Consider the following 54,961-nt stretch of genomic DNA (forward strand, 5'->3'; position numbering starts at 1 on the left):
TGGTCGCGCACCAGGCCAAAGGCCGCCGCCGTGGCCTCGTCGTAGAGCTCGGCCACACGCTGCACTTCGAGGTAGTGGTTACCCGAACCGAGCGTGCCCATCTCCTCGCGCTGACGCTTCTTGGCCTGCGTCGAAACGGCCTTGGGATCGGCCCCGGCCATGCAGCCGTGCTCCTCGATGCGCTCCAAATCGGCCGCCTCGCCATAGCCCTGCGCCACCGCCCAGCGTGCCCCGCCGCGCAGCATGGCATCCATTTCCGCATCCGAGAGCCGGATCTGACCCGTGCTGCCCACCCCGGCCGGAATCGCCGCGAAGAGGGCTTCGGCCAAGGGTTCTTGAACTGCGAGGATCGCTTCGACCGGCAAACCCGTGAGCAGGCAGCGCACGCCGCAGCTCACGTCGAAACCGACGCCGCCGGCCGAAACGACGCCGCCTTCGTCCGGATCGAACGCAGCCACTCCGCCGATGGGAAAGCCATAGCCCCAGTGCGCATCGGGCATGGCGTAGGAAGCGCGCACGATGCCGGGCAGCGTGGCGACGTTTTCCGCCTGCTCGCGCACCTTGTCGTCCATCGCCTGCAGCAGCGTCTCGTCGGCGAAGATCTCCACCGGTACGCGCATCGCCCCGCGCGGCGCGAGCCGCCAATGACAGGGGCCGAGTCGTTCGAATCCTTTTATGTCCATGGCTCGTCTCCCTATACGTCCACGACGCATTGTGCGATCCATTCTTCCCCCTGCCGCGCGACCTGGAGCGCGGTGAACGTCGCCCCTTTCGGCTCGACCGCCGGCTGGTGCCGCGACCGATCCACCGGTTCGCCCCAGGCGGTGGCCTCCAGCCGATCGCCTTCAATGCGCACCTCGTAGCAGGAAAAGAGCATGTGGCGCGTGGCCATCTCGTAGATCAGGGCATTGAGCCAGTCGACGAGGAGGAACTCCGGATCGGGCGCCTCGCAGCGGATCGCCACGGGAATGCGCGGCGCGACGAGGGCCGGGTCGGTGACGATGGCCGTGAGCGCGAGCGCCGCCTGCGCGAACGCCTCCGCGAGCGTGGCGCCGCGCCCGCGCACGCCGATGTCTGCTTCATGTTCGAAGTGTTCCCAGGCGCTCATGGCTCTCCTTGGTGCTCCATGGGGGATGCATCTTGCGGCCATCCCCCCGAAACCTGCGCCGCCTGCAGCAGGCGCCGTGCCAGATTGCCACACACCAGCTCGCACAGAGCATAGACCGAGGGATCGGCGATGCGGTAATAGACGGTCGTGCCCTGGCGCCTGCGCTCGAGCAGTCCCTGTTTGGTCATGAGCGAGAGGTGGCGCGAAATGTTGGCTGCAGTATAGCCGCAGCGCTGCGCGATTTCACCGACGTTGCACTCTCCCTCCTGCAGCAGGTTGAGGATGTGCAGGCGCGTGGGCTCCGAAAGTACCTGGAAATAGCTCGCCACCTGCGCCATGATCTCGGGAGGAATTTTTTCCATGGACGGGCTCCGTTGCAGCAATCGATGTCGCGATTCGAACACCACTTGACTATTTAGTCAAACAGTCAAATAATGGAATCGAAAGGGCGGCTCGAAGAACCGTCGCGAGCGGCGGCAGGGCAAGGCGCCCGGAGCGCAGGATGCGAGACATATCATCGATAGGCGAGCATCCGAGCACCGCGCAACGCCGCCATGCGGCCGCGCAGTAGGTTATTCGAGCCGTCCAAAAGAATGCCCGCCAGGAGAAGGAGGAGAACATGGGACCGAGGCGCATCGCCCTGCTGGCGTTCCTTGCCGGCCTGCTGAGCCATGGCGGGGGGCTGCTGGCGGCGCCCGGGGCCGAACTCGAGGCCGTACCAGTGCAAGTCGAGCGCGAGTCCGCGCGCCACAGCGCCGAGGGCACGGTCGAGGCGGTGCGCGACACGCTGATGACGGCGCAGGTGGCCGGGGTGGTCGTCGCCCGGCCGGCGGAAGTGGGGCTGCGCGTACGGGCCGGTGAAGAACTGGTGCGCATCGATCCGCGCGCCGCCGAGGATCAGGCCGCGGCCAGTGCGGCTCAGGTCCAGGCCGCCCGCGCCGAGCTCCAGGTCGCTCTCAAGGAATACGAGCGCCAGCGCCGCCTCTTCGAGAAAGCCTATATCAGCGAGGCGGCGCTCGACCGCGCCCGCGCCCAGCGCGATGCGGCCCAGGCGCGTGTGGCCGCGCTCGAGGCACAAGCCAAAGCCGTGCGCACGCAGGCAGGATACCATCGGGTCACCGCACCCTACGACGCCATCGTGAGCGAGGTGCCGGTGGTGCTGGGCGAGACGGCTCTTCCCGGCCGGCCGCTGGTGCGCCTCTACGATCCGGGCGCGCTGCGCGTCACCGCCGTCGCCGCCCAGGGCGAGGCGAGCACCCTGGTACCGGGGGGAACGGTAGACGTGGAGGTTCCCGGATTTCCTGTCTTGCATCTTCCCGCCGAACGGGTGCAGATCTTTCCCGCGGCGGATCCTTCCACCCACACGGTCCAGCTGCGTCTGGCGCTTCCGTCCGAGGTGCATGGCCTCAAACCGGGGCTCTTCGCGCGGCTCTCCTGGCGCAGCCCGGGCACGGGCGAAGGGCGGCGTTTCCTCGTGCCGGCGAGCGCCGTGGTGCGCCGCGCCGAGATGATCGGCCTCTACGTGCTCGATCGCGACGGCAAACCCATACTGCGGCAAGTGCGTCTGGGTCGCGCCGAGGGCGAGCGCATCGAGATCCTCAGCGGGGTCGACGAGGGCGAGCGCGTGGTGACGGACCCCGAGCGCGCCGCGCGGGGGCGCTGAGATGGACGCCCCGCGCCCGCTCGGCCTCTCCGGTCGCATCGCCGCGCAATTCCAAAGCGCGCAGATCACACCGCTGCTCGCGCTCATCGCCCTGCTCATGGGGCTCTTCGCCGTGCTGGTCACGCCGCGCGAAGAGGAACCGCAAATCAACGTGACCATGGCCAACGTCCTCATTCCCTTCCCCGGGGCGGCGGTGGCCGACGTCGAGCAGATGGTGGCTTCGCCCGCCGAACAGGTGCTTGCCCAGATGGAGGGGATCGAACACGTCACCTCCGTCTCGCGCCCGGGTCTGGCCATCCTCACGGTGCAGTTCAAGGTGGGGGTGCCGCGCATCGTGGCCCTGGTGCGGCTGCACGACACGCTGCGCACCCATACCGATTGGCTGCCGCGCGACCTGGGCGTGCTCGAACCGATCATCAAACCCAAAGGCATCGACGACGTGCCCATCGTCACGCTCACGCTCTACGCCACCGACCCGCAGCAGGGGGCGTTCGATCTCGAACGCGTCGCCCACAGCATGGAGATCGAGCTCAAGCGGGTACCTGGCACGCGCGAGGTGCAGACGATCGGCGGACCCGGACGGGCCGTGCTCGTGCGCCTCGATCCGGCGAAGATGGCCGGCAGCGGCGTCACCGTCCAGGATCTCTATGCCGCTCTGCGCTCGGTCAATGTCGGCCTGCCGGCGGGGGAACTGGTGCAAGGAGATGCCACCGTCGCCGTGGAAACTGGACCGTTCCTTGCCAGCGCCGAGGAAGTGGGCGAACTGGTGGTGGGCGTGCATGAGGGTCGTCCGGTCTTCCTGCGCGAGGTGGCGGAAGTCGAAGACGGCCCGCCTCCACCCGAACGCTACGTCTGGCACGGCCGCGCCGAGGCGGCGGGCGGGGGGGAATTCCCCGCGGTAACGATCGCCGTCACGAAGAAACCCGGCGAGAACGCCATCGACGTGGCCGAGGCGGTGATCCGTCGCGCCGAGATGCTGCACAACACCATCGTGCCCGCCGGGGTGGAGATGACGGTGTCGCGCAACTATGGCATCACCGCCAACGACAAGGCCCAGACACTCATCAAGAAACTGCTCTTCGCTACGGCCTCGGTGGTGGCGCTCGTCTTCTTCGCCCTGGGGCGGCGCGAGGCGGCCATCGTAGGGCTCGCCGTGGTACTCACCCTCATGGCCACGCTCTTCGCCTCCTGGGCCTGGGGGTTCACGCTCAACCGCGTCTCGCTCTTCGCGCTCATCTTCTCCATCGGCATCCTGGTCGACGACGCCATCGTGGTGGTGGAGAACATCCACCGCCATCACCTGCTGCAACCGGACGCGCCGCTCGCGCGCCTCATCCCGGCCGCGGTGGACGAGGTGGGCGGCCCCACCATCCTCGCCACTCTCACGGTGATCGCGGCGCTGCTGCCCATGGCCTTCGTCACCGGCCTCATGGGCCCCTACATGAGCCCCATCCCGATCAACGCCAGCATGGGCATGCTCATCTCGCTCGCCATCGCCTTCACCGTCACGCCGTGGCTGTCGCGTCTGTGGCTGCGCGGACACGGCCAGGCGAAGACTGGCCTCTGCGAGCGCATCACCCCGCTCTTCGAGCGCATCTTCCGGCCGCTGCTCGACGAGCGGCGCGGGGCAAGGAACCGAGGGTTACTCGCCCTTCTCCTGCTCGCGGCGATCGGCATATCGCTCGCGCTGCCGGCCACGGGGCTCGTCCTCATGAAGATGCTGCCCTTCGACAACAAATCCGAATTCCAGGTGGTGGTGGACCTGCCCGCCGGCACGCCGCTCGAGCGTACCGCGGCGGTACTGCACGAGTTGGGCGCGTTTCTCGCCCGCCAGCCCGAGGTGACCGACTACCAGGCTTATGCCGGCACCGCCTCGCCCATCAATTTCAACGGACTGGTACGCCAGTACTACTTGCGCGCTGGCGGCGAGGTCGGCGACCTGCAGGTGAACCTCGTCGACAAGCATCTGCGCCACGAACAGAGCCACGCTATCGTCACCCGGCTGCGCCCGGCGCTGCAGGAGATCGGGCGGCGCATGGGCGCCAACGTCAAGGTGGTGGAAGTGCCGCCGGGTCCGCCGGTGCTCTCGCCCATCGTCGCCGAGATCTACGGCCCAGAGGCCGCCGGGCGCAGGGCCGTGGCCAAGGCCATGCGCGCCGTGTTCGAGCGCACCGAGGGCATCGTCGACATTGACGACAGCACGATCGCCGAGGCGCCGAGAAAACTCCTCCTCGTCGACCGGCGCAAGGCGGCGCTGGCCGGTATCTCGCAACAGGCGATCGTCACCACCCTGCAGGCGGGGCTGGCCGGACTGCCGTCGACCTACCTGCACGACGCGAGCAAATACCCGGCCCCCGTCGTGCTGCAGCTGCCCGCCGAAGCCCATGGCGAGCTGGACGCGCTGCTGCGGCTCGCCGTGCGCGGGCCCGACGGGCGGCTCGTGCCGCTGCGGGAACTCGTCACGGTGAGCGACACGCTGCGCGAAGAGCCCATCTACCACAAAGACCTCCTGCCGGTAGTCTATGTCGTCGGCGACATGGCCGGACACATCGACAGTCCTCTCTATGGCATGTTCGCCATGCGCGGCGCGATCAGCGAGATCGTCGCTCCCGACGGAGGCCACCTCGAGGAGCACTTCATCCGCCAGCCCGGGGATGCGCTGCGCGGCTACAGCTACAAGTGGGACGGCGAGTGGCAGATCACCTACGAGACCTTCCGCGACATGGGCGCCGCCTACGCCGTGGGGCTGGTACTCATCTACCTGCTGGTGGTGGCGCACTTCGGCTCCTATCTCGTGCCGCTCGTCATCATGGCGCCGATTCCGCTCACCCTCGTCGGCGTGATGCCGGGGCACGCCCTGCTCGGGGCGCAATTCACCGCCACCAGCATGATCGGCATGATCGCGCTCGCCGGAATCATCGTGCGCAACTCCATCCTGCTCGTCGATTTCATCCGGCTGCAAGTGAGCGAAGGCGTGCCGCTCGAGCGGGCCATCGTGCGCTCGGCGATCACGCGCGCCCAGCCGATCTTACTCACGGCCCTGGCGGCCATGATCGGCGCGCTCTTCATCCTCGACGATCCGATCTTCAACGGCCTGGCGATCTCGCTCATCTTCGGCATCTTCGCCTCGACCCTGCTCACCCTCGTCGTCATTCCCACCCTCTACTACATGGCCTACCGCCGTTCCCGTCCCGACCAAGGAGAACCATCATGACGTCCTGGCGCATCGTCCGCATCATCGCCGGCACTTTCATCCTCGTCTCGCTGCTCTTGGGCGCGCCCGCGAGTCCCTTCTTCATGAGCCAGTGGTGGCTCGCCTTCACCGCTTTCGTCGGCCTGAACCTGCTGCAGAGCGGCTTCACCCGCTGGTGCCCCTTGGAAATCATCCTGCGCAAGCTCGGCGTGCCGGGCGGCTGTTGAAACCGGAGGACGCCGCGATGCGCCTGTCTCCCTGGTCGGCCCTGCTGCTCGCCCTGCCGCTGCCCGCGGCGCATGCCCTCGACTTGATGCAAGCCTGGCAGGCAGCGCGCGAGCACGACCCCCGCATGGCGATGGCCCAGTCTTCGCTAGAAGCCGGACGCACGCAGCGCGAACAGGCGCGTGCCCTGTGGCGCCCGACGGTGAGCGTGGGCGGCGGCGCGGGGGTGCGTTCGCTCGAATCCGACACGAAAGGAGCCTACTTCGCCGCCCCCGGTATGACGCCTTCGCGGCACGTCACCTTCAAGACCTCGATCGACAACGGAACCGCCACCCAGTGGAACGTCACGGCGCGTCAGCCGCTCATCCACGGCGAGCGTTCGGCGCAGAGCGAGCAGCTCACGCTCGGCGCGGACGCCGCCGAAGTCGAATGGCAAGGTGCGCGCCAGGAATTGATGCTGCAGGTGGTCGAGAGTTACTTCCAGCTCGTCGTGGCCGAACGCCGGCAAGCGTTGCTGCACCGCCAGCTGGAGGCGGTGGAACGGGCGCTTGCCGAGGCCAAGGATCGCTATGCCGCCGGCGACCTGCCCATCCTCGACACGCACGAGGCCACCGCCCGCGCCCGCACCCTGCAGGCGCAGCTCGTGGCCGCCGAGAGCGAACGGGAAGTCGCCCAGGCGGCGCTCGCCGACGCCACGGGTCTGGAGCCGGATGGGCTCGATCCCCTGCCGCCTTCGGCCAGTGTTTTATCCCCCGAGCCGCTCGAACCGCTGGCGCACTGGCAGGAGGCGGCACTCGCTGCCAATCCCCTGCTACGCCTGGCGCAGGCCAAGGTCGAGATCGCTCACAAGGAAGTGGAGAAATACCACGCAGCGGCCGATGCCACGGTCGAGCTCGTCGCCCAGGCCGGGCGTGACTACGTGAGCGGCGACGGCGACTACGGTTCGTCCAGCGTGAGCCAGACGCAGCACGTGATCGGCGTGCAGGTCAATGTCCCCCTCTACACCGGGGGATACCGCAGCGCCAAGCTGCAAGAGGCGCTCAAGCTCGAAGATCGTGCCCGGGCCGAGCTCGAATGGATGCGCCAGCAGGTGGGTCAGCAGGTACGTGCCGCCTGGCTTGCCTTGCAGACGGCCCATGCGCGCGTGACCGCCCTCGAAGAAGCAGTCACGGCGAGCGAGGCGCGGCGCGATGCCACCCGGCTCGGACACGAGGTGGGCGATCGCACCACGCTCGATCTTTTGAACGCCGAGAACGATCTCGACGCGGCACGGCTCGCGCTGCTGCAGGCTCGTACCGAAGTTTTGCAGAACCGGCTGAAGCTGCAGGCGCTCGCCGGACGACTGGACGAAGAACGGCTCGCGGCGGTCGACGCCGCGCTGCAACGCTGACTTTCACGAGGAGAGGAGAGACCCACCATGGCCCACATCGTCATCATCGGCGCCGGCACCGGCGGAATGCCCTGCGCTTACGAAATGCGCGAACGGCTCGGCAAGGCCCACGACGTCACGCTCATCAATGCCGTCGACTACTTCCAGTTCGTCCCCTCCAATCCCTGGATTGCCGTGGGCTGGCGCCAGCGCGATACCACCACGTTTCCCATCAAGCCCTATCTCGACAAGAAAGGCATCGGTTTCGTCGGCCACCCGGTGACGCGCATCGATGCGGAAGGCAATACCGTGGAAACCGCCGACGGCCAGCGTATCGGCTACGACTATCTCGTCATCACCACCGGCCCCAAGCTTGCCTTCGAAGAAGTCCCCGGCGCCGGCCCCGCGGCCTACACGCAGTCGGTGTGCACGGTCGACCACGCCGAAAAAGCGTGGCAGGAATACCAGAAATTCCTCCAGGATCCGGGGCCGGCCATCGTCGGCGCATTGCCAGGCGCCTCCTGCTTCGGTCCGGCCTATGAATTCGCCTTCATCCTCAACAAGGACCTGCAACGGCGCAAGCTGCGCAACAAGGTGCCCATCACCTTCGTGACCAGCGAACCCTATGCCGGACACCTCGGTTTGGGCGGAGTGGGCGATTCCAAGCTCCTCATGGAAAGCGCCATGCGCAGCAACGACATCAAGTGGATCACCAATGCCAAGGTCACGCGCGTCGAAGACGGGAAGATGTTCGTCACCGAGGTGGACGACGAGGGGCAGCCGAAGAAGGAACACGAACTCCCCTTCAAATTCAGCATGATGATCCCCGCTTTCAAAGGGGTCGATGCCGTGGCCGCCGTCGAGGGGCTGTGCAACCCTCGCGGGTTCGTGCTCATCGACGAATACCAGCGCAGCAAGAAATACCGCAACATTTTCGCCGCCGGCGTGTGCGTGGCCATTCCCCCGGTGGAAGTCACCCCCGTTGCCACCGGCGCGCCCAAGACCGGCTACATGATCGAGACCATGATCTCGGCCATCGTCGAGAACATCGCCGCCGAACTCTCCGGCAAACCGGCCACCGCCAAGGGAAGCTGGAATGCCATTTGCCTGGCCGACATGGGCGACACAGGCGCGGCCTTCGTGGCGCTGCCGCAGATCCCGCCGCGCAACACCAACTGGTTCAAGATGGGCAAGTGGGTGCACCTTGCCAAGATCGCCTTCGAGAAATACTTCCTCTACAAGATGAAAACCGGCAGCTCCGAGCCGATCTACGAGAAGTACATCCTGCGGCTCTTGGGCGTGGACCGACTGGAGCAATGAAACGGCCCACAGACGAACACGCCGACCACCTCAGCAAAGCAGGGTCGGCGTGCAAATGAAGATGGAGCGGGAAACGAGACTCGAACTCGCGACCCCGACCTTGGCAAGGTCGTGCTCTACCAACTGAGCTATTCCCGCGTAAATTCTGGAGGCGCGGGCCGGAATCGAACCGACGTCCAAGGATTTGCAGTCCTCTGCATAACCACTCTGCCACCGCGCCGTAGACGCCGATTCCTGACGGACTCGCGCCCGAAGTAACCGGTTGGAGCGGGAAACGAGACTCGAACTCGCGACCCCGACCTTGGCAAGGTCGTGCTCTACCAACTGAGCTATTCCCGCTCACGAGAAGCGTAATTGTAAATAAACGCCTCACCCTTTGTCAATAGTCAGCCCTGCGATCTGTAAGAGCAGGATAGTAATGCCCACTCTGGGCAAGATGAAAATGTCCGCATCGGATTGATGGGGGGTTCCGATGGAACGGATCGAGATGAGTGGCAAAGCGCTCAAACGCCCGGAGGGAATCAGCGACATGACCGCCTCTACTGCCCCCTCCGAGCGAGAGTCGTGCAGCACTTGGAATTTGTCCGACTTTTCCCGACCAAGCGCGATCCCTGAGCTGCGGTTCTTGCTACACTAGGCGGTATCCGCATCCTACGCAGTCGCACGAGGAGCGCCGTTCCGATGCCCCGCGGTTTCTATTTCATCATGGCCGCGCAATTTTTTTCCGCGCTGGCCGACAATGCCCTACTGATCGTCGCGATGGGAATCCTGCGCCAACTCGAGGCGCCGCCCGAATACGAGCCGCTCCTCAAGCTCTTCTTTACCCTCTCCTACGTGTTGCTCGCCGCCTTCGTGGGCGCATTCGCCGACTCCATGCCGAAGTGGCGCGTGATGCTCATCACCAACACGATCAAGATCGTCGGCTGCCTGCTGATCGTCTTCGGCGTGCACCCCCTGCTAGGCTATGCCATCGTCGGCGTGGGGGCGGCGGCCTACTCGCCGGCCAAATACGGCATCCTCACCGAATATCTGCCGCATCGCCTGCTGGTGGTGGCCAATGGCTGGATCGAGGGGCTCACGGTCGGGGCGATCATCCTGGGGACGCTGCTGGGCGGTGCCCTCGTCGCTCCGGGCCTGGTTGCCCGGTTCGACGCCTGGTTCCCGTGGTTGCACAACGGCCTGTGGGTCTCTCTGCTCGTGGTCGTGCTGGTCTATGGGGCCGCGGCGCTGTGTAACCTCTACGTGCCCGACACCGGGGTGGCGCACGTGCCGCTCAAGAAGAATCCTTTGTATCTCCTGCATGAATTCGGCCATTACTTCCTGCTGCTGTGGCGCGACAAGCTGGGGCAGATCTCTCTGGCGGTGACCACACTCTTCTGGGGAGCAGGGGCAACCTTGCAGTTCATCGTGCTCAAATGGGCAGAGGTGAATCTCGGCCTGCCGCTCTCGCAGGCGTCGATGCTGCAAGGGGTGGTGGCCGTGGGCATCGCGGCGGGGGCGGTCGCGGCGGCCAAATGGGTGGCGCTACGCGACGCCCCGCGGGTGATTCCCCTGGGAATCGTGATGGGATTCGCAGCGATCGGCATGATCTTCGTGCATTCGCTCGCCTTGGCAGCGGTCCTCATGATCGCCATCGGGGCGCTCGCCGGCTTTTTCGTGGTGCCGATGAACGCGATGCTGCAACACCGCGGCCATGTCCTCATGGGCGCGGGGCATTCGATCGCGGTGCAAAATTTCAACGAGAACCTCGCCATCCTGGTGATGACCGGCCTCTACGCGTTGCTTTTGCGCTACGATTTGCCGGTCCACCAAGTGATCACGCTCTTCGGGCTCTTCGTGGCCGGAACGATGATTGCCATCTGGGCGTGGCATCGCGCCAACCAGCGCCGTATCGATTCGCTCCACTTGCTGGAGATGGTCGAGCGGCATTGAGGCGCGGCGCCCTGCCCCGTCAGCGAAACGCGAAGAGCTCGCGATGGAAGCGCCGGCGCACGTCGAAGCCCTGAGCGGCGAAGTCGCGCAGTAGCGCTTCACCAAACCCCTCGGGGCCGCAAAACCATAGGCTCGCTTCGCGCCATTGCGGCACGGCGGCGCGGATGCGCTCGCCCGTTAGCCGCCCGTCGCGCTGCGGCCAGACGAGATGCAGCCTCACCCCCGCCTCCGTGGCAAGTGACTGCAGCCGCGCCTCGACAGCCTCGTCTGGCGCCGACAGCGAATGGAAGTAATCGACCGGGCAGGAAGGCGAATCGCGCAGCGCTTTCTGCTGCAGCGCGGCGAGAAACGGCGTCACGCCCACGCCGCCGCTCACCCAGATCTGGCGCGGCGCTTCGTCGTCGAAGGTAAAACCGCCGTAAGGTCCCTCGAGGCGCACCTCCTGGCCCGGCCGCAACCGTTGCGGCAAACTGCGGGTGAAATCTCCCAGCGCCTTGACGACGAAAGTGAGTCGCGGCGAGCGCTCGTCCCAGGCGCTGGCGATGGTAAACGGATGAGCCTTTTCCTGCGGATCGAGCGTGAGAAAGGCGAACTGTCCAGCCGCGTGCCCCGGCCAGTGCTGCGGCGCCACGGTGAGCGCGATCGCCCCTACGCCCGGTAGCGGCTCCACCGTTTCCAACCGCCCGGGGACGCGCCGCGCGGCGCCAATGCGTCCGGCGAGCGAGACGGCGGCGGCAAAGACTCCGGCAGCGATCTCCAGGGCGAGCAGCGCCCCCAGCGGCGTGCCCCAGTAGGAGAACTTCACGAGCACGAGGGCGTGGAAGGCGAAGACGAGGAAAAGTAGCGGGATCACGCGGTGCAATTTGGCGAAGACGTGATACGGCACGCGGCGCAACAGCGCGATCAGCAGAAGCGGCACGGCGGCGTAGAAGGCCCATTCACCCAGGGTCTCGGCCAGACCCCGCACGGCGCGAAACGCCGCCTCGATCGCATTGCTCGGCTCCGGCCGCGGCCCGCGCGGCGGGCGGGTGATCCAGCCCAGCTGCACCGCCCACTTCGGTCCCTTGACCCACAACCAATGGGTGAGGGCGAAGACGAGCGCTCCGATGCCCAGCCACTTGTGCAGACGGTAGGTCTTGTCCAGCCCGCCGAAAAGGCGTTCGACGGGGCGAAGGCGCAGGGCGAGCACCATGGCCGCACTCATGCAGCCGAAAGCGAGCACACCGCTCAACTGCGTCATCACCTCGCGCCAGGCGAAGAGCGTGCCCGCTTCGTAGAATCTCGGCTCGGCCGCCAGCCACAGCAACGCGGAGCCGAGCAGCAGGGTCCACAATCCGTAGCGCATTCGATTCATTGCATACCTCCACAAGAAATGTTTATCCTCTTGGCATCCTCATAGGATAACCGCCAGGAAAGGAGGAAGGCTTAACCCGGAATGAACGCCGTGTAACGAAAACGCTCGACGTACTACCCCTACCCTTCAGCAAGCGCCCGGGCCCGGCATAGGTCCTCCCAGGCTTTGGCCTTGTCGGCGGGGTTGCGCAAGAGGTAGGCGGGATGATAGGTGACCACGACGGGGATGTCGCCGTAGCGAAAGATTTGGCCCCGCGCCTGGGCGATCTTGATCTCTTCACCGAGAAGGGCGAGCGCCGCCGGCCGCCCCAAGGCCACCAAGACCTTCGGGCGCACGAGTTCGATCTGGCGGAAAAGGAAGGGCGCGCAGGCGGCGATCTCCTCGGGCGTGGGGGTACGGTTGTCCGGCGGGCGGCACTTCACCGCGTTGGCGATATAGACCCGGGTGCGATCCAGCCCCAGGGCGAAGAGCATGGCGTCGAGCAGTTTCCCCGCGGGGCCGACGAAAGGCTCGCCGCGCCGATCTTCCTCGCGCCCCGGCCCTTCGCCCACGAACATCCAGCGCGCCTGACGGTTGCCCACGCCGGGCACCGCCTGGGTGCGCGTACGGTGCAGCGGACAGGCGGTACAGGCGCGGATCTCCGCTTCCAGCGCCTCCCAGTCGAGCGTGGCGATGCGTGCAGCGCGCTCCGGGTCGACGGTCCGCGCCGAAGCGCTGGCGCTAGGAGCGCTCGGGGCGGAAACGGGGGGGTGGTCTGGACGCCGCCCGACGGGGCTGGAGGAAAGCCGGGGCGGCTGAACCCTGGGGCGTTCCCTGGCTGGCGCGGGCGATGCCGCTGCGGCCGTGGCGGGTTTCTGCAGTGGCGTATCGAGTGCCTGGTCGGTCGGGGCCGCGACGGCAGAGGATTCTCGGTGTGCGCCCTTGGCCTCACCTTCCTCGCCGGCCGCTTGCAAGCGGGTACGCAGGCGCCACAGCGGCGTCAGACCCATTTCCTCGAGTCGGGCAAAGCGCTCCTTTTCGTCGACCGGCGCATTCATCGAACGAGTTCCCGCTGCATCACCAGCGCGTCTTCCCTCGCCCCCTCGCGGGTGGCGTAATAGCCGCGCCGCCGGGCGACGATGGCAAAACCGCTGCGCTGATAGAGGGCGATCGCCGCCTGGTTGGAGACGCGCACTTCCAGCCAGACCGTGGTCGCGCCGCGTTCGCGCGCCTCTTCGAGCGCGGCCTCCAGCATCTCCCGCCCCAGTCCCCGGCCGCGATGAGGCGGGTCGATCGCCAGGTTCAAGATCTCGGCTTCACCCGCAGCGAGCAGCAGAATGAGAAAACCGACCGGTTCGGCCACCGCGGTCGCGGGATCCTCCCCGGACAGCACTTCCGCCACCCAGCAGGCGTAGCCGGCGGTGAGCGCCTCGCGAAAACTCTTTTCGCTCCAAGGAGTTTCCTGCGCGGTGCGCTCGAGCGCCGTTACCCACGGCAGGTCGTCCTCCCGCATGGCACGCAGGCGCAGCCAGTTCACGGCACCTGCATCCTGCGCTGGCGCAAGGCGGCCTGCTCCTCGGCCGTGAGCGCCACTTTGTCGCGTACATAGTAGGGCGTGGCCTCCCATGGCGGGACCGTCCGCCCCTCGGCGAACGCGCGCCGCGCGAGCTGCAGGAGGTCGCGGGCTTGGACCGTGGCATCGAGCATGACTTCGAGCGCGCCGGAACGGATGGGCTCCGGTAGCCTTGGCCACAGCGGCTCCATCCCTTGGCCGATGACGTACCACGGGCCATCCGCCGGAGGCAGAGGAATCTCCTCCGGCGCATCCACGCCTGCCTCGGTGAGCGATTCGAGGCGCCCCCCGGAGCAATGAAACCAAGCATGATAGCATTGCCCCATGCGGGCGTCGGCGAGCGCCAGCACCGTTGCCTCGCCCGCCTGCGCCGCCAGCGCTTCGAGCGTACCGACGGGCACGAGCGGCAGCGACCACGGCATGGCGAGCCCTTGCGCTACGGCACAGGCGAGCCGCAGCCCGGTAAAAGCCCCCGGACCGGCGCCAAATGCGATGGCGGAGAGCTGCCCCACGCCGAGCCCTGCTTCGGCGAGCACGCCGTCAATCGCGGGCAAGAGGTGTTCGGCGTGGCGGGCGTAACCCTGCAGACGGCGCTCCCAGACGGTATCGCCGCGCTGTACCGCCACGGAGGCGATTTCGCCGGAGGTTTCGATCGCGAGCAGATCCATGCCGGCATTTTACCGCCGGGCTGGGATTTTTCGCGCGTGATCTGCGACAATTCCACCGAACGCCGTTGACGTTTTTCCAGCCGGGGAGGATCGCACCATGAATGAGATCGGCCGTTGCCGCGTCCTGCTCGTCGATGACGACGCCCGCCTGCGCGAGCTGCTCACGCGCTTTCTGCAAACCCAGGGTTTTCCCGTCAAGGCCGTGGCTGACGGGGCGGCCATGGAGCGAGCGTTGGAGCGCGAGCATTTCGACATGGTCATTCTCGACCTGATGCTGCCGGGCGAAGATGGGCTCACGCTGTTGCGCCGTCTGCGCCAGCGCGAGGCACCGCTCGGGGTCATCATGCTCACCGCCAAGGGTGACGAGGAAGACCGTATCCGCGGGCTGGAGCTGGGCGCGGACGATTATTTGCCCAAGCCCTTCAACCCGCGCGAACTGGTGGCGCGCATCCACGCCGTGATGCGCCGCCGCCCGCGCGAACCGCTCGGCGCCCCGGCGCCCCAAGGGGGTACGGTAGTTTTCGGCGACAACGTGCTCGACCTCACCACGCGCCGCCTGACGCGCCACGGCGAGGAAATTCCGCTCACTACCGGCGAATTCGCCGTCCTGCGCGTGCTCGCCGAACATCCCAACCAGCCCATGACCCGCGACAAGCTCATGGAGCTCGCTCGTGGCCGGGAACATGGCCCCTTCGATCGCGCCATCGACGTGCAGATCAGCCGCCTGCGCCGCCTCGTCGAACCCGATCCGAGCAAACCGCGCTACATCCAGACCGTGTGGGGCGTGGGCTACGTCTTCGTCCCCGATGCGCCTGCCGAGGAGCCTGAATCCTCGCCATGAGCGAGTCGCGTGAACAAGGGCTACGGGCACTGCTGTGCCGGGTGAGCCTCTTCTGGCAGCTTTTCGTCTCGATCACCGCGCTGCTCCTTGCCGCCGCCACCAGCTGGTGGTGGCTGTCCTGGCAGATCGAGACGGAACAGCGTGCCCGCGACAATGCCCGGCTGATCGCCTCGGTGATCAACCTGACGCGCTCGGCGCTGCGCCACACTCCGCAGCGTTTCCAGGGCGACTTGATGATCGATTGGGTCACGCTCGAGGGGATTGCCGTCTACCCGGCCGATTTCGGCGACGAAGTCGAGCCGCTGCCCGACGACGACCCCGATCGCGCCCTGCAGGAGGAACTGCGCCGACTGCTCGGCCCCTCCACCCAGGTAGGCAAGAGCTGGCGCGACCAGCCCGGACTGTGGGTATATTTCCGCCTCTCGCCGGACGATCCGCGCGGCTACTGGCTGCGTTTTCCCCCCGAACGCATCCCCCGTCCCGACCCTTGGCAATGGATGATGCTCGCCGGGGTCATCCTCGTGCTGGCGCTCTTCGGCGCCTTCGTCATCGCCCGCTGGATCAGCGGCCCGCTGCGCGTGCTGCGCCGCGCCGCCGAGACGGTGGCCGCCGGCGGCCAACCGACGCTCCTGCCCATGCCCGCCTCGGCCGAGCTCGCCCAGCTGGTGCTCGCCTTCAACACCATGGTCGAGCGGCTGCGGCTCAATGAAACCGAGCGGGCGCTCATCCTCGCCGGCGTATCGCACGACGTGCGCACTCCCCTCACGCGCTTGCGGCTCGCCCTGGCGATGCTCGCCATCGACGAGCACGAAGCCCGGGCGTTGGAGGCCGACCTCGACGACATCGATCGCATCGTCGGCCAATTCCTCGACTATGCCAAGGTGGACGCGCTCGCCGCCGACGAAACCTTCGAGCTCAATGCCCTCGTCGAAGAAGTCGTGGCCAAGGAACGTTTGCGCGGCACGCCCATCGAATGGAACAGCGACGCGCCCCGCATCTTCGTGCGCGCCAATCGCGCGGCCTTGCGCCGGGTGCTGGTCAACCTCATCGACAACGCGAAGAAATATGCCGGGACCGAACGCCCCATCGAGATTCTGCTCGGCGAGGATGCAGCCGCCCCCACCCTTACGGTGGCCGACCGCGGCCCCGGCATTCCCGAAGACCAGCTCGAGCGGGTACTCGCCCCTTTTGCCCGCACCGAATCGGCCATGCGCAGCGGCGTGACCGGCTCCGGCTTGGGGCTAGCCATCGTACAACGTACCGTCAAGGCGCTCGGCGGCCGTCTCCGGCTGGCCAACCGCGACGGCGGCGGGCTCGCCGTGACCCTCGAACTGCCGCCCGCACCGCCTCCCCTTCCCGCACCCACCCCTTCGCAGGACGCTTCATGAAACTGCTTTTCGACCTCTTCCCCGTACTCGTCTTCTTCCTCGCCTATCGCCTCGCCGGGCTCTTTCCTGACGCCCTCGCCCCTTTGGGGATGGCGATGGGGGCGGCTCCCTCGACCCTGCCGCTCATGGCCGCCACCGCGGCGACGATGCTCGCCACCGCCGTCCAGATCCTGGCGTTGCGCCTGCGTGGGCGAACCGTCGATCGCATGTTGTGGGTGAGTTTCGTTCTGGTCTCGGGTCTGGGCGGCGCCACGATCTTCCTGCACGACCCCGTCTTCATCCAGTGGAAACCCACGGCGCTCTACTGGAGCTTTGCCGCCGCACTCATCGGCGCACGGCTCTTGCACCGCAACCTGATCCGCAGCGCCATGCAGGCGCAGCTGCGACTGCCCGATCCCGTCTGGGCGCGACTCTCCGACCTGTGGAGCGCATTCTTCGTCCTCCTCGGTGCGCTGAATCTCTACGTCGCCTGGAATTACTCCGAAACCACCTGGGTAAATTTCAAGCTCTTCGGTACCCTGGGCGCGATGCTGCTCTTCGTGCTCGCCCAATCCCTGTGGCTGTCCCGTCATCTCGAGGAGGAACGAACCGATGCCTGAACCCGATCGCGTCGCCGAGTTGCGCCAACGACTGCAAACGCTCGAACCGCTCGAACTCGAGATTCGCGACGACAGCGCCGCGCATGCCGGCCACGCCGGGGCCGCCGGCGGAGGGCATTACCGCGTGCGCATCGTCTCGCCGCGTTTCGCGGGATTGTCCCGGGTGCAACGCCATCGTCTGGTGTTCGCCGCCGCGGGCGACTTGATGCAAAGGGGGATTCACGCGCTCGCCGTCACCGCGCTCGCCCCGGGTGAATGAGGCGCGCTTGCAGTTTGCTACAGGTCGATGAATTACTTTCGGCCGTCATCGGTTACACTCGGATTCGCGGCGCGCATCGCGGCGCGCCGAAACCGTCATCCGTGAAAGGAAACCCATGTACGCCAAACTCCGCACTCCCGTCCGGGCCGCCGTCCTCGGCCTCGGGCTCGTTGCCCTGCCTGCCATGGCGCAGAACGTGGCCAAGGTCAATGGCCAACCGATCCCCCAGATCTACATGGACGTGATCGTCAAGGAACAGGTCGCCCAAGGGCTGCCCGACAACGAGCAGCTGCGCCAGGCGGTCAAGGACGAGCTCATCCGCCGCGCCGTCATCGCCGAGCAGGCAAAGAAAGCCGGCCTCGACAAAAGCCCCGAAGTGAAGGCCGAGATGGAGCTCGCCCGCCAGGGCGTGCTCGTGCGCGCCTACCTCAAGGATTTCGTCGCCAAGAACCCCGTGAGCGAAGAAGAGATCAAGAACGCCTACGAGAAAATCAAGACGATGTACTCGGGCAACGAATTCCACACGCGCCACATCCTGGTGGAGAACGAGGATCAGGCCAAGGACATCATCGCCAAGCTCGGGAAGGGCGCCTCGTGGGATGAGCTGGCCAAACAGTCGAAAGACCCCGGCAGCAAGGACAAGGGGGGCGACCTCGGCTGGGTGACGCCCGACATGTTCGTGCCCGACTTTGGCACGGCGCTGGGCAAGATGCAGAAGGGCGAGACCTCCAAGGCTCCGGTCAAGACCCAGTTCGGCTACCACGTGATCCGCGTCGACGACGTGCGTCCGCAAACTCCGCCGCCGCTCGAGCAGATTCGGCCGCAGATCGAACAGCAGCTGCAGCAGCAGAAGATCCAGAAACACATCGAAGAGCTGGTCGCCAAGGCGAAAGTCGAAGAGGCTTCATCTTCCGGTTCCAAGGCGGGCAAGCCCGAGTAAGGCTTTACCCTGCTGCCCGACCTCCTCTCGGAGAGGGGGTCGGGCGCATCGACCTTTCAGCGCCGCTGCAGACCGCGCAGAAGCTCCTCGATCGCCGGGCCCACGGGCGGCACCGGCAGATCGGGGGCCGGCGCGAGGCGTCGCTTGATCGCCTCCTTGGCCACTTCTTTCGCCAATTCCTCCATCACGACGCGGTATTTCGGCGAGGTGATCGGTCCTTGCACTTCCAGCGGAATCGGCACGCCCAGCAAGATACCGAGCAAAGCATCCTGCCGCACCACAGGCAGGTCGGCGAGCAGGAGCGTGAAGCGCCACGCCAACCATGAACGGCGCAAGTCTACGCTGCCGGCTCCGCGCACCGTGAAGCGTTCGGTCCGGCCATAGAAATCCTGACTACGCAGCACCCCTCGTTCGAGCCGGGCACTGGCCGAGATCTCGGCAAAGGGGGTACGACCGCGATCGGCACTATTTCCTTTCTTGCCGCCCAAAACGGACGAAGCCTCGCGCAGCAAGCGATCGACGTCCACCCCCAGCACGGCGCCGTCGACGATGCGCGCCTGCACCCGTCCGGCAGCCGTCTCCAGCCACTGCGGCGGCGCCCAGCCACGTCCCGTCACCGAGAAACGCGCCTCGCCTCGGCCGGTGAGCCGACTCGTGCCCTGAAGCGTGGTGAGCAGGGCCGCCACGTCCATCCCTTCGAGCATGCCTTCGGTCTGCCACGCCCGTTTGGCCGGTTCGATACGGCCGGTGAGCGCGAACCGTCCGCCGAAGGCGCCGCCCTGCAAGGAGTCGATCGCGAATGCCGCGTCCTGCCATCGTCCCTGCAAACGCACGTCGCGCGGCGCAACCCCTTGGGCCCGCTCACCGAGCCAAGGCTCGAGATCCAGGGTGTCGGCAGCGAGCACCACTTCCCCACGAAGCGCAGCAGGGCTGAAGGAGCCCTTGCCGCGCACCGTGCTGCGATCGAGTTTTAACACCATATCGTCGAGGACGAGCGTCTGCCCGTCCCAGAGCACTCGCCCTTGTCCCTCGACCCGACGCAATGCCTGCGATGGGAGTGCGAACTCGTACCCTTGACTGGCGAGCCAGGCGCGAAGATCGGCGGCCGTGAGTGTGAGATCCCCGGCGAAGTTCCCACCCTGGATGCCTTCGGCGAATGTTCCCGTGACCCGGGCGGAGATTCCGAAAAAAACGCACTCCAGCCATCCGTCCAACGGCCGCGCGGGCACGAGCGGACCTGCTTCGAGCTGGCATGGGCCCAGGTGAAGTGCCTGGGCAGCACCCTCGCCATGCCAAAAAAGCTCGACCGCGCGCAAACGAATCGATTCCACCGCGAAGGCCGCCGCGGATGCCCCCACGGCTCCGATCGTGGCTTCCGTTGCCGTCGCCCCCTTCGCCGGCCTGGATGACGGAAGGAACACCCAGTTACCCCCACCGGGGCCACGTTCAAGATGCAGCACCACCCCATCGGCATCGATCGAGGCGATTTCGAGGCGCCGCTGCAATAGCGGCAAGAGCTCCACCCCGATCGCGAGGCGTCGGATCGCGGCAAACTCGGAAGCAAACCCCGGCGGAGAGGCGACATGGACATCCTGCACTTCCAGGGCCAGGCGAGGCCAGAACTCGAGATGCATCGGCCCGGCGAAGCGCACCGCACGGCCCAGGCGTGCTTGAGCCCACCCTTCGAGCTCGCCGCGATAGCGTTCAAGATCGAAAGTCGCGACGAACAGGACAAACGCCCCCGCCCCGGCCAGAACGGCCAAGGCGAGGGCGAAGAGGATGCGCCGTTTCACCGGCAAGGCCGACTCAGAACATCTCCTCGTCGAGCGCGAGCACACCGGCCGAGCCTTCGCTGACCGTTACCCCAAGCGCCGGGGCGCGGGCGAGGACATGGTCGGCATAGAAACGCGCCGTGCCGATCTTGGCCCGGTAGAACGCCGGATCCTGCGCCCCTTCGGCCAGACGCTTGGCCGCCACCAGCGCCGACAGACCGAGTTGCCAGCCGCCGCAGACGATGCCGAAGAGCTCGAGCAGCGGCACCGAAACCGCATGGGCCGCTTTTGGATTGGACCCGTAGGTCTCGAGGATGTAGGCTACGCCTTTTTCCAGGGCGTCGATGCCGGCGCCCAGCCGGCGCGCGAGCACGCCGAATTCCTCGCCGGGCTGGGCACGCAATTTCTCCGCCGCCAGGCGCATCTCTTCGATGAGTCCGCGGGCGATGACGCCTCCGTTGCGGGCGATCTTGCGGCCGATGAGATCGTTGGACTGGATCGCGGTGGTGCCCTCGTAGATGGGGGTGATGCGCGCATCCCGGTAGTGCTGCGCCGCGCCCGTCTCTTCGATGAAGCCCATGCCGCCGTGCACCTGGATGCCGAGCGAGGCGATGGTCACCGAGTTCTCGGTGCACCACCCCTTGACCACGGGGGTCATGAGCTCGACGAAGCCACGACTGCGCTGGCGCACCGACTCGTCCGGATGGTGATGGGCCAGGTCGAACGCCGCCCCCACCGTATAGGCGAGCGCACGCATGGCCTCGGTCTGCGATTTCATCAGCATCAGCATGCGCCGCACGTCGGGATGGCGGATGATGGGCACTCGCGGCCCGCTCTTGACCCCGACCTCGAACCCCTGGATGCGTTCCTTGGCGTAGGAGAGCGCCTTCTGATAGGCGCGCTCGGACAGCGCAAGACCTTCGAGGCCGACAGCGAAGCGCGCCTCGTTCATCATGATGAACATGTATTCGAGGCCGCGATTGGGCTCGCCCACCAGGGTGCCGACCGCGCCGCCGTGGTCACCGAAGGAGAGCACGCAGGTGGGGCTGGCGTGGATGCCGAGCTTGTGTTCGATGGAAACACAGCGCACGTCGTTGCGTGCCCCCAGACTGCCATCGGGGTTGACGAGAAACTTTGGCACGACGAAAAGCGAGATGCCCTTGACCCCCTCGGGTGCGCCGGGCAGGCGCGCGAGCACGAGGTGCACGATGTTCTCGGCCAGGTCGTGTTCCCCATAGGTGATGAAAATCTTCTGGCCGTAGAGCTTGTAGGTACCGTCGCCCACCGGCTCGGCGCGGGTGCGCACTGCCGAGAGGTCGGAGCCAGCCTGCGGCTCGGTGAGGTTCATCGTGCCGGTCCACTCGCCGCCCACCATCTTGGGCAGGTACATCTTCTTCTGCTCGGGCGAGCCGCACAGCATGAGGGCCTCGATCGCCCCCTGGGTGAGCATGGGGCACAGCGAGAAGGCGAGGTTCGAACCTTTCCACAGTTCCATCACGGCGGTGGCCACCACCTTGGGCAATCCTTGCCCGCCGAACTCGGGCGAGCAGGCGAGCGCCGTCCAGCCGCCCTGGCGGAAGGCGGTGTAGGCCTCCTTCCAGCCGGGCGCCGTCTTCACTTCGCCCTCCTGCCACACGGCCCCGTGCACGTCACCGACCCGATTCAGGGGGGCGAGCACTTCCTCGGCGAACTTGCCGCCCTCTTCGAGGATGGCTGCCACCACGTCGGGGCTGGCCTCCTCGCATTGCGGCAGGCGGGCGATCTGCTCGAGGCCGATCAGCTCTTCGAGCACGAAACGCATGTCTTTCAGCGGGGCACGATATTCACTCATGGATTACTCCTGAAGGGTCCTCATCGATGAAATCCCGGAGCCTTGCTCCGGTGCTCGTTCCCTTGCCATCCCCGGTCGAATGCCGGCTTCGTTTTTCATTTGTTTTTCAGGTATCGGGCATCGTCGAAAGCCGCCACCCAGTCCGGGCGATAGACCACGAACATCGTGATCACCGCCCCGCTGAGCCACGACTCGGCAAAGCCCATGAGCACGAAATAGGGTGCCCAATCTTGCAGCAGATGCTCCAGGGGATAGGCTCCAGCCCCCCAAAGCACCAGGATGGCGAGCGCCCCCTCGGCGATCAGCGTCAATCCCGATCCGAAGAAGGCCACCACGAAAATGAACACGAAAAAGTGCGCCGGCAAGGAGCGCGCGATGAAACGGCGCCAGAAATCGGCGAAAGCCACTGGCCAGACCGCGGTCACGAGGAAGTTGAGCGCGAACGCCGGCGCGTCGAATGCGCCGTTCGCACAGACCACGGCGAGCGCCAAGCCCAGTGCCAGGGTGGCGAGCGGCGCCCCCAGCGAGAGCGTGGCCGCCATCGCTCCCAACACATGAAAGGTGAGCCCCGCTTCGATACCGGCACGGATGCTCCACAGCAGCGCCAATCCCAACGCCCACCCGGCAACGAGATGGAAACGCCGGTCGTCCTTGAGCGCCTGCCAAGGGGTGCGGCGCCAGCCGCGCCAGAGCCACACCCCCGCTAGCACCCAGGAGCCGACGATCCATTCTTCAGGGAAGAGCGCCGAAGGCAGGTTCATTGCGCCGCGCGGCTCACAATTTCTGCGTCAGCTCCGGCACCGCCTGGAAGAGATCGGCCACCAGGCCGTAGTCGGCCACCTGGAAGATGGGCGCTTCGGGATCCTTGTTGATCGCCACGATCACCTTGGAATCTTTCATCCCGGCCAGGTGCTGGATGGCCCCCGAGATGCCAATGGCGACGTAGAGCTCGGGCGCGACGATCTTGCCCGTCTGCCCTACCTGATAGTCGTTGGGTGCGTAGCCCGCGTCCACGGCGGCGCGCGAGGCGCCGATAGCCGCGCCGAGCTTGTCGGCGAGCGGTTCGAGCAACTCGTGGAATTTCTCCGCGCTCCCCAGGCCGCGCCCACCGGAGACGATCACCCGGGCGTTCGTCAGCTCGGGGCGGGCCGACTTGGTCACCTCCCGGCCAACCACCTTGGTGGGCCCCGGCTCGGCGATCGCCTCGATCGTCTCGATGGGGGCGTTTCCGCCGTCCGCTACGGCGTCGAACGCCGTACCGCGCACGGTGATCACCTTGATGGGATCGCTCGAGCGCACGGTGGCGAGCGCATTACCGGCATAGATCGGGCGCACGAAGGTATCGGCGTCGATCACTTTCACGATGTCGGAGATCTGCGCCACGTCCAGCAAAGCGGCGATGCGCGGGGCCACGTTTTTGCCAAAGGCCGTGGCCGGCACGAGGATGTGGGTGTATTCCTTGGCGATTTTGAGCGCCTGGGCAGCGAGCGCCTCGGCGGTGAGATCGGCGAGCGCCGGCGAATCGGCAAGCAGCACTCGGGCCACGCCCTCGAGCTTGGCCGCCTGCTCGGCGACCGCCCGGCAGCCATGGCCGGCCACCAGCACGTCGGCTGCCGCACCCAGCGCCTTGGCCGCCCCCAAGGCATGCGCCGTGGCCGGGGCGAGTTTCTGGTTGTCGTGTTCGGCGATGACGAGAATTTTCATGGTATTGGGCTCCCCGCTCAGATCACTTTGGCTTCATTGCGCAGTTTCTCGACGAGCTCATCGACGCTGCCGACCATCACGCCCGCCTTGCGCTTGGGCGGCTCTTCGACCTTGAGCGTGACGAGCCGCGGCGTGACGTCTACGCCGAGCGCTTCGGGCGTGAGCGTGTCGATGGGCTTTTTCTTCGCCTTCATGATGTTGGGAAGCGTCGCGAACCGGGGTTCGTTCAGACGCAGGTCGGTGGTGATGACCGCAGGCAGCGGCAGTTCGAGCGTCTCCAGGCCTCCGTCGACTTCGCGCGTGACCACGGCCTTGCCGTCGGCGATCACAACCTTGGAGGCGAAGGTGGCTTGCGGCCAACCGAGCAGCGCCGCCAACATCTGACCGGTCTGGTTCGCGTCGTCGTCGATCGCCTGTTTGCCGGCGATCACCAAGCCCGGTTGCTCTTTCTCCACCACGGCTTTGAGGAGCTTGGCCACCGCCAGCGGCTGCAGCTCCACGTCGGTCTGTACCAGGATGCCGCGATCCGCCCCCATGGCCATGGCCGCGCGCAGGGTTTCCTGGCACTGGGCCACGCCACAGCTGACCACGATGACTTCACTGGCCACGCCCGCTTCCTTGAGCCGAATCGCCTCTTCCACGGCGATCTCGTCGAAGGGGTTCATGGACATTTTGACGTTGGCGGTATCCACGCCGCTGCCGTCGGGCTTGACGCGGATCTTGACGTTGTAATCCACCACGCGTTTGACCGGTACCAGAATTTTCATTTTTCTCCCCGAGTTGAGTATGCCATCTCGACCTCGCCCGACCGAGCCGGGCCACCCCTTGCGGGATCGTGCTCCATACGGTATCGTATGGAAAGGATTTCGTCAAGATGGCAACGGTGAACGACCCAAATCGCCCTCCCTCCGAGCGTACTCCGCTCGATCGATCTGCCTGGATCGAGGCGGCGATCGAGCTCATCGCCACCGAAGGGATCGCCGGCCTGCGCATCGAAACGCTGGCTCGCCGCCTGCGCGTCACCAAGGGCAGTTTCTACTGGCATTTTCGCGACCGGCGCTCACTGCAGCAAGCGCTGCTCGAACACTGGCGCGAGGGGCGCATCCGCGACATCCACAAGCAGACCCGCGCCCTCCCCGGCCGTGAAGCCGAGCAGCTGCGCCACGTGATCGACGTCTATAGCGCGAGCCGCAACCGCAAGGGCATCCTCATCGAACTAGCCATCCGTGAATGGGCGCAGCGCGACCCGGAAGTGGCCGAAGTGGTGGCCGAAGTCGATGCGATCCGGCTCGCCTGCGCTCGCGATCTGTTTCTCGCCCTGGGGCTCACGGAAGAAGAGGCCACGGCGCGGGCCACGCTCCTCTACGCCTACGTCTTCGGTTTCTCGCTCATGCACGTCGAGCGCATGCCGCAGGAAATCGAGCGCCTGAAAACGCGCATCGCCGGCTGGATCACCGGACCCGTGGCGGAAAGCGGGCAGGAAAACGGCAGCAAGCAAGGCTTTTTCGGGTAGGCATTCACAATCGGAGCACACGGCGCGCGTTCTCGCTCGTGCGCTCGATCACTTCGGCAACCGTACAGCCGCGCAGCTCCGCGAGGATCTCGGCGTAGCGCGCCAGATCTGCCGGCACGGTGCGCCGGTCTTGCGCCCAGACGGGGGGGATGTCCGGCCCGTCGGTCTCGAGCACGATCGATTCCCAGGGCAACTCGGCCGCGAGCCGGCGTACGTGGCGAGAGCCTTCGTAGCTCATCGTGCCGCCGAATCCCAGGGCAAAGCCCAGGCGCAGCGCCCGCTCGGCCTGGGCGAAGGAACCATTGAAGGCGTGCAGGATGCCGCCGACCAGACGATGTTTCGCCAGACTCTGGAGCACGTCCTCGACGGCGCGGCGCACGTGCAGGATCAACGGCAGACCGAGCTTTTGGGCCAGGCGCAGCTGGGCTTCGAACCAGGGCCGCTGCACGTCGAGCGCAGGAGTGGCGACGAAACGATCGAGCCCGATTTCCCCGATCGCCACGCAGGGGTGCGACTCGATCCAGGATTCCAGCTGTGCCATCACGGCGGCGCGGGCAGCGGGCGCATCCAAGGGGGCACCGGCGAGCGCCTCGGCGTGGCGCTGCGCCTGCGCGACATAGAGCGGATGCACCCCCCAGGCGAGCCGCGCCTCGGGCACGTCCCGGCATTTCTCCGCTTGCCGGGCAAAGCGCGCCGGCTCCACGCCCGGCACGACGAAGAGGCCGACGCCGCACGCGCGCGCCGCCGCGAGCAAGGCGCCGCGATCGGCGTCGTATTCTTCGGCATCCCAATGCAGGTGGGTGTCGATCAGCATCCGCGCCACTGTGGCGGACGTTTTTCGATGAAGGCGTCGATCCCTTCGGCGGCATCCTCGGCCATCATGTTGCAGGCCATTACCTCGCCGGCGAGCTGGTAGGCCGCCTCGATCCCCATCTCCAACTGGCGGTAGAAGAGTTCCTTGCCCATGCGTACCGCTACGGGCGACTTCGCCTTGATCGCGGCGGCGAGTCGCTCTACTTCCTCGTCGAGCGCCTCCGGGGCGACGACGCGATTGACGAGGCCGCGACGATGGGCCTCCTCGGCATCGATGAATTCTCCCGTGACCAGCATCTCGAACGCCTCCTTGCGCCCCATGTTGCGCGACAAGGCCACGGAGGGCGTCGAGCAGAAAAGCCCCACGTTGATGCCGGAGACGGCAAAGCGCGCCTCGCTGCTCGCCACGGCGAGGTCGCACATACCCACGAGCTGGCAACCGGCAGCGGTGGCGATGCCATGCACGCGCGCGATCACCGGCACCGGCAAGCGGATGAGGGAGAGCATCACCTCGGAGCACAGGGCGAAGAGCCGGCGCTGAAAATCCAGCGTACGATTGGCCCGCATCTCCTTGAGATCGTGCCCGGCACAAAAGGCTTTGCCGGCACCGGCGAGCACGACCACGCGCACGTCCGGGGCCTGCGCCGAGCGCACCGCCTCGCGCAGGGCTTCCAGCATCGCCCAGGAGAGCGCGTTGTACTGCTGCGGCCGGTTCAGGGTGAGGGTGAGCACGCCATCTTCGAGCCGCGAATGCACCAAGGGCTCGGCAGCGGTCGTCTGGGATTGGTCCATGTTCTGGTCTGCTATCAAGAAAGTGCGCGATTATGCGCACGGTTCTCTTCCTGCCCCGAAGCGCCTTGCGGGCCGACTTCGTGTCTGACAAGCGTGACTTTCCCGACTACGGCAGAGACCCCCTCTGTCGTAGTGCCGCCGTTGCCGGACGGACTCGCCACGGGTAGAGCAGTTTCGGTTGCCAGCCGTTTTAGGTTGAGCGCTGCGTTGAGATCGCGGTCATGGTCCGTGCCACAATTCGGACACGTCCATTGCCGGTCTTTCAGCGTCAGCTCCTCGTGCTGCCATCCGCAGACGGAGCACAGGCGAGAGCTTGGATACCACCGATCGGCAATCACCAACCGGGTGTCGTAGCGCTTGGCCTTGTATTCCATCTGCCGGCGGATCATCCCAAAGCCCACGTCGCTAAGCGCCCGGGCGAGCTTGTCGTTTGCCAGCATCCCCTGGACGTGCAAATCCTCGATCACTACCGCTTGGTTTTCGCGGGTAAGCCGCATCGTGAGCTTGTGCGTAAAATCCGCTCGGATGTTGGCAACGCGGGCGTGGAGCCTTGCCAAGATCGCAGCGGACTTCTTGCGGTTGTTGGAAACCGGCAGACGGGTTCCTTTGGGAAGGCTTGCCTTGGGCGCGAATCCGGCGGCGACTTTGGCCGCTTCGACCTTGCGGCTGAGCCGCCGGGCGCGGATTTTGAGCCGTCGCAGCGCCGCCTTGAGCGGCTTGGGCGCTTCGATTCTCTCGCCGTTCGAGCGCGTTGCCGCCGCTTTCAATCCAAGGTCCACGCCAATGACGCCTTGCCCCGTCCTTTGGCGATAGAACTGGGCATCGGGCACCTCGACCTGAATGGCAATGAACCAGCGATCCGCTGTGCGCGAGACTGTCGCGCCCATAATCTTTCCATCGAACCGCAGGGATTCCGCCATCTCCACCCATCCCACCAGAGGCAGGCGGATGCGTTGCCCTTCGATCTTGAACTTGTCGTTCGCCACATAGAAACTGTCACGGCTGCGGCCTTTTTTCTTGAACGTCGGCGGATAGGCAAGCTTCACGCCCTGTTCCCGCAGAGCGCGTCGCTCGGCTTTGTCTTGAGGCGCGATGCGTGCGCCCGCCTTGAGGTCAGCAAAGAATCGTGACCACGCACGCTGCAAATGCGCAAAGGGTTGTGCGTGCGCGTCGCGGTGAATGGTTTTGAGCCACGGCCGACCGTGCTCATCAAGCCACTGCGGGTCACTGTACTTGATGGCGTTGAACTGTTTTTTGAGCGCCATTGCGTTGGGTTTGAGCCCCGCCGAGTATTGCCGATTCCACTCGGCGAGCGCCCAATTCCAGACGCGCCGTGCCGTCCCGCAGGCCCGGTGGAAATAATCGGCCTGTTCAGGGGTTGGGCGAAGGGCAATCTTGTGTGTCAGTTGCATCTTGCGCACCCTTCTTCAGCGCCTCGCCATTAACGACGTCGGTTGCTGTCTGTCCGCGCTATCGGAACAAGACGACCCTCGCGTTCCCATCGTTGCAGCGTCTTGACCGATACGCCGAGCAACTTCGCCGCTTTTCCTGTGCTCATCGTGTTTTCCATATGCACCATTATGCACTATAGTGCACATTATTAAATACTAGATATGAGCTCCTCCGGGAAGTGGATCACGGCGCGATCCTGCGAAGGATTCGCGCACCGGATCATGATACGCCAAGCTCAGCCGACGTGCGATTGCGCCGCGAAATCCGGCAGCGGCGCACGCAATCCCCCCAGGAGGAAACTCATGAGCCGGGCTTCGAGCTTGGCCGGATCGTGATCGTCGAAGGACTCACCGGCGATGGCCTGCAGACCTTCGGCGCCGGCGATGGCATAGGAGACGGCACCCAGCATGAAGTGGAAACGCCAGAAGATCTCCGCGTGCGGCACGCCCGGCAGGGAGCGGTAGAGCGCCTCGAGGTATTCGTCGGTGACGTCGCCGTACTCCTTGGCGAGCACGTGCCGCACGAAGGCGCTCGGATCGGTCATCGTCCGGCCCAGGAGCTGGAGAAAGCGCCGCCCTCCTTCCGTGCGGGCCAGTTCCAGCAATGGGGCGAAGAAGGCTTCGACGATGCGACTGGGTCGCACCGCCTTTCCCAGCGCCTCGGCGTCGCGCTGAAGCTGCGCCAGGCGGCGTCGTCGCTCCTCCGTGATCTCGGCCAGACGCCGGCGGAAGATCTCGCGCAGCAGGTTCTCTTTGGATCCGAAGTGATAATTGACCGCCGCGAGGTTGACCCCGGCGCGGGCAGTGATCATGCGCATGGAAGCGCCTTCGAAGCCGTGCTCGGCAAAGAGCGCCTCGGCCGCATCGAGGATTTTCTCCCGCGTCTCGGCACCGCAGACCGGACGCGGGGGTTTCCTTTCCTTTTTCTCGCTCACGCTCGCACCCCCGCCGTCACGTCGCCGTCGCCATAATGCCAAGGGAAGCGGCGCCGCATCTCGGCCTCGATCCACTGTGCCGCCAGGCGATTGACCTCGTCGACGCTCTTTCCCTGGGGATCGATCGGCGGTCCGATCGACACCAGCACTTCACCCGGGATCTTGACGAAGGCCCCCTTGGGCCAGAATTCACCGGCGTTGTGCGCGATCGGCACCACCGGCACGCCCGCCGACACGGCAAGCGCCGCGCCGCCAGCGAGATAGCGCCTCGTGTGCCCCGGCGCCACCCGGGTGCCTTCGGGGAAGATGAGCACCGAGAAGCCCTGCGCGAGCCGCTCCTTGCCCTGCTCGATCACCTGCTGCAGCGCGCCGCGCCGGTCGTTGCGGTCGATGGCGATCATCGAGCAGCTCGCCAGTCCCCAGCCGATGAAGGGGATGCGCAGCAGCTCCTTTTTCAGCACGAAGACGAGCCGCGGCAGGATCGCCTCCAGCACCAGCGTCTCCCAGGCCGACTGGTGCTTGGCGAGAAAGACGCAGGGCCGCGCCGGGATATTCTCCCTCTCCTCCACCCGCCAGCGGATGCCGAGCACGTGCCAGATGAGGAAGGCGGTGATCTTCGCCCAGAAACTGACGATGCGATGGCGCGGCAGCGGCGGCAAGGGACGCACGGCGACCGTCACCAGCGAATAGGGCACCGTCACGAGCGTCATGAGCACGACGAAGAGGATCGAGCGGATCCAGGCCGAGAGCGGGGCGCGGCGGGGGCTCATGGCGACTCCGTGAGCCGGCGGGCGACTTCGGCCAGATCTTCGGCGATGGTCACGTTCTCCGGCAGCAGACCGCTTGCCAACGTCTGCCGCCCTTTGCCGGTGAGCACCAGCCACGGGCGGCAGCCGGCGGCAACCGCCGCCTGGATGTCGCGGATGCCGTCGCCCACCGCCGGCACCTGCGACAGATCCACGCCGAAGCGCTGCCCGATCTCGAGCAGCATCCCCGGCTTGGGTTTGCGGCAGGCGCAGTTCTCCACTTCGGCGTGCGGGCAGAAGAAGATGGCGTGGATGCGCCCGCCCACTTCGGCCAGGCGCCGCAGCATGGTCTCGTGGATCGCGTTGAGGGTATCCATGCCGATGAGGCCGCGACCGATCGCCGACTGGTTGGTGGCGATCACCACGCGCCAGCCCCACTGGGTGAGCTGGGCGATCGCCTCGAGCGAACCGGGAATGGGGATCCATTCCTCCGGACTCTTGACGAACTGCTCGGAATGCTCGTTGATCACCCCGTCGCGATCCAGCACGATGAGTTTCATCGCTGCCCCCCTCAGGCGCCGGCCTCGCGCGCGAGTACCGACAGGTCGGCCACCTGGTTCATGAGCCGCCACAGCTCGCGCAGCAGCGCCAGACGGTTGGCGCGCAAGAGCGGCTCGTCGCACAGCACCATCACGCGATCGAAGAAGGCATCCACCGGCGCGGCGAGCGCCACCAGCGTGCTGAGCGCCTGGGCGTAGGCCTCGTTTTCCAGATGCGAGGCGACGTAAGGCGCCACGGCGTGCATCTTCTCGAAGAGCGCCTTCTCCTCGGGTTCGGCAAAGAGGGCCACGTCGACGTGCGCCGCGCCCTCTTCGCCCGCTTTCCTGAGCAGGTTGGCGATGCGTTTGTTCGCCGCGGCGAGCGTGGGCGCTTCCGGCGCCTCAAGGAAAGCGGCCACCGCCTCGAGCCGCGCCGGCACCGTGTCGATGCGGCCCGGGCGCAGCGCGAGCACTGCATCGATCGCATCGAGCGCATGCCCCGCCTCGCGCAGCCAATGGCGCAGACGCTCGTCGAAGAAGCGGCGCAGTTTCTCGACGGTATCGGCCGGAGCCTGGGCACGCACCGCCGGGGGCTGCTCGGCGAGCGCGCGCTCGATCGCCGCGTCGAGCTCGAGTGGCAGCGGCGTCTCGACGGCGATGCGCAGCACCCCCAGCGCGGCGCGGCGCAGACCATAGGGATCTTTCTCGCCGGTGGGGATCTCGCCGATGGCAAAGAGCCCGGCGAGCGCGTCGAGCCGCTCGGCGAGCGCCAGGATTTTCCCCGTGAGCCGGCGCGGCAGCGTGTCGCCGGCAAAGCGCGGCTTGTAGTGATCCTCGATCGCCTCGGCCACCGCTTCCGGCTCCCCGTCGGCGAGCGCATAGTAGCGCCCCATCACACCCTGCAGCTCGGGGAACTCACCCACCATCTGGGTGACGAGGTCGCACTTCGCCAACCTTGCCGCACGCCGCGCGAGCGCCACGTCGGCGGCCAGCCGCTCGGCGAGCCAGCCTGAGAGCGATTCCAGCCGCGCCACGCGCTCGCCCAGGGTGCCGATGCGGTTGTGATAGACGATGGCGTCCAGCCGCGGCAGGCGCGATTCCAGCCGTTCCTTGCGGTCCTGCTCGTAGAAGAAGCGCGCATCGGCCAGGCGCGGGCGCACCACCCGCTGGTTGCCCTCGACGATGTTGCGGCTCTTGGGCTCGGACAGGTGCATGTTCGAAACGATGAGAAAGCGGTTCGTCAGCCGCCCCTGCGCATCGAACAAGGGAAAATACTTCTGGTTCGCCTGCATCGTCAGGATGAGGCACTCGGGCGGAACGGCGAGGAATTCCTCCTCGAAGCGCCCGACATAGACGGTGGGATGCTCGACGAGGGCGGTTACTTCGTCGAGCAGCGCCGCATGCTCGCCCAGAACGCCCCCTTCGGCGGCGGCCTTTTCCTGCAGCTGGCGTTCGATCTCGGCGCGCCGCTCGGCGAAGTCGGCGATGACCTTGCCCTCGGCGCGCAGCGTCGGCTCATAGGCCTCGGCATGGGCGAGCTCGATCGCACCGCGGCTCATGAAGCGATGCCCCAGGGTCTCGCGGCCCGAGTCCAGGTCGAGCACTCGCCCCGGCACCACCCGTGCGCCGTGCAGCAGCACCAGGCGATGCACCGGGCGCACGAACTGCGCCTCGCCCGAGCCCCAGCGCATGAGCTTGGGGATGGGCAAGGCGCGGATCGCCTCGGCCACGAGCACGGCGAGCGCCTCGTCGAGCCGCGCCCCTGCTTCCACCGTGTGCAGGTAGAGCATTTCCTGCTTGCCCTCGATGCGGCGCTCGAGCTTGGCGTTCTGCAGCGTGAGCCCCTTGGCGGCGAGGCGCTTTTCCAGCGCCGCCGTGGGCTTGCCGGCGGCATCGAACGCCACCGCCACGGGCATGAGGCGTTCTTCTTTGGCCTGATCGGGCGCACGCTCGCGCACGCCGCTCACCTGCACCGCCAGCCGCCGGGGGCTGGCGAACCAGCGCCAGGGCGCGTCGGCATCGACCAGGCGCCGCGCCTGTAGGCGCTCGAGCACACCGCGCCCGAAGGCTTCGCCCAGCCGCGGCAGCGCCTTGGGCGGCAGTTCCTCGGTGACGAGTTCGACCAGCAGGGTTTCCCGTTCACTCATGACTCAGGCTCCTTTCTTTGCGGCCGCGGCGAGCATGGGAAAGCCCAGCGCCTCGCGGCTGGCGAGATAAGCCTGCGCCACCGCGCGGGCGAGCGCCCGGATGCGCCCGATGTAGGCGGCGCGCTCGGTCACGGAGATCGCCCCGCGCGCATCGAGCAGGTTGAAGGTGTGCGCAGCCTTGAGCACCATCTCATAGGCGGGCAGCACCAGCGCCGCCTCGATCAGCCGCTTGGCTTCAAGCTCGAAATGCCCGAAAAGTTCGAAGAGCAGGGGCACGTTGGAATATTCGAAGTTGTACTTCGATTGCTCCACCTCGTTCTGGTGGAAGACGTCGCCGTAGGTGACCACCCGGCCGTCGCCCGTGCGCGTCCAGACGAGGTCGTAGACGTTCTCCACGCCCTGCAGGTACATCGCCAGGCGCTCGAGCCCGTAGGTGATCTCGCCCAGCACCGGCCGGCAGTCCAAGCCGCCGACCTGCTGGAAGTAGGTGAATTGCGTCACTTCCATACCGTCGAGCCACACCTCCCAGCCCAGACCCCAGGCGCCGAGCGTGGGGTTCTCCCAGTCGTCCTCGACGAAGCGCACGTCGTGCTCGCGCGGGTCGATCCCCAGCGCCACGAGGCTGGCGAGGTAGCGATCCTGGATGTCGAGCGGCGAGGGTTTCAGCACCACCTGGAACTGGTAGTAGTGCTGCAGCCGGTTGGGGTTCTCCCCATAGCGCCCGTCCTTGGGCCGGCGCGAGGGCTGCACGTAGGCGGCGTTCCACGGCTCGGGGCCGATGGCCCGCAGGAAAGTGGCGGTATGCGAGGTTCCCGCGCCCACTTCGAGGTCGTAGGGCTGCAGCAGCACGCAGCCCAGCTCGGCCCAGTAGCGCTGCAGGCGCAGGATGAGGTCCTGAAACGTGGGTTTTTCTTCGCTCATAGTCCGTCCGGATGCTCGATGGCGGCGCAAAGGCGCCATTTTACGGGCTAACGCGGCGCGGCGCCAGCAGAACTGCAGGCCGCGGCGCCATCGAAAGCCCCCGCCGCAGCTTGCGGCAAAAGAGGAAAAGGGAATGCGCGGCACGCCAGAAACCGCCTCTCACCGGGCGTCAGTCCCATCCTACCTCGAGCAACCACGTCTGCCCCAACCGCGACCACACCGCCGCGAGGTAGGGCGCGAAGGGCTGGGGCGGCCGCGCTGGATCGGCCCAACACAATCCGTCGCAGCGGTGCGGCTCGGCGATGCGCGCTTCCCCCTGCCAGCGACGTGCCTCGAAGAGGAACTCGATGCGGTTGGTGTCGGATGCGCGATGCACCACCGCCACCGGCGTGAGCGCCTCCTGCGCCACCTCGATGCCCAGCTCCTCGGCGAGCTCGCGCACCGCGGCCTGCCGCAGGCTCTCGCCGTTTTCCACGTGCCCGCCCGGCAGGCTCCAGAACCCGTCGAAAAAGCCCGTACCGGCGCGGCGCAGGAAAAGCACCCGGCCCTGCTCGTCGAAGAGCCGTACCTGCACCGCGGTGGGGATGGCGAACCGCACTGGCGTGGCGCTCAAGCGTGCCCCGTGCTGCCGAATCCGCCCGCGCCCCGCTCGCTCGGGTCGAACGACTCCACCGCGACGAGACGCGCATGGATCACCGGCACGATCACCAGCTGGGCGATACGCGCGAGCGGCTCGACCACGAACGCCTCATCGCCGCGATTCCACAGCGACACGAGGATCTCTCCCTGATAGTCCGAATCGATGAGCCCGACGAGGTTGCCCAGCACGATGCCGTGCTTGTGTCCCAACCCCGAGCGCGGCAGGATGAGGGCCGCAAGGCCCGGATCGGCCAGATGGAGCGCGATGCCGGTGGGCACGAGCGCCGTGGCACCGGGCTCGAGCTCGAACGGAGCCGCGATCGCCGCGCGCAGGTCCATTCCCGCGGCACCCGGCGTGGCGTACTGCGGCGGGCGGGCCGCGATGCGCTCGTCGAGAAAGCGCACCTGCACCGTCACTTCGTCATTACCCTGCGTCGGAGCGCTCATAGATCCCCCCGTTCCACGGCCGTGTCGATCAAGCCAAGGCGCTGCGCCACGTGCCGCACGATGCCCCAGGCAACCTGGACCTTGTCCGCAGTCGGCAAGGGAATGCGGCCGTTCTCGTCGTAGAGCACGACGGTGTTCTCGTCGCGCCCCATCGCCTCCTGCACGAGGTTCCCGACCACCAGCTGCAGCCCTTTTTCCCGGCGCTTGCGCTCGGCGTATTCGTCCAGATTCTCGCTCTCGGCGGCGAACCCGATGCACCAGGGCGGCTCGGGCAGCGCCGCCACCTCGGCGAGGATGTCGGGATTGCGCACCAGCTCCAGCGTGAGCCGTTCCGCCCCCTTCTTGATCTTTTGCGGCGAGACGCGCGCCGGCCGATAGTCGGCCACCGCCGCCACCGAGGCGAAGATGCGATGCCCCGGGACGCGCTCCAGCACCGCCGCGCGCATCTGCTCGGCGGTGGTCACGTCCACCCGCGTCACGCCCAAGGGCGTGGGCAGGCTCACGGGGCCGGAGACGAGCGTCACCGCGGCGCCGGCCTGCGCGAACGCCTGCGCCAGCGCATAGCCCATCTTGCCGGAACTGAGGTTGGTGAGCACGCGCACCGGGTCGAGCGGCTCGTAGGTCGGCCCGGCCGTGACCAGCACCGCATGCCCGGAGAACCACTTCGGCGCGAAAAACGCTTCCAGCCGCGCCACGATCTCCTCGGGCTCGATCATGCGCCCGGGACCGGTCTCGCCGCAGGCCTGTTCGCCCTCGGCGGGCCCCCAGACGAGCACGCCGTCGGCGACGAGCCGTTCCCGGTTGCGCTGCGTGGCCGGATGCAGCCACATCTGGCGGTTCATCGCCGGCGCCACGGCCATCGGGCAGGCGCGCGCCAGCGCGAGCGTCGCCAACAGATCGTCGGCCTGCCCCTGGGCGAAGCGCGCCATGGCATCGGCCGTGCAGGGCGCCACCAGCAGCAGGTCCGCCCCGCGCGTGAGATCGATGTGCGCCATGGCGTTGGCGCGTCGCTCGTCCCAAGGGTCGCACCACACCGGCCGCCCCGAGAGCGCCTGGAAGGTGGTGGGCGTGACGAAATGCGCCCCGCCCGGCGTGAGCACCACGTCGACCTGCGCTCCGGCCTTGACGAGCCGGCGCACGAGTTCGGCCGCCTTGTAGGCCGCCACCCCCCCCGTCACGCCCAGCACGATCCGCCGACCGAACAGAAAGGGCGGCGCCCCGCTTTCATTGCGCTCCATCTTCTCTCCTCTTCCCCGTTGCGCCCGGGGCGCACTTCATGGAAAATGCATCTCGTCTCGTTCGCTGCGCAGGCGCCCCATGCCCATCACCGACTGGCCAGAACAGGAACGCCCTCGCGAGAAACTGCTCGAACGCGGCGCCTCAGCCCTCTCGGACGCCGAGCTCCTGGCGATTTTCCTCCGGGTCGGCGTGCGAGGCAAGAGCGCCGTCGATCTCGCGCGCGACCTACTCACACACTTCGGTGGCGTGCGCGCGCTCGTCTCCGCCCAGCCCAAAGCCTTCGCCGCCGTGCATGGCGTGGGCCTGGCCAAATACGCGCAGCTCCAGGCCGCCTTCGAGCTCGCCCGCCGGGCGCTGGCCGAAACCGCCCGCGAAGCCGACCTTCTCTCCGATCCCGAGAGCGTCAAGGATTGGCTGCGCCTGCGGCTCGCCGGGCTGGAGCACGAAGTCTTTTACGCCCTGCTGCTCGACAACCGCCACCGCCTGCTCGCCGCCCACGAACTCTTTCGCGGCACCGTCGACCAGACGGCCGTCCACCCGCGCGAACTCGTCAAGCTGGCGCTCCACGCCAACGCAAGCGCCGTCATCGTCGCGCACAACCACCCCAGCGGCGCCGCCGAGCCGAGCCGCGCCGATGCCGCACTTACCCGCACGCTGCGCGAGGCGCTGGCGCTCATCGACGTACGCCTGCTCGACCATTTCATCGTCACGGCAGGTAACGTCGTCTCGCTCGCGCAACTCGGTATGCTCTGAACCCGGAACGAGCCGCCAAGTCCACTGCAGCAAAAAGAAAAATCCGGTGCAAAATTTTAAAAAAAGCCCTTGCTACGCCAGTAAATGAGAACTATAATCAATCAGGCCTATCCAACCGATCGAATTTGCCCATCGCTACCCGGAGTCTTGCCATGGTTCCTGAGTCCGCCGCCAAAGCCTTTCCCCTTCCCGTGGCCCCGCTCGGTTGCCGCCTGCGCATCGCCGCGCTCCACGGCGGCGCCGAATTCACGCGCCGTCTCACCGAACTCGGCTTGAACGTCGGCTGCGAGATCACCTTGCAGCAACGCGAGGGCGGAAAATTCGTCGTCAAGCGCGGCGAGACGCGCTTCGCACTCGGCGGCGGCATGGCGCACAAGATCCTGGTGCATGAATCCCTCGTGGCGGAACGCGATGCCCATGCTGCTGCGTGACCTCGCCGTGGGCGAGCGCGCCCGCGTCACCGGCTATGCGCCCGGCGGCGAATCCTACCGCCGCAAGCTGCTCGCGATGGGCCTCACGCCCGGGGCCGAGCTCGTCGTCACCCGCATCGCCCCCATGGGCGATCCGCTCGAGATCCGCACCCGCGGCTTTTCCCTGTCGCTGCGCAAGAGCGAAGCCGCCGCCGTGGAGGTGGAAAAAATCCAATGAAAAACGCCTACACCATCGCCCTCGTCGGCAACCCCAACTGCGGCAAGACCACGCTCTTCAACGCGCTCACCGGCGCCAAGCAGCGCGTGGGCAACTGGCCCGGCGTCACCGTCGAGAAAAAGACCGGCGAGTACCGTTTCGAAGGCGATGAAGTCGAGGTGGTCGACCTGCCCGGCACCTATTCGCTCGACGTCGTGGGCGAAGACATCTCGCTCGACGAGCGCATCGCCCGCGATTACGTCCTCTCGGGCGAGGCCGACCTCGTGGTCAACGTCGTCGACGCCGCCAACCTCGAGCGCAATCTCTACCTCACGCTGCAGCTGGCGGAGATGCAGGTGCCGCTGCTCGTCGCGCTCAACATGGTCGACGTCGCCGAGAAGAAAGGCATGAAGATCGACGTGGCGGCGCTTAGTGAGCGGCTCGGCTGCACCGTAGTCCCGATCGTCGCCAGCGAGAACCGGGGCATCGCCGAGCTCAAGGCGGCGATCCGGCAAGCCATCGTCACCGCCCCCCAGCCGCGCGCCGTTCCCTATGGGGAGGAAGTGGAAACGGCGCTCGCCGAACTCGTGCCCGAGCTCGAACCGATCGCCGCGCAGAAAGGCTGGTCCCCGCGCTGGCTCGCCGTGCGGCTGCTCGAGGGCGACGCGCTCGCGCGCGCGAGCGTAGACGAACCCCTCGCCCGGCGCGCCCAAGCCCTTGCCGAGCGTTTCGGCGGCGAACTCGACATCCTCGTGGCAGACGCCCGCTATAGCCTCGCCAACGACATCGTGCATCACGCCGTGCACGTTGCCGGCCAAGCCCCGGCCGACCTCACCGAGCGGATCGACCGCGTCGTGCTCAACCGCGCCCTGGGAATCCCCATCTTCCTTGTGGCGATGTACCTGATGTTCCTCTTCACGATCCGCGTGGGCGGGGCCTTCATCGATTTCTTCGACCAGCTCGCCGGGGCGATCTTCGTCGATGGCTTCGCCGAGGCGCTCAACGCCATCGGCTCGCCCGACTGGCTCACCGGGCTGCTCGCCCACGGCGTGGGCGGTGGCATCCAGACGGTGGCCACCTTCATCCCGGTGATCGGCTTCCTCTACCTTTTCCTCTCAATGCTCGAAGATTCGGGCTACATGGCGCGCGCCGCCTTCGTCATGGACCGATTCATGCGCTGGGTAGGGCTGCCGGGCAAGAGCTTCGTGCCGCTCATCGTCGGCTTCGGCTGCAACGTCCCGGCCATCATGGCCACGCGCACCCTGGAGCACCGCCGCGACCGCCTCATGACGATCGCCATGGCCCCCTTCATGTCCTGCGGCGCGCGCCTGCCCGTCTATGCACTCTTCGCCGCCGCCTTCTTCCCCACGGGCGGCGAGAACGTCATCTTCGCCCTCTACCTCATCGGCATCGCCGTGGCGGTGCTCACCGGGCTCATCCTCAAAAACACCCTGCTCAAGGGCGAGGCCACGCCTTTCATCATGGAGCTGCCGCCCTACCACCTGCCCACCGCGCGCGGCGTGCTGCTGCACACCTGGGAGCGCCTCAAGACCTTCATCGTGCGCGCTGGCCGGCTCATCGTCCCCATGGTCGTAGTCATCAACTTCCTCAACGCGATCGGCACCGACGGCAGCTACGGCAACGAGCACAGCGACAAATCCGTGCTCGCCGCCGTCGGCCGTACCCTCTCCCCCGTGTTCGCCCCCATGGGGCTGACCGAAGACAACTGGCCCGCCACGGTGGGCATCTTCACCGGCGTGCTCGCCAAGGAAGCCGTGATCGGTACCCTGAACGCCACCTATACGGCACTTGCCACCGAGAACGCCGACACGGAAGAAGAAACCCCCTTCTCGCTACGCGAGGCGATCGCGGCGGCGTTTGCTACCATTCCGCAGAACCTCGCCGAGGCGCTCGGCTCCTGGGCCGACCCCCTGGGACTGCACAAGGCCGAGGAAGAACGCGAGGAAGTCTCGCAGGCCGCCTTCGGTGCCATGGCCGAACGGTTCGACGGCGCGGTCGGAGCGTTTGCCTACCTGCTCTTCATCCTGCTCTACACCCCCTGCACCGCCGCCACTGCCGCCATCTACCAGGAATCCGGTCGACGCTGGACGCTCTTCGTCGTCGCCTGGACGACGGGCATCGCCTGGGCCGCGGCAACGATTTTTTATCAGCTGGCCCGCCTGCCCCGCTCTCCGCTCACCTCCGCCGCCTGGATCGCGGGCATCGCCGCGTTCTTCGTCCTCGCCTATCTCCTCATGCGCCGCGGTGGCGCATTCCTCTCGCCGGCGGCAGCCGGAAGCACCAAGACCGTCCGTCAGGAGGGTTCCGCATGATCCTCTCCCGCCTCACTGAGACCCTGCGCCTGCACCGCCGTGTCAGCCTCGACGATCTGGCCACGGCCCTGCAGGCCGCGCCCGAAGCGGTCGAGGCCATGCTCGCCACGCTCGAGCGCAAGGGCCGCATACGCCGTCTTCCCGCCGGCTCGTCCTGCGGCAAGAGCTGCTGCGCCTGCGACCCGAAGCGCCTGCAGATCTACGAATGGGTGGAGCCCCCGGACAGCACGTCCTGAGCCCGGACTCCCTTCCTCCGGCCTTCTTGCAAGATACGAATCGAATCTGTAGCCCCCATGACGCGGATTTTTGATCGCGGAGTTTCGATAGTTCTTGCAAATGAAAATGGTTATCGTTTACAATCACGCCATCGCATCGTTTGATGCCATCCGATATCCGTCTTCGGCCGCAAGGAGAACGAAACCATGTGCGAGAGCGCCTTTGCCTCTACCATGAGTCCGCTCACTCTCGAACCCCCGCCCCTATCCTTCTTCTCCCGCCTCGGTTCCCGTCGGCGCCGATTATGGGAGCTGTCGAGGGAAAGCCACTGCCCCGTGATCGGTGTCTGTCTGCCGCTATCGGTTCTGCGCAAACTGGTTGGCAAAGTGCTCGATCGGGCAGCCCCACTGGAAGATTACGACCTGCACGTCGGTGCCGTCAATGCTTGCAGCAGCCGTAACCGGCTCTCCGAGTTGCTGCAAGACGAACTCGATCGCCGCTACGCCACCGTGATCCGCCGCTACAAGGCGGCCAAGACGAGCGAGGCGCTCGAATCCCTGTGGCAGGAAGCCGTCGACGAGGGCGACGTGGCCGGGCCATTTTGGGCCGCGCTCACCCATCCACGCTGTACCCCTGCCCTCGAACTCGCGTTGTGCCGGGAAATGCACATGCTGCAGCACCAGGCTGGCGCCACCACCCGTGTCGAGCGTAGCCGTTTCGAGGCGCTGGTGCAGGAAAATGCCACCCTGCTGCGAGAACTCGGCAAGGTCCAAGAGCGGTGCACCCGCCTCGTGACGGAGAAGACCCGGGAGCTCGAACGACTCCGCCAGGATTTGATGCAAGCGCGCGCCACCTTGCTGTGCCGCGACACGACAATCGCCTGTCTGCGCAGCGACTTGGCCGAAATACGCGAAACGGTACCCGAGCTCGAAGCACGCCTGCAGCTCAAGCGCAAACTCGCCGCCGAAAAAGCGCACACCAAGGCGCTCGAGCAGCAACTGGCCGCCCTGCGCCAGGAACTCTCCCGAGCCCAAAGCGAACTCGCTGCCTCACGACGGCGCCAAAACGAACCAGAACCGTCAAGCTGCGCGGCAACCTGCTCCTCCGCCAGGCATCTGCCGCCACCGGTCACCATCGAACCTGAGCTGCTGGACAAGACCATCCTCTGCGTGGGCGGACGAAGCGGCAACATCACCGATTATCGCGGAGTCATCGAACGGATCGGCGGACGATTCGTTCACCACGATGGTGGCTTGGAAGACAATCTCGGGCAACTCGACGCCAACCTCGCCGCGGCCGACCTCGTCATTTGCCAGACGGGATGCATCAGCCACAAAGCCTACTGGCGCGTCAAGGACCACTGCAAACGCACGGGCAAACGCTGCGTCTTCGTCGACAATCCCAGCGTCTCCGCGCTTGCCCGTACCCTTTTCCCCCGCCTCGAGGAGAATGAAACCGCGAAAGACGCTACCGATGACGCAAGCTCCCAGTGAATTGACATGACTCCCGTTTCCATCCCGAAAGGATCTCATCATGATAGACACTCTATCGGACGCCGACCGTATCGCCGCCATCGAAGCGCTCAACCGCGTGCTCGAGGTTGAACTTGCAGGCGTCGTACGCTACACTCATTACTCGCTCATGGTCTACGGGTACAATCGGATCCCCATCGTCTCCTGGCTCAAAGACAACGCCAAAGACGGGCTCGACCACGCCCTGCGCGTTGGCGAGATGATCACCTTGCTTGGCGGACATCCCTCGCTCAAGATCGGTACCCTGCTCGAGACCCATCGCCATGACATCGACGAGATTCTGCGCGAAAGCCTCGAGCACGAGCGCCTCGCACTTCAGGGCTACCATGACCTCCTGAAGATCACACAAGGGAAATCCGTGCTGCTCGAAGAATTCGCCCGGGAGATGATCGTCGAGGAAGAAATGCATTTCGACGAAGTCAACAAGATGCTGCGCCGCCCCGGCGATCTTGCTCCTTTCCACGAGTGATCCCTGACCGGGTCGATGATTTTTCATCGACCCGCCCCTTCCCCCGTTGCACGAGGAAAACAACGATGTTCAAAAAAACGCTCGCCCTCTCGCTCACCAGCCTCTTCTGCCTGCCCGCGCTCGCCCAGTCGGGGATACAACTCTATGGTTCGGCCGATGCCTTTTTCAAATACGGCAAAGTGATGGGCGACAAAACGGCCGGGATCGACGACGGGGGTATCGGCAACAGCTTCTTCGGCCTTCGCGGCGAAGAAGATCTCGGTGCCGGCCTCAAAGCCGTCTTCGTCCTCGAAGAAGGGTTCAGCATCGACAGCGGCAAATCCTGCTGCATGAGCTCGACCGATAGCGAAGCCAACGGCGGCAGCGAAGCCTTCACCCAGCAAGCCTACGTCGGCCTCAAAGGCGCCTTCGGCCAGCTTTCCCTGGGCCGTCAATATGCCCCCGGTTATTTCACCGATCCCTACGACGCCTTGCAGGGCATGACCCCGAGCCCGCAGAACTGGCTCTCGCAGCTCGCCAACCTCACGATCACCCCCAACGATCCGGCGCGCTGGAACAACTCCGTCGGTTACACCGGCGAATTCGAGACCATCGGGGTGAGCGCCATCTACTCGGCCGGCAACCTCGAAACGGACCAGGCACACGGCGCCTCGCGCACCGACGACGACAAATACGGCCTCGGCCTGCGCTACGAGAACGGTCCCTTGAAAATCGGCGCCATCTACCAGGCCGTCAAATACAAGGCACAATACGACGGCGGCTGGAGCAAGGCTCCCGCTCGCGAAGACGAAACCCAGAAAGACTGGATGCTGGGCGCGGCCTACGACTTCGGCTTTGCCACCCTTGCCGGTTCCTGGCAGCAGGGCCGCGACGTGCTCGGCGCCAGCGGCTTCGACGTCACGCTCTGGCAGATCGGCCTCATCATCCCCGTGGTGGGCGAAGACACGCTCAACCTCGCCTACGGCCAGGCCAAGCTCGACGGCGGCAATGCCATCATGGGCGATAGCGGCAGCGTCAAACCCAAATCGCTGGGAGTGGCCTATCTGCATCCGCTCTCCAAGCGAACCACCGTCTATGCCGCCTATACCTGGGTCGATCACGATGATCTGCGCCGGGATCAGGCTGTCGCGCTCGGTCAGGACGACAACGGTCACGCCCCCGACGGCAAGGTGGGCGATACCAGCCTCTTCTACCTCGGGTTGAACCACCGCTTCTGAGCCGCACATGACCCAGCCCCCAGCGAATCGCTCCGAACGCCCTTGGTTCCTTGCCCTGCTGGCAAGCCTTGCCGCCATCGGCCCCCTGGCCATCGACCTCTATCTGCCTGCCCTGCCGGCGATCGGCCACGATCTCGGTGCCTCGGCGGCAAAAGTACAATGGTCGGTGACGGCATTCCTCGCCGGGTTTTCGCTGGGGATGCTCTTCTACGGCCCGATCTCCGATCGGTACGGTCGTCGCCCCGTCCTGCTCACTGGGCTCGCGGTCTTTTTCCTCGCCAGCATCGGTTGTCTCCTTGCTCGTTCGGCAGAGGAGCTCATCGTCGCGCGATTCTTGCAGGCCGCTGGCGGTGGCGCGGCCTCGGTGTTGTCGCGGGCCATCGTGCGCGATGTCTATCCGGGGATGGAAGCCATTCGCAAGCTCTCGCTCATGGCCATGGTCACGGCGCTCGCGCCCCTGCTCGCGCCGCTGATCGGCAGCCAGATCCTGCATTGGAGCAACTGGCGCGGGACCTTTGCCGCCCTGCTGCTATGGGGCGCCTCGAGTCTCGTGCTCGCAAGGCGGTTCCTCCCCGAGACGATGCCTCCATCGCATCGCCAACACGTCCGCCTCGCGTCCGCCTTTGCCGCTTACGCCGGCATCCTGCGCGACGCTCCGGCACTGGGGCTGCTCCTTACCGGAGGCATGTCCTTCGCCGCCATGTTCGCCTACATCACGGCCAGCCCTCATGTGCTCATCGAGCATTACGGTTTCTCCTCGACCGCCTATGCACTGGTCTTCTCGAGCAACGCGACGGGAATCCTCCTGGCCAACTACCTCAACAGCCGGCTGGTGCATCGCCTTGGTGCCGTGCCCCTCATCGGTCTGGGTGCCGTCGCGGGAGTCGTCGCCACATCCATGCTCCTGATCCTCTTCGTTCTCGATCTAGACGTTCGCTTCGCGCTTTTCTTCCTTTTCATGGGGGTGGTCGTGACGGGGCTGCTGGGCGCCAATTGCGTCGGTTTGCTCATGCACCGCTTCCCGGCCAATGCCGGTGCGGCCGCCGCCCTCTTCGGGGCCAGCCAGTTCGGCTTCGGAGTGCTCGCTAGCGCCAGCGTCGGCGTCCTTCCCGGCGCGAACGGCCTCCCGATGGCGGAAGCAATGCTGGTTGCCGACCTGCTGGCCCTGCTCGGTTTTTTCCTCTATCGCCGTCACGGCGAGGGCGAGCCGCGCGGCTCGTCCTCTTTACGCTGACTGCACCATCAACGTCCGTCCGAGCCAGTCGCCCGGCTCGCGCACCCCAGGCAGAACGAAGAAATAGCCCCCGCCGAAAGGCTTGATGTACTCTTCGAGCGGCTCTCCATCGAGACGGCTTTGCACCGTCAGGAAACCGGCGGCGAGGTCGGCTTGAAAGCAGGTGAAGATGAGTCCCATGTCGAGCTGGCCGGCATTGTCCACACCACGCGAATAATTGTAGCTACGACGCAAGACGAGATTGCGCTCGGATCCGGGTGTACGGGGATTGGCCAAGCGGATATGGGCGTCGAGCGGGATGACCTTGCCTTCCGGGTCGGAAGCATAATCGGGCAGATCGTGTTCGTGGGGTTTACCCAGGGGCGCACCTTCGGCTTTGTCCCGCCCGAAAATTTGTTCCTGCTCACGCAACGGTGTACGGTCCCAGCGCTCGACCAGCATACGGATGAGCCGCACGGCCTGGTATGTTCCGCCCTGAGCCCACGCCGGTTCTTCGCCCCCTTTCCCCACCCAAACGACACGCTCCATGAGCGCGGCATCGGTCGTATCGAGGTTGGCCGTGCCGTCCTTGAACCCGAGCAGGTTGCGTACCGTATCCCGTCCCTGGCGCTTGAGCGTATCCGGCGGCAGGAACCCTTCGATCTTCCAGCGCAGCGCGAGGAGATCCGGCGTATTCTTGACGAGGTCACGCAGAGCGTGGATCACCGTCTCGGCGGTATTGGCGTTGAACGACAGTAACAGATCCCCGTGGCACCACGACCGGTCAAGCCGGTCGTTGGAAAAACGCTGCATGCGCTGGAGATGACGCGGCTTGAGGGCGGCGAGGCCGAAGCGCCGCTCCTCGAAGAGGCTGTCGCCAACGGCCACGGTCACCGTCAGGTTGTCCGGTGGGATGACCGGTCCCAGGATGCCCGAGTCGGGTGGCGGCAATCCCGGATCGGCCACGGCGGCCGGCCCACCGTGCATGAGAAAGGCGATGCGTTCGGTGAGCACTTGAAAGAGGCGCTCCAGCCCTTGTCGGTCGTTTGCCAGCACGTCGAAAGCGGCGTAGAGCGCCGCGGCCGGCTGGGGGGTGACGACGCCGGGCTGATGCAGGCCGTAGAAAGGTTGTCGCTCCTGACGCAATTCCTCCTTTTGCGTGAACACCGGATCGGAAGGATCGGCCGCCGCGGCTGGCCGCAACAAAGTTGCGGCCGCCCCCGTACCCAGTCCCAGCAGGAAACGGCGGCGACTCCGAAGATCAGCGACGAAGTCCATGGACATTCCCCTTACTCGACACCGAGCGTACCGCGCAGCTTGGCGAGATCCTCGGCCAAAGCCGTGATGGGCCCCTTGAGCGCGGTTCGATCCGCCTCGCTGAGTGCCTCATAGCTCTTGAAGCCCTCGCCCTCGCGATACTTGGCGAGCAGCGTGTCGACCCGGCCGAAATTGGCATCGATCCGCGAAAGCAGCTCGGCATCACGCGCCTGCAGCAACGGCCGCAGCAGCGAGACGATCTTCTGCGCACCCTCGACGTTGGCTTGAAAATCCCACAAGTCCGTGTGGCTATAGCGATCCTCCTCACCGGAGATCTTGGTCGCGGCAACCTCCTCGATGAGATCGGCCGCGCCACCCACCATGGCTTTCGGCGTGATCACGAGCGAATCGATGCGATGCTGCAATTCCTTCGTATCGGCGAGCAAACGATCCGCCACCGGGCCCATTCCTTTGGTCGTTCCGTCGGCAAACAGCGCCTTTTCGAGGCGATGGAAACCGGACCAATTCGGGTCCTTTTCCTGTTCCTCGTAATCGTCGGCACGTGCGTCGATGCGCTTGTCCAGATCGGAGAAAAGCTCGGCGATGGGTTCGATTCGTTCATAATGACGTCGCGCCGGGGCGTAGAGACGCTTGGCCCTGACAAGATCGTTTGCCTTGATCGCAGCGACGAATTTTCCCGTTGCTTCGACCAAAGCGTCGACCTCCCCTTTGACGTAGCGCTTGTATTCGGCGATCGGGCCCACGAGATCCATGGCTGAGGGGGATTCTTGCGCCACGGGTGCATGGCCATTCGCCTCCACATGGATCACCCCTTTGGGATTGCTCAGCAGACCGCAGGTCATCTGGTAATCGCCCGCCGCGAGCGTGGCGGTGAGGGGCAACACGAAGCCCGGAGCGATGTTTTCGCGCTCGGCCACCACTTCCACCCCTTTGAGGATTTCCCACTCCAGGGCACGTCGGCTGGCATTGCGGATGCTGAACGTCGTCTTGCCGGCCGACACCGTGAGCAAAGCCGGCTCACAGCCCTTGTCGGTGACGGTGACCGAAACGGCCTGCGATGCTTCCTGGGCAAGCGCGCCCAAGGACAAGGAAACCGCCCACCCCGTGAGGACAAAGCGCAGGGGACGGTGAAGCACAGAGGGTTTCGTCATGATGATGAGTCCTTGCTTTTAGGAAGAAGACGTCGAATCGCGTGCCACGGCGGGGCGCACGCCAATGCCCTGAATCCAGAACAGGGTGAGTACGGGGACGAGATAGGCGAGATAGACGATCACTTCCCCGAGCGAGGGTGTGTCGTGATAACCGAGCAGCCCGGCAAGCACGGCGCCGACGGGACCATCGACGGGCAGGACGTCGCTGAGATCGAAAGCGATCTGCTGCAAGCCGTTCCACAGGCCCGCCTCATGGAGGCTACGCAGCGCCCCGGAGAGCAGCCCTGCGGCCACGAAGATGATGAATACGCCGGTCCAGCGAAAGAATCGCCCCAAATCGAGCTTCAGGCTGCCGCGATAGATCGCCCACCCCACCAGCACGGCGCATACCAAGCCGAGAACGGCGCCCAGTGGAGCGGCAAGTCCGACATCCTGCTGGAACGCGGCCAGGAGGAAAAAGACCGACTCCAGCCCTTCACGCCCCACGGCCAGAAACACCATACCCACCAGCGCCAGCCCTGAACGATCAGACGAGAGGGCGGCATCGACCGATTGGCGCAACCCAGTCCCGATGGAGCGCGCCGCCTTGCGCATCCAGAACACCATGGAGGTGAGCAGGACCACGGCGATCAAACCGACGAGGCTCTCGAAGAGCTCCTGGGCCTTTTGGGGGAACTCGGCGCTGGCCTGCTCCAGGGCGATTCCCAGGACCAGGCACAACAGCGCGGCGAGTCCGGCACCGGCCCAGGCCGCGGGAAGCCAGCGAGAACGACCGGTTCGGGAAAGATAGCCGGCCACGATGCCGACGATGAGGGCGGCCTCCATCCCTTCACGCAGCATGATGAAAAAAGGAACGAGCATCGGCGCCTCCGGGGATCACGGAATGGCGACGACGATAACACGATGAAAACGATGTTGCAAGTCATTCTCGATTTCATTCAAAAAATGAATGACCGCAAACGACCCTCTGTGGCGGTAGATCATCCCGCGAGGCATCCATGACGGCAAAAAGGGCTCAGGCAGAAAGGGACTCGGCCAAATCCTGGCGCAGGGCGGCGAGATAGCACAGACCCGAGATGGCGCGGGTGCCGTACCACGACACCATTTCGCCATCGACGAGCGTCACCGGAACTTCAGCTCCGAGCAAGCGGGGAATCTCTTCGGCGTGGTCCTGGGTGAAGCGATAGGGCTCGGAAGGCAGCAGCACGCGCGCGATGCCCGCGTGGCGAACGGCCGTTTCGTCGATCACGGGATAACGGGGTTCCTCGATTGCGGGCCAGGTCTGCCAACCCACGGCCTCCAGCATGGCGGAGATCCAGGTGCTGCGGGCCACCGTCATCCACGGCTCGCGCCAGATGGGATAGAGCACGCGCTCCCGCGGCAAGGAGGCAGCGATCGTGCGTGCGAGTTCCAGGACGGATTCGAAGGCTTGCACGGCATAGTCCGCCGCCTCCTCGCGGTCGAACACCCCTCCGAGCAAGCGAAAAAGCGCGACGTTGTCTTCGAGCCGGCAGGGATGGGTGACGATCACCTCGATGCCGGCCGCAGCGATCGCCTCGACCTGTTCCCGCCGGTTCTCATCGACGTTGGCAATGACGTGTGTCGGCTCGAGCGCGAAGAGGCGCTCGAGGCGCACGTCCTTGGTTCCTCCCACTTTGGGCAGATCTCGCACCTCGGCGGGATGGATGCAAAAACCGGTGCGCCCCACCACCGCTTCGCCCAGGCTGAAAGCGAAGAGCGTCTCGGTGAGCGAGGGCACCAGCGAGACGATGCGCGGCGTACCCCGGGCCCGGCGGTGCGGCACGCCCAGCGCGTCGTACCACAGCGTCTCAGCCATCTCGTGGCACTCCCGCCGAAGGTGTACCGGCAGGGGATCCCTTCTCCGCCGGGGAGTCACCTGCCGCCGTGGCCCCGGGCGCGGGGTGCGCCGCTGCCGCACCGGGCTCATCCACATCGACCTCCCCGACGCAGGGAGGACGGCGCAAGTTGGAGAGCAAGCGCGCGACGTCCTCTTCCTCCAGGGTTTCCTTGGCGAGCAGCTCCCGGGCCGCCGCCTCGAGCTGGTCGCGGTTCTCCCGGAGCACGGCGAGCGTGCATTCGAAGGCTTCCATCACGATGCGCTGCACCGCTGCGTCGATGCGCTCGTGCAGCGCTTCCGATACCCCCAAGGTTTCGCCCGGCGCGGGGACCTGAGTGTCGAGGAAACGAGGGCGGCTCTGCTCGAACACCACGAAACCCAGTTCGTCGTCCATGCCGTAACGCGTCACCATGTCGCGCGCGATCTGAGTCGCCCGCATGAGATCGTCCGCCGCACCGGTGGACAGGCGGTTGAAAACGAGCACTTCGGCAGCGCGCCCGCCGAGCAGCACCATGATCTTGTGGCGCAACTCCTCGCGGGTCATGAGATAGCGATCCTCGGAGGGACGCTGCAGGGTATAGCCGAGCGCACCGATGCCACGCGGCACGATGGAGATTTTGTGCACCGGGTCGGTGCCTGGCAACGCCCGCGCCACCAAGGCATGTCCAATTTCGTGATAGGCCACCACCCGACGCTCGCGCTCGCTCAGCACCCTCGTCTTCTTCTCCAGGCCGGCGACGATGCGCTCGAAAGCGGCGGTGAAATCGGCCAGGGTCACGGCATCGGCGCCCCGACGCGTGGCCACGATGGCCGCTTCATTGACGAGGTTGGCCAGATCCGCGCCGCTGAAACCGGTCGTCATGGCAGCGATCTGCTCGAGGTCGACCTCGGGCGCGAGGCGAATCTTCTTGACGTGCACTTTCAGGATCTGCAAGCGCCCGTTCTTGTCGGGCCGGTCGACCAACACCTGCCGGTCGAACCGGCCGGGCCGCAGCAGTGCCGGATCGAGGATCTCGGGACGGTTGGTGGCCGCCAGCACCACGATGCCCGAAGAAGAATCGAAACCGTCCATCTCGGCGAGCAGCTGGTTGAGCGTCTGTTCCTTCTCGTCGTGCCCGCCGAAACCGGGATACAAGCCGCGGGCGCGCCCCAGCGCGTCGAGCTCGTCGATGAAGATGATGCAAGGAGCGTGCTTACGCGCCTGTTCGAACAAGTCACGCACGCGCGCCGCGCCCACGCCGACGAACATCTCGACGAATTCCGAGCCGGTGATGGAGAAAAAAGGCACCTTGGCTTCGCCGGCCACCGCCTTGGCGAGCAGCGTCTTGCCGGTTCCCGGCGGCCCCACGAGCAGCACGCCCTTGGGCATGCGCGCCCCGAGCCGACCGTAGCGTGCCGGATCCTTCAGGAATTCCACCACCTCCTGGAGTTCGGCTTTGGCTTCATCGACGCCGGCCACGTCGTCGAACGTGACCCCCGTGTCGTGTTCGACATAGACCTTGGCGCGGCTTTTGCCGATCGACATGAAACCGCCCATGCCCTGCTTCTCGATCACGCGCCGGAACACGTAGTACCACAGGGCAAAGAAGACGAGCACCGGGACCACCCACGAGAGGAGGTCGCGGAAAAACGTATTTTCTATGACTCTGGTATAGGGAACGTTGTATCGATCCAGCCTCGCCGCCAGATCCGGCTCGACCCGCGCCGTGGCGATAGCGACCTTGTTCCCGTCCGGCGTCTTGAGGCGGCCGGTGATCACCCGATCGCCGATGATCACCTCGGAGACGCGACCTTCCGCGAGTGCCCGCTCGAATTCGGAGTAGGACACCGTCTCCACGGTATTGACCGCCTGCCACTGGCTTTGCAGAAAGAGCAGCAAAGCGATGGCGATCAACCAATAACCGACGTTCCACTTGCGCAATTGCTCTTCGTTCATGCCATTCCCCTTCAGGGTTCATCGCGCCAGGAAATGCCGGCACGATCGAGCAGGCGCCGCAAGCGGGCGATTTCGTCGATGAGCTCCATCATCATCGCCGCCGCGGTGAAACTCGCCTCGAAATCACGCATCAGGCGGCGCATGCGGCGCACCCGCTCCAGGGCCATTCCTTCGAATCGTGGCGCACCCGCCTCGACCAGGCCGGCCTCGATCAAGCCCTCTTCCCACAGCGCACGCACGAAGGAAGGGGATGCCCCTGCCGCCACTGCGAGCTCCTCGAGCGTGAGCCAGCGCTCGCCGCCCAACCATTCGCACGACACCACGATCGCCGCGTTCATTCCTGCTCCTCCTCACCGGCCCCAACGCGCGCGCGGATCGAACCGCACCTCGCGCGCCATCGCCGCAAAATGCTCCCGCACCTTTGGATCGCTCGAAGGAGGCAACACCACTTGGAGCACCGCGTAGAGATCGCCCGGCGGGTCGCTCGGCAGCCCCTTGCCCCGCAGGCGCAGCTTGCGACCGTGCTGCGAATCCGGCGGGATGGTGAGCGTCACCGGTCCTTCTGGTGTCGGGATCTGGATTTTGGCACCGAGCACCGCTTCCCACGGCGCCACCGGTACCGTCAGGTAGAGGTCCTTGTCCTCGACGCGATAGAGCGGATGAGGACGGAATTCCACTTCCAGGTAGAGATCGCCCGGCGGACCGCCGTTCACCCCGGGGCCGCCCTGCCCGGCGAGCCGGATTTTCTGCCCCGCCCGGATGCCTTTGGGGATGCGCACGTTGAGGGTGCGCTCACGCAGCACCACGTGGCCGGACGCATCGAGCTCGGGCACACGCAGGGTCACGGAACGGGTGGCGCCATGCAGGCTGTCTTCGAGATCGATGAGGATCTTGGCGTGGTGGTCTTCGCCGCGCAAGGCAAAGCCGCCGGTACGACGCTGGCGCGCCCCGCCCGTGCCACGGTGCATGCGCCCGAAGAGCGACTCGAAAAACTCGGAGAAATCCGTTCCTTCGAAAGGGCCGCCGCCCGGCGCCCCACGGAATTCGAAGCCGGCATCCCAGCCCGGCGGCGGCGAGAAGTCCTCGCCCTGACGCCAGTGCTCTCCCAGCCGATCGTAGGCGGCGCGCTTCTCCGGATCGGAGAGCACCTCGTAGGCCTCGTTGATCTCTTTCATGCGCTCGGCCGCGTCGGGCTCCTTGCTCACGTCCGGATGGTACTTGCGCGCGAGCTTACGCCAGGCTTTCTTGATTTCCTCCGCCGTGGCCGTGCGCGGCACGCCGAGAATCTCGTAGTAGTCGCGAAACTTCATTCCGTACCGCCTCCGAACAGCCGATGAATGCGATCCGGACGGCACGGCTTCACCATCCCGTCCGGGCTTTCACATTATTGGTGGCGGTGCGGGAAATTACAAGCGCGACGCAACGAAGTACCACCTACCGCCCTCGACAAGGCCCTTGAAATTCCCACCGAGACAACCTATACCAATAAACGCAACACACGCATTCATCGTTGGTCCCAATGCCGGACGGAAATGTCCGGACGACATTCAAGGAGGCAGCACGATGGTCACGACACTCTTTCCCACCAACCTGTTCGAGGAATTCGACCGGCTGCAACGCGAACTCGACCGCCTGTGGAGCGGCTGGCCGGCGGCCATTCGTGAAGTAGCGCTCGATACCGTCTATCCCGCCATCAACATCGGCCGCACGCCGGAAGCGGTCGAAGTGTATGCCTTCATACCCGGCGTGGATCCGGCCAAGCTCGAGGTCACGCTCGAGCAAGGCGTGCTGACGATCGCCGGCGAGCGCCCCTCGTCGATCCCGGAAAACGATCAAGTGACGGTCTATGCCAATGAGCGCTTCGCCGGACGATTCAAGCGCACCATCAGCCTGTCCGAGGATCTCGATCCGGACAAGGTCGAAGCAACCTACCGCGATGGCGTGCTGCGGCTGCGCATCGCGCGCAAAGCCCATCTGCAACCGCGCCGCATCGAAATCAAATGATCGCGAAAGGAGGAACGACCATGGCTGAAACCAATGTCACCACCCGCCCCGGCACCAACGTCACCGCCCAGGAAGCCCAGCGCGTCCCGACCGCGGTGCCGCGCGTCGACATCATCGAAGATCAAACCGGCATCACCCTGTGGGCCGACCTGCCCGGCGTGAGCCGCGATTCGCTGGAGATCAAGGTGGAGGGCGACACCCTCACCATCGAAGGCAACGTGTCGATTCCGGTGAGCGAGGGCATGGAGCCGATCTACGCCGAAGTCCGCGCACCGCGTTATGCCCGCAGCTTCACGCTGTCGCGCGACCTCGACACCGCCGGCATTCAGGCCAAGCTCAATCAAGGGGTACTCGAGCTGCGCATTCCGAAACATCAGCAGGCTCAACCCAAGCGCATCACGGTGCAGGCTGGCTGATTCGGCCTTCGTCTGACGCAGAGGAGGACGAAGTATGAGTTCGGTACTGGAGCAATGGAAATCCGGCCTCGGCCAGAGCTGGGAGCATCTGATGGAGGGTTGGCGTCAGCTGTGGGAACGGGCTGCCGGTGCGCTCACCCGTTTCCAGCCCCGCGAGCGCAACGACGAAAAAAGCGCTTCGACCAATCTGCCGGCACCGGCTGGAAGCGTGCGCTGGGCCGTGCTCGGCGCCGACATCTATGAAACCGACGAGGCCCTTGAAGTCCGTGTCGAGATTCCCGGGCTCGACCGAGAGGATCTCGAAGTCGAGGTGCTCGACGGCCAACTCGTGATTCGCGGCGAAAAACGGCTCGAGCGCGAGGAAAAGCAAGGGCAGTATCGCCTGATGCAGTGCGCCTACGGCCGATTCCAGCGCGTCATTGCGCTCCCCGTGCCGGTCAAAGCCGAGGATGCCAAGGCGGAATACCGCGACGGCGTGCTCAAAATCATGCTGCCCAAGGCAGAGACCGCCAAAACCCGTCGCATCACCGTTCAAGGCTGAGCCCTTTCTTCATCTCCTGCCCGACGGCGGCCCGCGTGGCCGCCGTTTTTACCTCCTCGCTCCCCTTGCATCCGCCCTTTCCCGTACAATGTTCGCTTCGCACCGTCGGGAACCCGCCGTATGCGCTCCGCCCATCGCTTCACGCTGCTCTCGCTGCTCTTCATCGTGCTTGCCGCCTCGCTGGGCACGCTGCTTGCGAAGACCGCCGGAACGACCCCGGCCCAACCGCGCGCCGTCACCCCGCGTGGCGAGCTCACCGCCGACGAGCGCAACACCGTCGAAGTCTTCGCCCTCGCCTCGCCTTCGGTGGTCCATATCACCACCGCCCGCCAGGCGCTCAATCTCTTCACCCTCAACGTGCTCGAAATCCCTCAGGGAACCGGCAGCGGTTTCGTCTGGGACGAGGCCGGGCACGTGGTCACCAATTTCCACGTCATCCAGGGCGCAGATGCGGCCCGGGTCACTCTGGCCGACCAGAGCACGTGGCGCGCCAAACTCGTCGGGGCCTATCCCGACCGCGACCTCGCCGTGTTGCGCATCGACGCTCCGCCCGAACGCCTACACCCCATCCCCATCGGCGAGAGCAAGGGACTCAAAGTGGGGCAGAAAGTGCTGGCGATCGGCAACCCCTTCGGGCTGGATCAAAGCCTCACCACCGGCGTGGTGAGCGCGCTCAACCGGGAGATCGAATCCGTCACCGGCCGCACCATCCGCGGCGTGATCCAAACCGACGCGGCCATCAACCCCGGCAACTCCGGCGGGCCGCTCCTCGATAGCGCCGGCCGGCTCATCGGCGTCAATACCGCCATCTACAGCCCCAGCGGCGCTTCTGCCGGCATCGGTTTCGCCATCCCCGTCGACGAGGTCAACCGCATCGTGCCGCGGCTCATCCGCGAGGGACGCATCCGCCGCCCCGTGCTCGGCATCGCCGCCGCCTCTCCCGCCTTCAACAAGGCGCTGGGCTTGCCGCCCGGCGTCGCCCTCCTGCGCGTCGATCCCGACGGTCCGGCGGCGCGTGCCGGGCTCAAACCCTTCGTGCCGGTCACCGAAGGCAGCGTCATCGTCGGCGACCTGATCGTGGCCATCGACGGTATTCCCACCCCCGATGCCGACACCCTGCTCGACGTGCTCGAACGCTATCAGCCTGGCGATAGCGTGACGCTCGAAGTCCTGCGCGGTACCGAACGACGCCGGGTCGCCGTTACCCTGGATTCTTCTTCCTGATATCTTCCGCATGAACCGCATCTTCGCCGCTTTTTTGCTGATCGCCTTCGCGACTGGCGCCGGCCGCGAGCTCAGCGGCACGCCGGGCGTGATGATGGCCATGAGCAAGGCCGTGATCGACGCCTCGCGCGCCGCCGTCGAACTCGCCCTTGGCCTGGTGGGCGTGATGGCCTTCTTCCTCGGATTGATGAAGATCGCCGAGCAGGGAGGGCTGCTCACCGCCACGGCCCGGCTCATCGCTCCCCTCATGCGCCGGCTCTTTCCCGAAGTACCCCCACAGCACCCGGCCATGG

56 protein-coding genes, 3 tRNA genes and 1 pseudogene (2 of these 60 only partly in view) are annotated in these 54,961 nt (G+C 66.0%); 26 read left to right on the plus strand and 34 right to left on the minus strand.

All coding sequences use genetic code 11. From position 1 onward, the window contains the following. The 3 genes in view from H607_RS0104955 to H607_RS11790 are tightly spaced (at most 11 nt apart) and all read right to left on the minus strand, a layout consistent with a single transcriptional unit that may run on beyond the window. A protein-coding gene (locus H607_RS0104955) for an RtcB family protein (RefSeq protein ID WP_028874519.1) crosses the window boundary here: on the minus strand, positions 1-683 show its 5' end (the start). Its footprint begins 748 nt before the window's first position; 683 of the gene's 1,431 nt are visible here — the first part of the coding sequence; it begins with the start codon at positions 681-683; its stop codon lies beyond the left edge, outside the window. Positions 684-694: 11 nt separating this feature from the next. Then, on the minus strand, positions 695-1,108 hold the full coding sequence (locus H607_RS0104960; protein WP_028874520.1) for an archease: 414 nt from the start codon (positions 1,106-1,108) through the stop codon (positions 695-697). Next, positions 1,105-1,470: an ArsR/SmtB family transcription factor gene (locus tag H607_RS11790; RefSeq protein WP_051240671.1), complete on the minus strand. Its 366-nt coding sequence runs from the start codon at positions 1,468-1,470 to the stop codon at positions 1,105-1,107. Before H607_RS11790 ends, H607_RS0104960 begins: the two co-directional genes overlap by 4 nt. Positions 1,471-1,727: 257 nt before the next feature. Here H607_RS11790 and H607_RS0104970 point away from each other — a divergent pair, with 257 nt between their 5' ends. From H607_RS0104970 to H607_RS0104990, 5 genes are read left to right on the plus strand one after another with little or no spacing between them, the layout of a single operon-like run. Then, positions 1,728-2,771, plus strand: a complete 1,044-nt coding sequence (locus tag H607_RS0104970; protein ID WP_028874521.1) for an efflux RND transporter periplasmic adaptor subunit — start codon at positions 1,728-1,730, stop codon at positions 2,769-2,771. A 1-nt stretch (position 2,772) separates the two neighbouring features. Next, the gene (locus H607_RS0104975; RefSeq protein ID WP_028874522.1) at positions 2,773-5,985 is read left to right on the plus strand and encodes an efflux RND transporter permease subunit; all 3,213 of its coding nucleotides are present in this window, start codon (positions 2,773-2,775) and stop codon (positions 5,983-5,985) included. Beyond that, entirely contained in the window at positions 5,982-6,191 is a 210-nt protein-coding gene (locus H607_RS0104980; RefSeq protein WP_028874523.1) for a YgaP family membrane protein, read from the plus strand. Before H607_RS0104975 ends, H607_RS0104980 begins: the two co-directional genes overlap by 4 nt. Positions 6,192-6,208: 17 nt before the next feature. Next, on the plus strand, positions 6,209-7,579 hold the full coding sequence (locus H607_RS11795; RefSeq protein WP_037989604.1) for a TolC family outer membrane protein: 1,371 nt from the start codon (positions 6,209-6,211) through the stop codon (positions 7,577-7,579). A gap of 27 nt (positions 7,580-7,606) precedes the next feature. Next, positions 7,607-8,878, plus strand: coding sequence for an NAD(P)/FAD-dependent oxidoreductase (locus H607_RS0104990; protein WP_028874524.1), 1,272 nt, complete (start codon positions 7,607-7,609; stop codon positions 8,876-8,878). 62 nt (positions 8,879-8,940) lie between these two features. Here the strand turns inward: H607_RS0104990 and H607_RS0104995 are convergent. The 3 genes from H607_RS0104995 to H607_RS0105005 form a co-directional block, all read right to left on the minus strand. Then, positions 8,941-9,016: transfer RNA gene (locus tag H607_RS0104995), tRNA-Gly, on the minus strand. Between the two features lie 8 nt (positions 9,017-9,024). Further along, positions 9,025-9,098 (minus strand) — tRNA-Cys (locus H607_RS0105000). 43 nt (positions 9,099-9,141) lie between these two features. Next, positions 9,142-9,217 (minus strand) — tRNA-Gly (locus H607_RS0105005). Between the two features lie 342 nt (positions 9,218-9,559). On the opposite strand from H607_RS0105005, the gene lplT reads away from it, so the two are divergent. After that, positions 9,560-10,810, plus strand: a complete 1,251-nt coding sequence (gene lplT / locus H607_RS0105015; RefSeq protein WP_028874526.1) for a lysophospholipid transporter LplT — start codon at positions 9,560-9,562, stop codon at positions 10,808-10,810. A 19-nt stretch (positions 10,811-10,829) separates the two neighbouring features. Here lplT and H607_RS0105020 read toward each other — a convergent pair whose 3' ends face one another. The 4 genes from H607_RS0105020 to tsaB form a co-directional block, all read right to left on the minus strand. Continuing rightward, positions 10,830-12,164 (minus strand): ferredoxin reductase family protein, encoded by a 1,335-nt coding sequence (locus tag H607_RS0105020; protein ID WP_028874527.1) that lies wholly within the window; start codon positions 12,162-12,164, stop codon positions 10,830-10,832. A gap of 119 nt (positions 12,165-12,283) precedes the next feature. Then, a complete protein-coding gene (locus H607_RS0105025) occupies positions 12,284-13,201 on the minus strand; it encodes a uracil-DNA glycosylase (protein ID WP_028874528.1) in 918 nt (305 codons plus the stop codon). Continuing rightward, positions 13,198-13,680 carry a ribosomal protein S18-alanine N-acetyltransferase gene (gene rimI / locus H607_RS0105030; protein ID WP_028874529.1) on the minus strand — a complete coding sequence of 161 codons (483 nt, stop codon included), beginning with the start codon at positions 13,678-13,680 and terminating at the stop codon, positions 13,198-13,200. The genes H607_RS0105025 and rimI overlap by 4 nt, the downstream gene beginning before the upstream one ends. Next, positions 13,677-14,384 carry a tRNA (adenosine(37)-N6)-threonylcarbamoyltransferase complex dimerization subunit type 1 TsaB gene (tsaB, locus tag H607_RS0105035; RefSeq protein ID WP_028874530.1) on the minus strand — a complete coding sequence of 236 codons (708 nt, stop codon included), beginning with the start codon at positions 14,382-14,384 and terminating at the stop codon, positions 13,677-13,679. Before tsaB ends, rimI begins: the two co-directional genes overlap by 4 nt. 97 nt (positions 14,385-14,481) lie before the next feature. Here tsaB and ompR point away from each other — a divergent pair, with 97 nt between their 5' ends. The 5 genes from ompR to H607_RS11805 all read left to right on the plus strand — a co-directional run bounded on the left by ompR (position 14,482) and on the right by H607_RS11805 (position 18,411). Continuing rightward, a complete protein-coding gene (gene ompR, locus H607_RS0105040; RefSeq protein ID WP_028874531.1) occupies positions 14,482-15,225 on the plus strand; it encodes an osmolarity response regulator transcription factor OmpR in 744 nt (247 codons plus the stop codon). Then, positions 15,222-16,613, plus strand: a complete 1,392-nt coding sequence (locus tag H607_RS11800; RefSeq protein WP_051240672.1) for an ATP-binding protein — start codon at positions 15,222-15,224, stop codon at positions 16,611-16,613. Before ompR ends, H607_RS11800 begins: the two co-directional genes overlap by 4 nt. Continuing rightward, the gene (locus H607_RS0105050; protein WP_028874532.1) at positions 16,610-17,212 is read left to right on the plus strand and encodes a septation protein A; all 603 of its coding nucleotides are present in this window, start codon (positions 16,610-16,612) and stop codon (positions 17,210-17,212) included. Before H607_RS11800 ends, H607_RS0105050 begins: the two co-directional genes overlap by 4 nt. Continuing rightward, positions 17,205-17,471: a BolA family protein gene (locus H607_RS0105055; protein ID WP_028874533.1), complete on the plus strand. Its 267-nt coding sequence runs from the start codon at positions 17,205-17,207 to the stop codon at positions 17,469-17,471. Before H607_RS0105050 ends, H607_RS0105055 begins: the two co-directional genes overlap by 8 nt. A 115-nt stretch (positions 17,472-17,586) precedes the next feature. After that, entirely contained in the window at positions 17,587-18,411 is an 825-nt protein-coding gene (locus H607_RS11805; protein ID WP_051240673.1) for a peptidyl-prolyl cis-trans isomerase, read from the plus strand. 56 nt (positions 18,412-18,467) lie between these two features. On the opposite strand, the gene H607_RS0105065 is transcribed toward H607_RS11805, so the two are convergent. From H607_RS0105065 to H607_RS0105085, 5 genes are all read right to left on the minus strand, one after another. Further along, positions 18,468-20,204 carry an AsmA family protein gene (locus H607_RS0105065; RefSeq protein ID WP_028874534.1) on the minus strand — a complete coding sequence of 579 codons (1,737 nt, stop codon included), beginning with the start codon at positions 20,202-20,204 and terminating at the stop codon, positions 18,468-18,470. Positions 20,205-20,217: 13 nt separating this feature from the next. Further along, positions 20,218-22,014, minus strand: coding sequence for an acyl-CoA dehydrogenase (locus H607_RS0105070; RefSeq protein ID WP_028874535.1), 1,797 nt, complete (start codon positions 22,012-22,014; stop codon positions 20,218-20,220). 95 nt (positions 22,015-22,109) lie between these two features. Continuing rightward, positions 22,110-22,775: an energy-coupling factor ABC transporter permease gene (locus tag H607_RS0105075; protein ID WP_028874536.1), complete on the minus strand. Its 666-nt coding sequence runs from the start codon at positions 22,773-22,775 to the stop codon at positions 22,110-22,112. 13 nt (positions 22,776-22,788) lie between these two features. Next, entirely contained in the window at positions 22,789-23,718 is a 930-nt protein-coding gene (locus H607_RS0105080) for an electron transfer flavoprotein subunit alpha/FixB family protein (protein WP_028874537.1), read from the minus strand. Positions 23,719-23,735: 17 nt separating this feature from the next. After that, positions 23,736-24,485 (minus strand): electron transfer flavoprotein subunit beta/FixA family protein, encoded by a 750-nt coding sequence (locus H607_RS0105085; RefSeq protein ID WP_028874538.1) that lies wholly within the window; start codon positions 24,483-24,485, stop codon positions 23,736-23,738. Positions 24,486-24,592: 107 nt separating this feature from the next. Between H607_RS0105085 and H607_RS11810 the strand changes: the two genes are divergently transcribed. Further along, entirely contained in the window at positions 24,593-25,231 is a 639-nt protein-coding gene (locus tag H607_RS11810) for a TetR/AcrR family transcriptional regulator (protein ID WP_051240674.1), read from the plus strand. A gap of 4 nt (positions 25,232-25,235) precedes the next feature. Here the strand turns inward: H607_RS11810 and H607_RS0105095 are convergent, their stop codons facing one another. The 12 genes and pseudogenes from H607_RS0105095 to coaBC form a co-directional block, all read right to left on the minus strand. Further along, on the minus strand, positions 25,236-26,045 hold the full coding sequence (locus H607_RS0105095) for a TatD family hydrolase (protein ID WP_028874539.1): 810 nt from the start codon (positions 26,043-26,045) through the stop codon (positions 25,236-25,238). Beyond that, positions 26,039-26,836: an enoyl-CoA hydratase gene (locus H607_RS0105100; protein WP_028874540.1), complete on the minus strand. Its 798-nt coding sequence runs from the start codon at positions 26,834-26,836 to the stop codon at positions 26,039-26,041. Before H607_RS0105100 ends, H607_RS0105095 begins: the two co-directional genes overlap by 7 nt. 14 nt (positions 26,837-26,850) lie before the next feature. Beyond that, positions 26,851-28,248, minus strand: coding sequence for an RNA-guided endonuclease InsQ/TnpB family protein (locus H607_RS0105105; RefSeq protein ID WP_028874541.1), 1,398 nt, complete (start codon positions 28,246-28,248; stop codon positions 26,851-26,853). A gap of 35 nt (positions 28,249-28,283) precedes the next feature. Continuing rightward, a pseudogene (locus tag H607_RS13740) lies at positions 28,284-28,415 on the minus strand (MerR family DNA-binding transcriptional regulator); the annotation flags it as partial. A 108-nt stretch (positions 28,416-28,523) separates the two neighbouring features. Further along, positions 28,524-29,222 (minus strand): TetR/AcrR family transcriptional regulator, encoded by a 699-nt coding sequence (locus tag H607_RS11820; protein WP_037989607.1) that lies wholly within the window; start codon positions 29,220-29,222, stop codon positions 28,524-28,526. Further along, a complete protein-coding gene (locus H607_RS0105120; RefSeq protein WP_028874542.1) occupies positions 29,219-29,992 on the minus strand; it encodes a lysophospholipid acyltransferase family protein in 774 nt (257 codons plus the stop codon). The genes H607_RS11820 and H607_RS0105120 overlap by 4 nt, the downstream gene beginning before the upstream one ends. Further along, complete coding sequence (gene gmhB / locus H607_RS0105125; RefSeq protein ID WP_028874543.1) at positions 29,989-30,528, minus strand: D-glycero-beta-D-manno-heptose 1,7-bisphosphate 7-phosphatase; 540 nt, start codon at positions 30,526-30,528, stop codon at positions 29,989-29,991. The genes H607_RS0105120 and gmhB overlap by 4 nt, the downstream gene beginning before the upstream one ends. Before the next feature lie 11 nt (positions 30,529-30,539). Further along, complete coding sequence (gene glyS / locus H607_RS0105130; protein WP_028874544.1) at positions 30,540-32,654, minus strand: glycine--tRNA ligase subunit beta; 2,115 nt, start codon at positions 32,652-32,654, stop codon at positions 30,540-30,542. Between the two features lie 3 nt (positions 32,655-32,657). Next, positions 32,658-33,575 carry a glycine--tRNA ligase subunit alpha gene (gene glyQ / locus H607_RS0105135; RefSeq protein WP_028874545.1) on the minus strand — a complete coding sequence of 306 codons (918 nt, stop codon included), beginning with the start codon at positions 33,573-33,575 and terminating at the stop codon, positions 32,658-32,660. Between the two features lie 169 nt (positions 33,576-33,744). Further along, positions 33,745-34,188 carry an NUDIX domain-containing protein gene (locus H607_RS0105140; RefSeq protein ID WP_269745010.1) on the minus strand — a complete coding sequence of 148 codons (444 nt, stop codon included), beginning with the start codon at positions 34,186-34,188 and terminating at the stop codon, positions 33,745-33,747. Then, positions 34,185-34,631, minus strand: coding sequence for a dUTP diphosphatase (gene dut, locus H607_RS0105145; protein ID WP_028874547.1), 447 nt, complete (start codon positions 34,629-34,631; stop codon positions 34,185-34,187). The genes H607_RS0105140 and dut overlap by 4 nt, the downstream gene beginning before the upstream one ends. Before the next feature lie 26 nt (positions 34,632-34,657). Further along, positions 34,658-35,899: a bifunctional phosphopantothenoylcysteine decarboxylase/phosphopantothenate--cysteine ligase CoaBC gene (gene coaBC / locus H607_RS0105150; RefSeq protein ID WP_037989611.1), complete on the minus strand. Its 1,242-nt coding sequence runs from the start codon at positions 35,897-35,899 to the stop codon at positions 34,658-34,660. A 79-nt stretch (positions 35,900-35,978) separates the two neighbouring features. On the opposite strand from coaBC, the gene radC reads away from it, so the two are divergent. From radC to H607_RS11835, 9 genes are all read left to right on the plus strand, one after another. Next, positions 35,979-36,653 carry a RadC family protein gene (radC, locus tag H607_RS0105155; protein ID WP_028874549.1) on the plus strand — a complete coding sequence of 225 codons (675 nt, stop codon included), beginning with the start codon at positions 35,979-35,981 and terminating at the stop codon, positions 36,651-36,653. Between the two features lie 152 nt (positions 36,654-36,805). Further along, positions 36,806-37,084: a FeoA family protein gene (locus H607_RS11825; RefSeq protein WP_051240675.1), complete on the plus strand. Its 279-nt coding sequence runs from the start codon at positions 36,806-36,808 to the stop codon at positions 37,082-37,084. Further along, positions 37,071-37,301 carry a FeoA family protein gene (locus H607_RS0105165; protein ID WP_028874550.1) on the plus strand — a complete coding sequence of 77 codons (231 nt, stop codon included), beginning with the start codon at positions 37,071-37,073 and terminating at the stop codon, positions 37,299-37,301. The genes H607_RS11825 and H607_RS0105165 overlap by 14 nt, the downstream gene beginning before the upstream one ends. Continuing rightward, positions 37,298-39,613 carry a Fe(2+) transporter permease subunit FeoB gene (gene feoB / locus H607_RS0105170; protein WP_028874551.1) on the plus strand — a complete coding sequence of 772 codons (2,316 nt, stop codon included), beginning with the start codon at positions 37,298-37,300 and terminating at the stop codon, positions 39,611-39,613. The genes H607_RS0105165 and feoB overlap by 4 nt, the downstream gene beginning before the upstream one ends. After that, complete coding sequence (locus H607_RS0105175; protein WP_028874552.1) at positions 39,610-39,849, plus strand: FeoC-like transcriptional regulator; 240 nt, start codon at positions 39,610-39,612, stop codon at positions 39,847-39,849. Before feoB ends, H607_RS0105175 begins: the two co-directional genes overlap by 4 nt. A 315-nt stretch (positions 39,850-40,164) precedes the next feature. Beyond that, positions 40,165-41,322, plus strand: coding sequence for a DUF2325 domain-containing protein (locus tag H607_RS0105180; RefSeq protein ID WP_211218482.1), 1,158 nt, complete (start codon positions 40,165-40,167; stop codon positions 41,320-41,322). 40 nt (positions 41,323-41,362) lie between these two features. Then, on the plus strand, positions 41,363-41,830 hold the full coding sequence (locus H607_RS0105185) for a ferritin-like domain-containing protein (protein WP_037989614.1): 468 nt from the start codon (positions 41,363-41,365) through the stop codon (positions 41,828-41,830). 65 nt (positions 41,831-41,895) lie between these two features. Continuing rightward, a complete protein-coding gene (locus H607_RS11830) occupies positions 41,896-43,047 on the plus strand; it encodes a porin (RefSeq protein WP_051240676.1) in 1,152 nt (383 codons plus the stop codon). Between the two features lie 7 nt (positions 43,048-43,054). Beyond that, on the plus strand, positions 43,055-44,281 hold the full coding sequence (locus tag H607_RS11835) for a multidrug effflux MFS transporter (protein ID WP_051240677.1): 1,227 nt from the start codon (positions 43,055-43,057) through the stop codon (positions 44,279-44,281). Here H607_RS11835 and efeB read toward each other — a convergent pair. From efeB to H607_RS0105230, 7 genes are all read right to left on the minus strand, one after another. Then, the gene (efeB, locus tag H607_RS0105200; protein ID WP_028874555.1) at positions 44,273-45,538 is read right to left on the minus strand and encodes an iron uptake transporter deferrochelatase/peroxidase subunit; all 1,266 of its coding nucleotides are present in this window, start codon (positions 45,536-45,538) and stop codon (positions 44,273-44,275) included. The genes H607_RS11835 and efeB overlap by 9 nt on opposite strands. Before the next feature lie 11 nt (positions 45,539-45,549). After that, positions 45,550-46,689 (minus strand): iron uptake system protein EfeO, encoded by a 1,140-nt coding sequence (gene efeO / locus H607_RS0105205; protein ID WP_037989616.1) that lies wholly within the window; start codon positions 46,687-46,689, stop codon positions 45,550-45,552. An 18-nt stretch (positions 46,690-46,707) separates the two neighbouring features. Continuing rightward, positions 46,708-47,550: an iron uptake transporter permease EfeU gene (gene efeU, locus H607_RS0105210; protein WP_028874557.1), complete on the minus strand. Its 843-nt coding sequence runs from the start codon at positions 47,548-47,550 to the stop codon at positions 46,708-46,710. A 154-nt stretch (positions 47,551-47,704) separates the two neighbouring features. Continuing rightward, positions 47,705-48,526: a helical backbone metal receptor gene (locus tag H607_RS0105215; protein ID WP_028874558.1), complete on the minus strand. Its 822-nt coding sequence runs from the start codon at positions 48,524-48,526 to the stop codon at positions 47,705-47,707. Next, entirely contained in the window at positions 48,519-50,483 is a 1,965-nt protein-coding gene (gene ftsH, locus H607_RS11840; protein ID WP_083961948.1) for an ATP-dependent zinc metalloprotease FtsH, read from the minus strand. The genes H607_RS0105215 and ftsH overlap by 8 nt, the downstream gene beginning before the upstream one ends. Before the next feature lie 11 nt (positions 50,484-50,494). Beyond that, on the minus strand, positions 50,495-50,821 hold the full coding sequence (locus tag H607_RS0105225) for a chaperone modulator CbpM (RefSeq protein ID WP_051240678.1): 327 nt from the start codon (positions 50,819-50,821) through the stop codon (positions 50,495-50,497). A gap of 12 nt (positions 50,822-50,833) precedes the next feature. Beyond that, complete coding sequence (locus H607_RS0105230; RefSeq protein ID WP_028874560.1) at positions 50,834-51,793, minus strand: DnaJ C-terminal domain-containing protein; 960 nt, start codon at positions 51,791-51,793, stop codon at positions 50,834-50,836. Between the two features lie 253 nt (positions 51,794-52,046). Between H607_RS0105230 and H607_RS0105235 the strand changes: the two genes are divergently transcribed. The 5 genes from H607_RS0105235 to H607_RS0105255 form a co-directional block, all read left to right on the plus strand. Then, positions 52,047-52,487: an Hsp20/alpha crystallin family protein gene (locus tag H607_RS0105235; protein ID WP_028874561.1), complete on the plus strand. Its 441-nt coding sequence runs from the start codon at positions 52,047-52,049 to the stop codon at positions 52,485-52,487. 20 nt (positions 52,488-52,507) lie between these two features. Beyond that, complete coding sequence (locus H607_RS0105240; protein WP_028874562.1) at positions 52,508-52,903, plus strand: Hsp20/alpha crystallin family protein; 396 nt, start codon at positions 52,508-52,510, stop codon at positions 52,901-52,903. A 34-nt stretch (positions 52,904-52,937) separates the two neighbouring features. After that, positions 52,938-53,444 carry an Hsp20/alpha crystallin family protein gene (locus tag H607_RS0105245; protein ID WP_028874563.1) on the plus strand — a complete coding sequence of 169 codons (507 nt, stop codon included), beginning with the start codon at positions 52,938-52,940 and terminating at the stop codon, positions 53,442-53,444. Positions 53,445-53,564: 120 nt separating this feature from the next. Beyond that, positions 53,565-54,668 (plus strand): S1C family serine protease, encoded by a 1,104-nt coding sequence (locus H607_RS0105250; RefSeq protein ID WP_051240679.1) that lies wholly within the window; start codon positions 53,565-53,567, stop codon positions 54,666-54,668. Positions 54,669-54,678: 10 nt separating this feature from the next. After that, positions 54,679-54,961, plus strand: the 5' portion of a protein-coding gene (locus H607_RS0105255) for a nucleoside recognition domain-containing protein (RefSeq protein ID WP_028874565.1). Its footprint extends 983 nt past the window's final position; 283 of the gene's 1,266 nt are visible here — the first part of the coding sequence; its start codon is at positions 54,679-54,681; its stop codon lies off the right edge, out of view.

The organism is Tepidiphilus margaritifer DSM 15129, assembly GCF_000425565.1.
GTDB classification, from domain to species: Bacteria; Pseudomonadota; Gammaproteobacteria; order Burkholderiales; family Rhodocyclaceae; genus Tepidiphilus; species Tepidiphilus margaritifer.

What these genes read in the sequence shown, in the direction of transcription:
- lplT (WP_028874526.1), top strand. Translation starts at nt 9,560, where the DNA reads ATGCCCCGCGGTTTCTATTTCATCATGGCCGCGCAATTTTTTTCCGCG.
- tsaB (WP_028874530.1), bottom strand. Translation starts at nt 14,384, where the DNA reads ATGGATCTGCTCGCGATCGAAACCTCCGGCGAAATCGCCTCCGTGGCG.
- efeU (WP_028874557.1), bottom strand. Translation starts at nt 47,550, where the DNA reads ATGCTCGTTCCTTTTTTCATCATGCTGCGTGAAGGGATGGAGGCCGCC.
- H607_RS0105250 (WP_051240679.1), top strand. Translation starts at nt 53,565, where the DNA reads ATGCGCTCCGCCCATCGCTTCACGCTGCTCTCGCTGCTCTTCATCGTG.
- efeB (WP_028874555.1), bottom strand. Translation starts at nt 45,538, where the DNA reads ATGGACTTCGTCGCTGATCTTCGGAGTCGCCGCCGTTTCCTGCTGGGA.
- ftsH (WP_083961948.1), bottom strand. Translation starts at nt 50,483, where the DNA reads ATGAACGAAGAGCAATTGCGCAAGTGGAACGTCGGTTATTGGTTGATC.
- H607_RS11800 (WP_051240672.1), top strand. Translation starts at nt 15,222, where the DNA reads ATGAGCGAGTCGCGTGAACAAGGGCTACGGGCACTGCTGTGCCGGGTG.
- H607_RS0104960 (WP_028874520.1), bottom strand. Translation starts at nt 1,108, where the DNA reads ATGAGCGCCTGGGAACACTTCGAACATGAAGCAGACATCGGCGTGCGC.
- H607_RS0105245 (WP_028874563.1), top strand. Translation starts at nt 52,938, where the DNA reads ATGAGTTCGGTACTGGAGCAATGGAAATCCGGCCTCGGCCAGAGCTGG.
- H607_RS0104990 (WP_028874524.1), top strand. Translation starts at nt 7,607, where the DNA reads ATGGCCCACATCGTCATCATCGGCGCCGGCACCGGCGGAATGCCCTGC.
- H607_RS0105240 (WP_028874562.1), top strand. Translation starts at nt 52,508, where the DNA reads ATGGCTGAAACCAATGTCACCACCCGCCCCGGCACCAACGTCACCGCC.
- H607_RS0105100 (WP_028874540.1), bottom strand. Translation starts at nt 26,836, where the DNA reads ATGGACCAATCCCAGACGACCGCTGCCGAGCCCTTGGTGCATTCGCGG.
- gmhB (WP_028874543.1), bottom strand. Translation starts at nt 30,528, where the DNA reads ATGAAACTCATCGTGCTGGATCGCGACGGGGTGATCAACGAGCATTCC.
- H607_RS11805 (WP_051240673.1), top strand. Translation starts at nt 17,587, where the DNA reads ATGTACGCCAAACTCCGCACTCCCGTCCGGGCCGCCGTCCTCGGCCTC.
- H607_RS0104970 (WP_028874521.1), top strand. Translation starts at nt 1,728, where the DNA reads ATGGGACCGAGGCGCATCGCCCTGCTGGCGTTCCTTGCCGGCCTGCTG.
- H607_RS0105085 (WP_028874538.1), bottom strand. Translation starts at nt 24,485, where the DNA reads ATGAAAATTCTGGTACCGGTCAAACGCGTGGTGGATTACAACGTCAAG.
- H607_RS0105080 (WP_028874537.1), bottom strand. Translation starts at nt 23,718, where the DNA reads ATGAAAATTCTCGTCATCGCCGAACACGACAACCAGAAACTCGCCCCG.
- H607_RS0105050 (WP_028874532.1), top strand. Translation starts at nt 16,610, where the DNA reads ATGAAACTGCTTTTCGACCTCTTCCCCGTACTCGTCTTCTTCCTCGCC.
- H607_RS0105070 (WP_028874535.1), bottom strand. Translation starts at nt 22,014, where the DNA reads ATGAGTGAATATCGTGCCCCGCTGAAAGACATGCGTTTCGTGCTCGAA.
- feoB (WP_028874551.1), top strand. Translation starts at nt 37,298, where the DNA reads ATGAAAAACGCCTACACCATCGCCCTCGTCGGCAACCCCAACTGCGGC.
- H607_RS0105165 (WP_028874550.1), top strand. Translation starts at nt 37,071, where the DNA reads ATGCTGCTGCGTGACCTCGCCGTGGGCGAGCGCGCCCGCGTCACCGGC.
- H607_RS0104975 (WP_028874522.1), top strand. Translation starts at nt 2,773, where the DNA reads ATGGACGCCCCGCGCCCGCTCGGCCTCTCCGGTCGCATCGCCGCGCAA.
- H607_RS0104980 (WP_028874523.1), top strand. Translation starts at nt 5,982, where the DNA reads ATGACGTCCTGGCGCATCGTCCGCATCATCGCCGGCACTTTCATCCTC.
- H607_RS0105230 (WP_028874560.1), bottom strand. Translation starts at nt 51,793, where the DNA reads ATGAAGTTTCGCGACTACTACGAGATTCTCGGCGTGCCGCGCACGGCC.
- H607_RS11790 (WP_051240671.1), bottom strand. Translation starts at nt 1,470, where the DNA reads ATGGAAAAAATTCCTCCCGAGATCATGGCGCAGGTGGCGAGCTATTTC.
- H607_RS0105105 (WP_028874541.1), bottom strand. Translation starts at nt 28,248, where the DNA reads ATGCAACTGACACACAAGATTGCCCTTCGCCCAACCCCTGAACAGGCC.
- H607_RS11810 (WP_051240674.1), top strand. Translation starts at nt 24,593, where the DNA reads ATGGCAACGGTGAACGACCCAAATCGCCCTCCCTCCGAGCGTACTCCG.
- H607_RS0105175 (WP_028874552.1), top strand. Translation starts at nt 39,610, where the DNA reads ATGATCCTCTCCCGCCTCACTGAGACCCTGCGCCTGCACCGCCGTGTC.
- coaBC (WP_037989611.1), bottom strand. Translation starts at nt 35,899, where the DNA reads ATGGAGCGCAATGAAAGCGGGGCGCCGCCCTTTCTGTTCGGTCGGCGG.
- H607_RS0105235 (WP_028874561.1), top strand. Translation starts at nt 52,047, where the DNA reads ATGGTCACGACACTCTTTCCCACCAACCTGTTCGAGGAATTCGACCGG.
- glyS (WP_028874544.1), bottom strand. Translation starts at nt 32,654, where the DNA reads ATGAGTGAACGGGAAACCCTGCTGGTCGAACTCGTCACCGAGGAACTG.
- H607_RS0105225 (WP_051240678.1), bottom strand. Translation starts at nt 50,821, where the DNA reads ATGAACGCGGCGATCGTGGTGTCGTGCGAATGGTTGGGCGGCGAGCGC.
- radC (WP_028874549.1), top strand. Translation starts at nt 35,979, where the DNA reads ATGCCCATCACCGACTGGCCAGAACAGGAACGCCCTCGCGAGAAACTG.
- H607_RS0105120 (WP_028874542.1), bottom strand. Translation starts at nt 29,992, where the DNA reads ATGAGCCCCCGCCGCGCCCCGCTCTCGGCCTGGATCCGCTCGATCCTC.
- H607_RS0105185 (WP_037989614.1), top strand. Translation starts at nt 41,363, where the DNA reads ATGATAGACACTCTATCGGACGCCGACCGTATCGCCGCCATCGAAGCG.
- H607_RS0105025 (WP_028874528.1), bottom strand. Translation starts at nt 13,201, where the DNA reads ATGAATGCGCCGGTCGACGAAAAGGAGCGCTTTGCCCGACTCGAGGAA.
- H607_RS11835 (WP_051240677.1), top strand. Translation starts at nt 43,055, where the DNA reads ATGACCCAGCCCCCAGCGAATCGCTCCGAACGCCCTTGGTTCCTTGCC.
- H607_RS0105215 (WP_028874558.1), bottom strand. Translation starts at nt 48,526, where the DNA reads ATGGCTGAGACGCTGTGGTACGACGCGCTGGGCGTGCCGCACCGCCGG.
- H607_RS0105020 (WP_028874527.1), bottom strand. Translation starts at nt 12,164, where the DNA reads ATGAATCGAATGCGCTACGGATTGTGGACCCTGCTGCTCGGCTCCGCG.
- H607_RS0105075 (WP_028874536.1), bottom strand. Translation starts at nt 22,775, where the DNA reads ATGAACCTGCCTTCGGCGCTCTTCCCTGAAGAATGGATCGTCGGCTCC.
- H607_RS11795 (WP_037989604.1), top strand. Translation starts at nt 6,209, where the DNA reads ATGCGCCTGTCTCCCTGGTCGGCCCTGCTGCTCGCCCTGCCGCTGCCC.
- H607_RS0105055 (WP_028874533.1), top strand. Translation starts at nt 17,205, where the DNA reads ATGCCTGAACCCGATCGCGTCGCCGAGTTGCGCCAACGACTGCAAACG.
- ompR (WP_028874531.1), top strand. Translation starts at nt 14,482, where the DNA reads ATGAATGAGATCGGCCGTTGCCGCGTCCTGCTCGTCGATGACGACGCC.
- H607_RS11830 (WP_051240676.1), top strand. Translation starts at nt 41,896, where the DNA reads ATGTTCAAAAAAACGCTCGCCCTCTCGCTCACCAGCCTCTTCTGCCTG.
- H607_RS0105095 (WP_028874539.1), bottom strand. Translation starts at nt 26,045, where the DNA reads ATGCTGATCGACACCCACCTGCATTGGGATGCCGAAGAATACGACGCC.
- H607_RS11825 (WP_051240675.1), top strand. Translation starts at nt 36,806, where the DNA reads ATGGTTCCTGAGTCCGCCGCCAAAGCCTTTCCCCTTCCCGTGGCCCCG.
- glyQ (WP_028874545.1), bottom strand. Translation starts at nt 33,575, where the DNA reads ATGAGCGAAGAAAAACCCACGTTTCAGGACCTCATCCTGCGCCTGCAG.
- efeO (WP_037989616.1), bottom strand. Translation starts at nt 46,689, where the DNA reads ATGACGAAACCCTCTGTGCTTCACCGTCCCCTGCGCTTTGTCCTCACG.